Origin of the sequence: Burkholderia sp. 22088 (assembly GCF_052045915.1) — a bacterium.
GTDB classification, from domain to species: Bacteria; Pseudomonadota; Gammaproteobacteria; order Burkholderiales; family Burkholderiaceae; genus Burkholderia; species Burkholderia cepacia.
The window spans coordinates 57,070-110,392 of sequence record NZ_JBQEPY010000025.1; the positions used below are offsets into that span (position 1 = coordinate 57,070).

A 53,323-nucleotide genomic window follows, 5' to 3' on the forward strand; every position below is an offset into this window, starting at 1 on the left:
CTCGTCGTGCTCGCGGCCGCGAAGCTCGGCGCGACGCGCCTGATCGACAACCTGGAAATCTGACGGGCCGCCCGCCCGCGCCTCTCACGACGCATCACGGAGACACCATGCAGCGCCACATGCTCAAATCGAAGATCCATCGCGCGGCCGTCACGCACTGCGAGCTGCACTACGAAGGCTCGTGCGCGATCGACGAAGACCTGCTCGAAGCGGCCGGCCTCATCGAAAACGAACGGATCGACATCTGGAACATCAACAACGGCGAGCGTTTCTCGACGTACGCGATCAAGGGCGAGCGCGGCAGCGGGATGATCTCGCTGAACGGCTCGGCCGCGCGTCGCGCGCAGCTCGGCGACCTCGTGATCATCGCGGCATTCGCGATGGTCGACGAAGCCGAGATTCAGGCCGGCTGGAAGCCGAAGCTCGTGTTCATCGACGACGGCAACAAGATCAAGGGCCACCGCGATCACGTGCCGACGCAGAACTGGACCTGACCTGACTGACCGGCACGCCCGCGTGCCGCTGCGCGCGGGAGCGGCTGTGCCGCTTGCGGTTGAAGGGTCGAAGGGCCGGATGCCGTGTGCCACGGGATCCGGCCCTTTCTCATTTCATCGCGTCCCCGCCCGGCGGCCGCGCGATCAGGACGCCTTGGCGGCCCTCTCCGTCTTCTCGGCCTTCGGCGCGCGGCGTTCGGCCCATTCGACGATCGGCCGCCACTGTTCGAGATCCTTCTCGACCCGGCTCTTCGCGACGTCCCACAGCGTGAGGCCGTGCGCGGCGATCTGCACGTAGTTCTGCGTGTCGCGCACGTAGCCGAGCACCGGCAGGCCGAGCCCTTCGACGAACCGGTGAAGCTGGTCCGACGAGCGCGTGCGCGCATCGACCCGCATCCCGACGATCCCGACCTCGACGCTGCCCTTGCGCACGGCCTTCTCTCCGGCGAGGCGCTCCAGAAACTGCTGCGTGGCCAGAATATCGAACATCGACGGCTGCAGCGGCACGATCACCTTGTCGGCCAGTTGCAGCGCGACGTTGAGCCGGTTGCCGTGCAGCCCGGCCGGCGTATCGATCACCGCATATTCGAGGCCGCGCGGCGGCTTCGTCGGCGCGTCCGGATCGAGTTCCCATGCCTCGATTGCCGGCAGTCCGGCCGGCCGCAGGTCGAGCCAAGCATGCGCGGACTGCTGCCGGTCCAGGTCGGCAAGCGCGACCCACGCGCCCTGCGCCGCGAAATAGCCGGCAAGATTGGTGGACAGCGTGCTCTTCCCCACGCCGCCCTTCGGATTCGCCACCACGATCACCGTCATGAATTCCCCCGAAAAAGCCGCGCGGCCCCTGCCGCGAGGCAGGCGCCGCTCGATTGCGGATACAGGGAGCGATGATATCGGCAAACGGGGTGTCACCGGAACGGGTTGCGCCGCGCCGTGTACGCCGACTTACCCCGCCGACTTACCCACTTACCCCATTACGCACGCTGAACCGCGGCTTCCCGTGCGCCGAGCGCGAACGCGCCGCCGCCCAGCAGCGCCTGCACGGCGAGCGTGACGGCCCAGAACGCCGGGTATTCCCAGCCGCCGTTCGGCGACGCGAAGCTCCAGCCGTTCGGCAAATGCGCGGCGGTCGCGCCGAGCATGAACGGCAGCAGCACCAGCGCGGCGACGCGCACGCGGAAGCCCGCGAGCAGCGCCAGGCCGCCCGCCAGTTCGACGAACGTCGTCAGGTACGCGAGCCAGCCCGGCAGGCCGATCGACGCGAAGAACTGCGCGGTGCCGGGCAGCGTGAAGACGAACACCTTCTGCGCGACGTGCGCGAGGTACAGCACGCCGAGCGCGACGCGCAGCAGGGTCGCGGCGAAATCGTTGAGGCGATTGGGGTTCATGGCGAATTCCTTCGTGAGTGGTGTGAATGGATCGCACTCTATTCGAATCGATTCAACCGATAAACGCGCCAATTCGCTTTAACTGATTCTCATATGGAATCAATCGGGACATAAAAAGGGGCATGACCGATCATGCCCCGCGACCTGCTTCAGTAACCGCTCTTGCCTTGTGTGGCGTCGCCGGAACCGGACTGGCCGCCGCCCGGTGCGTACGAATCGCACGCGTGCGCAACCGCCGACACGCCCAGCAGCGCCGCGAGCAGCACGCTCCACCACCATCGAGCCTTCATCGTCGCACTCCTCCAGGCGGACATCCGCCCTCCTGTGTTGTATGCGATCCGGCGGAAAAAGCGAGCACGGCCCGGCCCGCGTCAACGAAACTCGGCGTACAGCGCGTCGAGATCGAGATGGTCGGCGAACGAGTCGGCCAGCCGCTCGAGCGATGCCTCGCGCAACGCCGGATAGTCGATGCGCGCCGCGCCGTCGAGCCCGGCCCACGCGAGCAGCGCCGCGCATGCGTCGGGCGAGTCGAACAGCCCGTGCACGTAGGTCGCGAGGATCTGGCCATCGGCGGACACCGCGCCGTCCGGGCGTGTGACGTCGGAGGCGTCGGAGGCATCGGGTGCGGCGTCGGCGGCCAGCGTCAGCGCGGGCGACGCGAGCGCGGGCCCGTGCGTGTCGCCCATGTGGATCTCGTAGCCGCGCACGGCCGCCCCGCCCGGCAGCGCGAGATGCCCGGTCACGTTCTTCAGCGTCTTGTCGCGCTGCAGGGTCGTGTCGAAATCGAGCAGCCCGAGCCCCGGCACGCTGCCGGGCGCCCCTTCGAGGCCGAGCGGATCGTCGAGCGTGCGGCCAAGCATCTGCATCCCGCCGCAGATGCCGATCACCTTGCCGCCGTAGCGCAGATGGCGACGGATCAGCGTGTCCCAGCCCGCGTCGCGCAGCCATGCGAGATCGCGCTGCACGCTCTTCGAACCGGGCAGGATCAGGAGGTCGGCATCCGGGACGGGGCCGCTCTTCCAGTACGTGAATTCGACCTGCGGATGCGCGCGCAGCGGGTCGAAATCGGTGTGGTTGCTGATGCGCGGCAGCGCCGGCACGACGACGCGCAGCAGGCCGGCATCGCCGCGTGCGGCGGCGCTGCGCGCCTGTGCGGGCAGCATGTCCTCGGCGTCGAGCAGCAGGCCGTGCAGGTACGGCAGCACGCCGAACACGGGCTTGCCCGTCTGCGCACGCAGCCAGTCGAGCCCCGGTTCGAGCAGCTTGACGTCGCCGCGGAAGCGGTTGATCACGAAGCCGCGCACGCGTGCGCGCTCGCTGTCCGACAGGCACGCGAGCGTGCCGACCAGGTGCGCGAACACGCCGCCGCGGTCGATGTCGGCGACGAGCACGACCGGGCAGTCGACGCGTTCGGCAAACCCCATGTTCGCGATGTCGCCTTCGCGCAGGTTGATCTCGGCCGGGCTCCCCGCGCCCTCGACGATCACCGTGTCGTAGCCGGCGCGCAGGCGCGCGTACGACTCGAGCACCGCTTCGAACGCGACCGGCTTGTAGCCGTGATACGCGCGTGCATCGAGGTTCATGCGCGCCTTGCCGTGAATGATCACCTGCGCGCCGCGGTCGCTCGTCGGCTTCAGCAGCACGGGGTTGAAATCCGTATGCGGCGCAACGCCCGCGGCCAGCGCCTGCAGTGCCTGCGCGCGGCCGATTTCGCCGCCGTCGGCCGTGACCGCGCTGTTGAGCGCCATGTTCTGCGGCTTGAACGGCGCAACGCGCGCGCCGCCGCGGCGCGCCAGCCGGCACAGGCCCGCGACCAGCGTGCTCTTGCCCGCGTCGGACGTCGTGCCCTGGATCATCAGCGTGCCGCGCGGCCGCGGCTCGGGTGCATTCATCGTGTAAAGGTCGTCGCGAAGCAAAGGCCGCATTATCCCCCGCGCCGGTGTGCCCGCGCCGTTACAATCACGCGATGATTCCGCACGACCTCACCTTCGTCCTCGGCGGCGCACGCTCGGGCAAGAGCGCGCACGCCGAGCGCCTCGCCGCCGACAGCGGCCGCCCCGTCACCTACATCGCCACCGCCACCGCCGCCGATGCCGAATTCGCGCAGCGCATCGCGCACCATCGCGCGCGCCGGCCGGCCGCCTGGGGCTTCGCCGACGCACCCGTCGACCTCGCCGGCACGCTCGCGCGGCTCGACGATCCGCACGCGTGCCTGCTCGTCGACTGCCTGACGCTGTGGCTCACGAACCTGCTGTGCCCGGCCGACGGCGAACCGCTCGACGATGCGCAGTACGCGGCGCAGGTCGACCGGCTCGAGCACGCGTTGCGCGGCGCGCGCGCGAAGGTGATCGTCGTCAGCAACGAGATCGGGCTCGGCGTCGTGCCGCTCGGGTCGGTCACGCGCCGCTACGTCGACGAACTCGGGCGCCTGAACCAGCGTGTCGCCGCGCTCGCGACGCGCGTGACACTGCTCGTCGCCGGGCTGCCGCTCGACCTCAAGACGGGAGCGCCGTCATGCTGATGCTGTCGCTGCCCGTAGTCGCAATGTTCGCGGTCGCGGCCGCGATCATCGACCGCGCGATCGGCGAACCGGCCGGCTGGCATCCGCTCGTCGCGTTCGGCCGCCTCGCCGCGCGCATCGAAGGCGCGCTGAACACGGGCCGGCGCGGCCGCGTGATCGGCGTCGCCGCATGGATCGCGGCGGTCGTGCCGCCGGTCGCCGTCGCGGCATGGCTCGCGGCCGTGCTGCCATGGCCGCTCGCGGCCGCACTGCACATCGCCCTGCTGTGGTTCGCACTCGGCGCGAAAAGCCTCGCCGACCACGTCGCGCCGATCGCCGCGGCGCTGCTGCGGCGCGACCTCGGCGCCGCCCGCACGCTCACCGCGCGCATCGTGTCGCGCGACACGAGCGACGCGGACGAATGCGCGCTGTCGCGTGCGGCCGTCGAATCCGCGCTCGAGAACGGCAACGACGCGATCTTCGGCGCGCTGTTCTGGTTCGTCGTCGCAGGCGGCCCCGGCGCGCTGCTGTTCCGGCTCGCGAACACGCTCGACGCGATGTGGGGCTACCGCACGCCGCGCTTCCTGACCTTCGGCTGGGCCGCCGCGCGCCTCGACGACGCGCTCAACTGGATTCCCGCGCGCCTGACGGCCGCGAGCTACGCGCTGCTCGGCGACACGGCCGCCGCATGGCGCTGCTGGCGCACGCAGGCACGCCACTGGGACAGCCCGAACGCGGGCCCGGTGATGGCCGCCGGCGCCGGCAGCCTGAACGTGCAGCTGGGCGGCCCGGCCGTCTATCACGGCGAGATCGAGGATCGTCCCGCGCTCGGCACCGGCGCGACGGCGAGCGCCGTCCATATCGTCGCCGCGTTGTCGCTCGTCACGCGCACGCTTGCCCTGTGGCTCGCGCTGCTGGTCGCGAGCGGCGCACTCGTCATGGCCACCCATCATGTCTGACACCCGCATCACGCACGGCGGCAACCTGCACGAAGCCGCACGCCGCCACGGCATTCCGTACGACACGTGGCTCGACCTGTCGACCGGCATCAATCCGGTCGGCTATCCGGTGCCGCCCGTCCCGGCCGACGCGTGGCGCCGGCTGCCCGACGACGGCGACGGCCTCGCGGCCTGCGCCGCGCAGTACTACCACGCGCCCGATCCCGCGCATGTGCTGCCGGTGGCCGGCAGCCAGGCTGCGATCCGCGCATTGCCCGCGCTGCTGCCGGCCGGCGACGCCGGCGTCGCGACGCTCGCGTACGGCGAATACGCACCCGCTTTCGCGCGACACGGCCATCGCGTCGTCGCGCTCGACGTCGGCACCGATACGCTGCCTGCGACGCTGCGCCACGTCATCGTCGGGAATCCGAATAATCCGACCGCCGAATTCGTGCCGGCCGAACGCCTGCTCGGCTGGCATGCGCAACTGGCGGCGCGCGGCGGCACGCTGATCGTCGACGAGGCGTTCGCCGATACGGGTGCAACGCAGTCGCTCGCGCCGCAGGTCGATCGCCCGGGGCTCGTCGTGCTGCGTTCGGTCGGCAAGTTCTTCGGGCTCGCCGGCATCCGCGCAGGCTTCGTGCTCGCGTGCCCCGGCCAGATCGTCGCGCTGCGCGACATGCTCGGCGCCTGGACGGTCGGCGGCCCCGCACGCCATGCGGTCGCCGCGGCGTTCGCCGATCGCGCATGGCAGGCCGCCGCCCGCGAGCGGCTCGCGGCCGACGGCGAGCGGCTGGCCGCACTGCTGCGCGCGCACGGCTTCGCGGCCCGCACGACGCCGCTCTTCAGCTGGACCGACGACCCGCGGGCAGCGGCACTGCATGCGGCACTCGCGGCACGCGGAATCTGGACGCGGTACTTCCCGACTCCGTCGAGCGTACGCGTCGGCCTGCCGGGCAGCGAAGCCGAATGGCAGCGCCTCGGCGACGCACTCGCGCACTGCGTGCCGCTGCTGCAACGGGAATCCGCATGATTCCGCGCCTGTTGCACCGGCTGACACCGGTCGCGATGCTGACCGCACTCGCTCACGCACCGCTCGTCCACGCCGACGTCACGACGCGCGACGACGCCGGCAACACCGTCACGCTGCCGGCACCCGCGCAGCGCGTGATCAGCCTCGCGCCGCACGCGACCGAGCTCGTCTACGCGGCCGGCGGCGGCGCGAAGCTCGTCGGCACGGTCACGTACAGCGACTATCCGCCCGCCGCGCGGGCGATACCGCGCGTCGGCGACAACAAGGCGCTCGACCTCGAGCGGATCGCCGCGCTGAAGCCCGACCTGATCGTCGTCTGGCGGCACGGCAACGCCGAGCGGCAGACCGACGCGCTGCGCGCATTGCATATCCCGCTGTTCTTCAGCGAACCGAAGCACCTCGACGACGTATCGTCGTCGCTGCGCCGGCTCGGCACGCTGCTCGGCACGCAACCGGCTGCCGATGCGGCCGCGGCCGCCTATACGCGCGACATCGCGGCGCTGCGCGCACGTTATGCGGCGCGGGCGCCCGTCACGATGTTCTTCCAGGTCTGGGACCGGCCGCTGATGACGCTCAATGGCGCACACCTGATCAACGACGTGATCGAGCTGTGCGGCGGCCGCAACGTGTTCGCCTCGCTCAGGCCGCTCGTGCCGACCGTCACCGACGAGGCCGTGCTCGCGGCCAATCCGGAGGCGATCGTCACGACGAGCGCGGGTGCGTCGCGTACGGACGAACCGTTGCCGAGCCTCGCGCGCTGGCGCACGTGGCCCGCACTGACGGCGGTGGCGCGCAACAACCTGTTCGCGATCGACGGCGATCTGCTGACGCGGCCGTCGCCGCGGATCGCGCAGGGCGCGGCCGCGCTGTGCGAGGATCTCGAAGCCGCCCGTGGGCGGCGGCCGGTGCGCTGAGTTCCGGCGGCTTGAGCCCCCGTCGCGCATCAGAACCCGATGCATCGGTGTTTGAGACAGATCGACCGCGCGCCGCGTCGTTCAGATGCGGACGCCGGTGCGCCTATTCGTCCCAGTGCACCACTTCCCACGTTCCCGCGGCGGCATCCGCGCGCAGCCAGACGACACCACCGGTCGGCACCGGCCGCGACAACAGCGTATCGAGCGGCACGCACAGTACATGCGCCGCGAACACGCGGATCACGCCCGCATGCGTGACCGCCCATTGCGGCCGGTCGAACTGCGCGACGGCATCGGCCTGCCGGGCGACCCGGGCAGCGAATCGCGCGACGCTTTCGCCGCCATGCGCGCACGCATGCATCAGGTCGGCCGCCCACGCATCGAGTGCCGCGCGATCGATATCGTCCCAGCGCCGCATTTCCCACGCGCCGAAATCCATTTCCTGCCAGTCCGCCTCGCGTTGCAGCGGCACGCCGCATGCCTGCGCGAGCCGCTCGGCAACGGACGCGCAGCGCGTCAGCGGGCTCGTCCAGACCTGTTCGGGAAGCGGCGCGCCAAGTACCGACAGATGCGCGCGCACGGCCTGCGCGCCGGCGTCGGCCGGCGCGGCGAGCGGCACGTCGCTGCGTCCGTAGCAGATGCCCGGCTCGACACCGACGACCGGATGACGGATCAGGACGACGTCCATCCGAGCACCACGAGATAGATCGCCAGTTCGCACAGTTGTTGCGTGAAGCCGAGACAGTCGCCGGTATAACCGCCGATCCGCTTCACGAAATAGCGGGCTGCCCACGCGCGCACGAGCACGAGCGCCACGCAGGCGGCGACGCCCATGCGCCAGTCGGGCCAGAACAGCCACGGCAATCCGAACAGCGCGGCGACACACGCCGCGCGCGCCCCCATCCGTTGCGCGACCGGTTTCGCCTTGCCTTCGGGCCGCACGTAGTCGAGCGTCATCAGCAGGCTCACGGCTGCCGCGCGGCTCGCCGCGTGCGCGGCGATCATCGTCCATGCGGCACGCAACGGCAGCATCGACGCAAGCGCCTGCCATTTCACGCCGAGCGCGATCACGAGCGCGACCGCACCGAACGTGCCGATCCGCGAGTCGTGCATGATGCGCAGCACGTCGTCGCGCGTATAGCCGCCGCCGAACGCATCGCAACTGTCGGCGAGGCCGTCCTCGTGGAAGGCCCCCGTTGCGAGCAGCGTGGCGGCCATCGACAGCCCGACCGCGATCGACACGGGCAGCGCGCGCAGCGCGACCAGATACACGAGCGCGCCCCACGCGCCGACGCATGCGCCGACGAGCGGGAAATATCGCGCGGCCTGGTCGAGATCGCCGGCCGCGTAGCCGATCGCGCGCGGCACGGGCACGCGCGTGAAGTAGCCGAGCGCGACGAAGAAGTAGCGCAGTTCGGCCCGCACGCCGCGCGCGCGATCAGGCGTCACGATCGTCGACACCGGCGGATTCGAAGCTCGCCATTTCCGTGAGGAACGCAGCGGCCGCACGCACGAGCGGCAGCGCGAGCGCCGCGCCCGTGCCTTCGCCGAGCCGCAGGTCGAGCGCGAGCAGCGGTTTCGCGCCGAAATGCTCGAGCATGCGCCGGTGCCCGGCCTCGTGCGACGTATGCGAGAACACGCAGTAGTCGCGCACGCCGGGCGCGATGCGCTCGGCGACGAGCAATGCGGCCGTCGCGATGAAGCCGTCGACGAGGATCGTCATCCGTTCGCTCGCGGCCGCGAGATACGCGCCCGTCATCATCGCGATCTCGAAGCCGCCGAACGTCGCGAGCACGTCGAGCGGCGCAATCGCGTGCGAGTGCTTGACGAGCGCACGGCCGAGCACCGCGCGCTTGTGCGCGAGGCCCTGGTCGTCGAGGCCCGTGCCGCGCCCGACGCACGCATCGATCGGCACGCCGAGCAGGCGGCTCATCAGGCACGCGGCCGACGACGTGTTCGCGATCCCCATCTCGCCGAAGCCGATCACGTTCGTGCCGAGCGACGCGTGCAGGCGCACACGCGCCGCGCCGGCCGCGAGCGCCGTCATCGCCTCGTCGCGCGTCATCGCAGGTTCCGTCGCGAAGTTGCGCGTGCCGCGCGCGACCGGCAGCGACACCAGGCGATCGGACAGCGGCAGCGGCGACGCGACGCCCGCATCGACGATCTCGAGCGTGCTCTGCGAGACGCCCGAGAACGCGTTGATTGCCGCGCCGCCGGCGAGGAAGTTCGCGACCATCTGCGCGGTCACCGCTTGCGGATAGGGGCTCACGCCTTCAGCGGCAATCCCGTGATCGCCGGCGAACACGATCATCACGGGACGCTGCACGACCGGCCGCTCGGTGTGCTGGATCAGGCCGACCTGCAGCGCGACTGCCTCGAGCTGGCCGAGGCTGCCGGGCGGCTTGGTCTTGTGGTCGATCACATGCTGCAGGCGCTTGCGCAGCGCATCGTCGAGCGGTGCGATCGCGGGCGGAAAGTGGGTCGGGGTCGTCATCGGGAAGCCGTGTCGTGGGCGCGGCGTGCACCGCGCATCGGAAAAGGAAACGTCATTGTCGCTCGGGCCACGCCGGCAGCAGCGCATCGCGGCCGTTCTCGCGGATCAGCACGAGCGGATAACCGAACGCGTCGCTCGCGCGCTCGGGTGTCAGCACGTCGTGCACGGGGCCGGCCCACGCGTGGCCACGGCCGTCGAGCAACAGCGCATGCGTCGCGAAACGCCGCGCGAGATTCAGATCATGGCACGAGAACAGCACCGCGCGCGGGCCCGCGTCGAGCCAGGCGGCCAGCGCGGTCAGGCAATCGATCTGGTGATGGAGGTCGAGATGCGCGAGCGGTTCGTCGAGCAGCATCAACGGCGCGTCCTGACACAGCGTCGCGGCCAGCGCGACGCGCTGCCGCTCGCCGCCCGACAGCGACAGCACGTCGCGCGACGCAAGCGCGGTCAGGTCGAAGGTCGCCAGCGCGTCGCGCGCGGCCGCGCGGTCGCCGTCACGCTCCCAGCCCCAGCCGCCGAGATACGGAAAGCGGTTGAGCAAGACCGTATCGAACACGGTCGCGCTGAATGCGTCGTGCAGTTGCTGCGGCATCAGCGCGCGGCGCTGCGCGAGCTGCGCGGGCGGCCATGCGGAAAGCGGCCGGCCGTCGATCTCGACGTGTCCGCCGGCCGGCGGCTGCAGCCCCGCGAGAGTCGCCAGCAGCGTCGTCTTGCCCGCGCCATTCGGCCCGGCGACGCACCAGATCTCGCCCGGACGGAACGCCTGCGTGAAGCTATCGAGCAGCGTGCGCGCGCCAGCCTTCAGCGTCAGGCCGACGGCCGCGCAGCTCATCTCGTCGCCGGTAGCGCGCAATGCGGCACGGGTCATCGCATCGGCCTCCTGAGCAACATCCACAGGAACACCGGCACGCCGATCAACGCGGTCATCACGCCGACCGGCAGTTGCGCGGGCGCGATCGCGGTTCGTGCGAGCAGGTCGGCGGCCATCACGCCACCGCCGCCCGCGAGCATCGCGGCCGGCAGCAACATCCGCTGGTCGTTGCCGAATGCGAGCCGCAGCGCGTGCGGCACGACGAGGCCGACGAAGCCGATCGTGCCGGCGGTCGTCACTGCGGCCGCGGCGGCCAGCGACGCGACGAGATAGATCCGCACACGCAGGCGCGCGACGGGCACGCCGAGCGCGAGCGCCGTCGCATCGCCGCGCAGCAGCACGTTCAGTTGCGGCGCGGCCGGCAGTGCGATGCACGCGGCCAGCAGCAGCGCGCCCCACGCGAACCACGGTGTGCTCACGCCGTTCAGGTCGCCCGTCAGCCAGAAGATGATGCCGCGCAGCCGCGCATCGGGCGCGAGCGACAGCAGCAGCGTGACGAGCGCGCCCCACCCCGCCGCGATCACGACGCCCGTGAGCAGCAGCCGCGGCGACGCATCGCGCGCCTCGCCGCGCCCCAGCTCGCGGCGCGCGAGTCCGAGCACGAGCGCGACCGACACGAGCGAGCCGGCGAACGCCGACACATCGACGAGCCACCATGCGCCGCCCGCGATCATCGCGACGAGCGCGAAGCCGGCCGCGCCGCCGGACACGCCGAGCACGTACGGATCGGCGAGCGGGTTGCGCAGCAACACCTGCAACAACGAGCCGGCCAGCGCGAGCAGCGCACCGCACGCGAAGCCCGCGAGCGCGCGCGGCAGGCGCAGCGTGCGGACGATGTCGGCGAACAGCGCGTCGCCGCCATGCGGCACGAGCGACGCGAGCGCCTGCCACGGCGACATCGGCACGCTGCCGATCGACAGCGACGCGACGAACAGCAACGCGACCGCCGCGGCCAATGCGGCCCAGATCGCGGTGGCGCGCGCGGCGCTCATGCGGCCCTCCGCGCGACGGCCGATGCTGCGCGCATCGGCGCGCTACCGCTGCGGGCCGGGCGCGACATCGGCGCAGTGCAGCGTGTTGCAGGCATACCCAAGCTCGTGGTCCTTGCGGTCAAGTGATCGACGCGCGCGGCGACCTTCCGGCGGTCGCCCGGTTCGAGAACGTCAACAAGATGGCAGAAATCGGCGCCGCCGACGATTGGGGTCAGCATCGAAGATCAATCCCGTGAAGCACTGCGCGCCCCGCTTCCCCGCAGGCCGCGCGTCACGAAGCCCGTGCGGGCTCCCCGCCTCGGCCGGTATCCGGGCTGGCGGCGGTCCGGCTCGCCTTCCCGCGCGAAGACGCGCAGTGGCCCGCGTCCGCATACGAAACGTGCATGCGGAACGCGCCCGAGCCGGCCTGCGTCATGCAACGCGGCCGCTTACCGTTGCGGGGGCAGCGCAGGTTGGCGGCTTCCTGGCGGAGCCCGCGCCCTGCTTCCCGTTTAACCGCGCGTTGCACGCGCGAGCACCGAGGCGGCGCCAGTTTAGGAGCGGGTCGCACGAGCGTCAAGGAAGCATCCGGACACGCACGTGACGCGCCGATTCGCGGCAAGAAGCAGGGGTGTTACGACTGGAAACGTTACAGATGTCGGTTTGCGCGTTATTCCGCGCTAAAATGCTGGGTCTTTAGAGGACGCAGCAAATGCTCAACGAACTCGAAACCTTATCTCAAAATATTGGCCGTCTGATTTCGCTGAACAAGCGCTATCACTCGGAACGGCTCGCGCTCGAGGAGCAGGTCGCGCAATTGCGCGCGGACGCGGACACGGTCCGCGCGGAACTCGCGCAACTGCGCGACGAACGCAATGCGCTCGCGGCCGAGCGCGACACGCTGTCGGCAAAGATTGACGACGCCCAGGTGAAACTGAACGCGATTCTCGAAAAGCTGCCGCGCTCGAAAAGTGCGGAGCAAGCCGACAACCAGCTCGACCTGCTGGATGCGCAGGCGCGTACGGATGGCGATGACGCGGCCAGCCACGGAGAACATGCATGAGCACCAAGCAGATCGAAGTCTCGATTCTCGGTCAGGCCTATCGGCTCGCCTGCTCGGCCGAGACCGAAGCGGCACTGCTCGAAGCGGTCGCGCGCGTCGACGCCGAAATGTCGAAAATCCGCTCGAACAGCTCGGTACGCGGCACCGATCGCATCGCCGTGATGGCGGCGCTGTCGCTCGCTTCCGAATTGCTGCGGCTGCAAACGAGCGTGCGGCACGGTGAAGCATTTCCGGCGGAGGAAATCCGTCGTACAATGCACCAGATGAACGAACAGCTCGGCGCGGTGCTCGCACAGCACGAGACGCAGTAACGTTTTAATCGATGCGTCGATTCCCCTTGATCTCGGCGATCAACGGTGGTCAAATTGGCGCATCGAATCACAGTTCAGTCAGCTTCCCTGCCTGGTTCGCCAAGGTCATATATTCCTTGAACCAATGCCATGTGCACGGTTGCGGAAATTTGTAGCACGGGCGCGCGCGTCACTCTGTCTGATGTACCCGAAGTGCTGCTAACTGCGACCAATTCTGAACCTCAGGTTCAGGATGCCGGCCTAGCGGCCAAGGCGGGGGCCTATCCAACGGCATCGGGCGAAGCCCGGTGCCGTTTTCTTTTGTAGCAGCCTCTTTCTGCGTCGATCACGATCCATGCAATACTGGCTGATGAAGTCCGAACCGGACGAAGCAAGCATCGACGATCTCGCCAACGCACCGCAGCGCTCGCTGCCGTGGACCGGCGTGCGCAATTATCAGGCGCGCAATTTCATGCGCGACACGATGAAGATCGGCGACGGCGTGCTGTTCTATCACTCGAGCTGCCCCGAGCCGGGCATCGCGGGCCTCGCCGAAGTATCGTCGACGCCCTACCCCGACCCCACGCAGTTCGATCCGAAAAGCCCCTATTACGATCCGAAGTCGACCCGGGAAGCGCCGCGCTGGCTGCTCGTCGACGTGCGCTACGTGAAAAAATCGCCGCTCGTGCCGCTCGCCGCGCTGCGTGAACACGACGAACTCGCCGACATGCGCGTGCTCGCACGCGGCAACCGGCTGTCGATCACGCCCGTCACGCGCGCCGAATGGCGGTTCATCACCGAAAAGCTGATGAAGTAGGCGCACGCCAAACGTCAAATCTGGTCAGTACGCGCCGCCGCCACGGAACTCGCGGCACTTTCGCGCGGCCTAAGCAACCGCTGCCGGCCGATCAAGCCGGCCGTCGTTTTTTCGTCGCGCGGTACGCCCGCGTCGCGCACGCGTGATCCGCGTGCGCGCCCTCGCACAAGGAGTCCAACAATGACCAAGAAATCCGCACTCGCGCTGTCGCTCGCCCTTGCCGCCGCCGTTCCCGTCGCGCTGACGCTCGCGTCACCCGCCGCGCACGCGCAGGCCGCGAACCCGCACTTTCCGGAGCCGGCAGGCGTGCTGTCGCTGTCATCGCAAGCCAGCGCCGACGTGCCGCAGGACATCATCCACATCACGCTGTTCTACGAGCAGCAGGCCAAGGATCCGGGCAGCCTCACCGCGCAGTTGAACCAGCGCGCCGACGCCGCCCTGTCGCAAGCGAAAAGCGTATCGGGCGTCACGGCACACACGGGCGCATTCTCCGTCTATCCGAGCACCGATCGCGACGGCAAGATTTCCGCATGGCGCGGCCGCACCGAGGTCGCGCTCGAATCGCGCGATTTCGCCGCGGCGTCGAAGCTGGCAGGCCAGTTGTCGAACCTGATGCAGGTCGCGAACGTCGAGTTCTCGCTGTCGCCCGAAGCACAGCGCGCGGCCGAGCAGAAGCTGACGACCGAGGCGATCAAGTCGTTCCGCGCCCGCGCGGACGAAGCCGCGAAGGCATTCGGCTACAGCAGCTACACGATCCGCGACGTCAACGTCGGCGGCGGCCGCAACGTGCAGCCGTATCCGCGCATGATGGCGATGGCCGCGGCACCGATGGACAGCGCGAAGATGAGCGCACCGATCGCGGTCGAAGGCGGCAAGGCCACCGTGTCGGTCACCGTCAACGGTTCCGTGCAGATGAAGTAACACGCAGCGCGCGGCAGTCCGAAATGAAAAACGCCGGCCCGAAGGCCGGCGTTTTTCATTTCAATGCGTAGGCCGATGCACGCGTCGATCGCGCGTGCATCGTCATCACATCACGCAACGGCATTCGCCGCGCGGCGGCGATACGCCCAGACCATCAACGCGACGCCCGCGATGATCATCGGCAGCGACAGCCACTGCCCCATCGACAGGCCGAGCGCGAGCAGGCCGAGGAAGTCGTCGGGCTCGCGCGCGAACTCCACCGTGAAGCGTGCGAGGCCGTAGCCGATCAGGAACAACGCGGACACGGCGCCCATCGGCCGCGACTTGCGCGCGAAGAAGAACAGCGCGAAGAACAGCACGATGCCTTCGAGCGCAATTTCGTAGAGCTGCGAAGGATGACGCGGCAGCATCTGGTATTGCATGAACACGTCGGCGAGATGCCACTTCTCGACGAGTTCCGGATGCTTCGGCAACCATGCCGCATCGTCGCGCATCGCACCCGGGAACAGCATCGCCCACGGTGCGGACGGATCGGTCACGCGGCCCCACAGTTCACCGTTGATGAAGTTGCCGAGCCGCCCGGCCGCGAGCCCCGTCGGCACCATCGGCGCGACGAAATCGGTGACCTGCAGCCAATGGCGCTTGCGCTGCCACGCGAACAGCGCCATCGCGAGCGTCACGCCGAGGAAGCCGCCGTGAAACGACATGCCGCCCTCCCACACCTTGAACACGTCGAGCGGATGCGAGAAGTAGAAATCGGCCTTGTAGAACAGCACGTAGCCGAGGCGGCCGCCGAGCACGGTGCCGAGCACGCCGTAGAACATCATGTCGTCGATGTCCTTCGCGGTCCAGCCCTGCGCCGCGACGTGCGGCAGCTTCAGGCGGATCCGGCCGACGACGATCGCCGCGATGAAGCCGACGAGATACATGAGCCCGTACCAGCGCACGGCCAGCGGCCCGAGATGGATCGCAACGGGGTCGAAATTCGGGTGAATGATCATGGGTTAGCGAAGAAGTTTTCGAATGCGGTGCGGCCGTCGCACACGCGCAGCACCGCACGTTGGACGGCACCGGCGCGCCATCGTTCACGTCACGGGGCGAGCCCCTGCGCGCGCACGACGTCGAGGAAGCCGGCCAGCACGGGGCTCACGTCGCCGGTACGCCACACGAGGCCCGTCTCGACGACCGGCGCGTGACCGGCGAGCGGCCGGTAGACCACGCCGGTGCGCCGCAGGTTACGCAGCGATTGCGGCACCAGTGCGACGCCCATGCCGGCCGACACGAGGCTGACGATCGTCTGCATCTGGATCGCCTCCTGGCCGATGCACGGGGTTTCCCCCGCCGCGCCGTAGCAGCCCGTAATGATGTCATAAAAGCCGGGCGCCAAACGACGCGGAAAGATCACGAGCGGCAACGCGGCGACTTCCGCGAGATGAACGGGCTCGTCTTCAGGCGCGTCGCTCGCGGCCGCCGGCATCGCGATCACCAGCGGCTCGCGCAGGACGGGCAGGTACGACAGCCCGGCCGCGTGGCGCGGCGGCACGGGCGGAATGACGAGCCCCGCGTCGATGCGGCCGGCGACGAGTTCGTCGATCTGCACGTCGCTCGTCGCCTCCGCGAGTTGCAGGCGCACCTGCGGATAACGCGCGCCGAACGCACGCAGCAGCGAAGGCAGCAGCCCGTAATCGGCGGTCGACACGAACGCGAGCGACAACGAGCCGGCCTCGCCGCGCGCGAGCCGTCGCGCCAGCGGCGGCAACGCATCGGCCGACGCAAGCAGCCGGCGCACATCGGGCAACAGCGCGGCCCCGACCGCCGTCAGCGCCACCGAACGCTTGCTGCGCACGAACAGCGCGACCCCGAGCGTGTCCTCGAGCGCGCGGATCGCCTGCGACAGCGGCGGCTGCGTCATCGACAGGCGTTCGGCCGCGCGGCCGAAATGGCGCTCGTCCGCAACGGTCGCGAAATAGCGCCACTGGCGCAGGTCGGGAGTCGGATCAGCCATGCGTCTTTCATTCAGGAAACGACCTAATAGGCGACAAATAATATATTGGACATCCCAATCCGGAAACTCCATGCTTGACTGATCCGAACCGGCGCGCCGTTCACCGGCGCGGCCCAGACAACGATGGAGTCCCCCATGGCTTACAACCGCCGCTCGAAGCACATCACGCAAGGCGTGGCCCGATCGCCGAATCGCTCGATGTATTACGCGCTCGGTTACCAGAAGGACGATTTCGACAAGCCGATGATCGGCATCGCGAACGGCCATTCGACGATCACGCCGTGCAATTCGGGCCTGCAGCGCCTGTCGGATGCAGCCGTCGCGGCCGTGAAGGCCTCCGATGCGAACCCGCAGATCTTCGGCACGCCGACGATTTCGGACGGCATGTCGATGGGCACCGAAGGCATGAAGTACTCGCTCGTGTCGCGCGAGGTGATCGCCGACTGCATCGAGACCTGCGTGCAGGGGCAATGGATGGACGGCGTGGTTGTCGTCGGCGGCTGCGACAAGAACATGCCGGGCGGGATGATCGCGCTCGCGCGCCTGAACGTGCCGGGCATCTACGTGTACGGCGGCACGATCCGCCCCGGCAACTGGAAAGGCCGGGACCTGACGATCGTCTCGTCGTTCGAGGCCGTCGGCGAATTCACCGCAGGCCGGATGTCGCTGGAGGATTTCGAAGGGGTCGAGCAGAACGCATGCCCGACGTCGGGTTCGTGCGGCGGGATGTACACCGCGAACACGATGAGTTCGTCGTTCGAGGCGCTCGGGATGTCGCTGCTGTACTCGTCGACGATGGCCAACCCCGACCAGGAGAAAGTCGATTCGGCCGCCGAGTCGGCGCGCGTGCTGGTCGAGGCCGTGAAGCGCGACCTGAAGCCGCGCGACATCATCACGAAGGAATCGATCGAGAACGCGGTGTCGGTAATCATGGCGACGGGCGGTTCGACCAATGCCGTGCTGCACTATCTCGCGATCGCGCACGCGGCCGAGGTCGACTGGACGATCGACGACTTCGAGCGCATCCGCAAGCGCGTGCCCGTGATCTGCGACCTCAAGCCGTCGGGGAAGTACGTCGCGACCGACCTGCACCGGGCCGGCGGGATTCCGCAGGTGCTGAAGATCCTGCTCGACGCGGGGCTGCTGCACGGCGACTGCATGACGATCACCGGCCGCACGATCGCCGACGAACTGAAGGACGTGCCCGCCGTGCCGCGCGCGGACCAGGACGTGATCTTCCCGATCGACCGCGCGCTGTACAAGGAAGGCCACCTTGCGATCCTGAAAGGCAATCTCGCGGAAGACGGCGCGGTCGCGAAGATCACCGGCCTGAAGAACCCCGTGATCACGGGCCCGGCGCGCGTGTTCGACGACGAGCAGAGCGCGATGGATGCGATTCTCGGCGACCGGATCCAGGCAGGCGACATCCTCGTGCTGCGTTATCTCGGCCCGAAGGGTGGCCCCGGCATGCCCGAAATGCTCGCGCCGACGTCCGCGATCATCGGCAAGGGGCTCGGCGAATCGGTCGGCTTCATCACCGACGGCCGCTTCTCGGGCGGCACCTGGGGCATGGTGGTCGGCCATGTCGCACCGGAGGCGTTCGTCGGCGGCACGATCGCGCTCGTGCAGGAAGGCGACTCGATCACGATCGACGCGCACCGGCTGCTGCTGCAGTTGAACGTGGACGACACGGAACTCACGCGCCGCCGCGCCGCGTGGCAACAGCCGGCACCGCGCTACACGCGAGGCGTGCTCGCGAAATTCGCGGCCCTCGCCCGGCCCGCGAACCAGGGTGCCGTCACGGGCTGACACGGGTGCATCGCCGCATGCGACCCCGTTAAACATGGCCGCCGGGGGAACGCGCAAAACGCGCTTTCCCTTTGCTTTTATAATGCGCGGGTCATGAAGCCGGCCGTCCCCGCCGGCGGAGAACCGCATGAAACACTCGATATTGCGCGTCCTGCTCGCCACGCTGCTGATCGGCAGCGGGGCGGCGGCGCGCGCCGACCAGGCCGACGGGCTCGCGCTTGCCCAGCGCAAGAACTGCATGGCCTGCCACGCGATCGGCAAACCGCTGATGGGCCCGTCGTTCCGCGACATCGCCGGCAAGTATGCGGCGCGCGGCGACGCCGTCGATTACCTCGCCCAATCGATCGTGAAAGGCAGCGTCGGCGTATGGGGCAGTGTGCCGATGCCCGCCAATACGCAACTGACGAGCGCCGAAGCCCACACGCTCGCGCAATGGGCGCTGTCGGTGCGCTGATCCGGGCGCAACGGCCGGAAACCGCCGTCGCGCGGAGTTCCGCCGGCAGGCGGGCCCGCCGAGGCTGATCCGCACCTCGCCGGCCGCTTGGCCGGCCCTTACTGGAATCGCACCCTGTTTTTCACCTGAACGGCCGCGCACTCAACCGGCATGACCGGCGCGGCGGCGTGCGATTTCTTCGTCGACCGCGTCGCGAACCCAGTCCATCACCTCGGTTTCCAGCGCCAGCGCCACTTCGCGCGTGATCTGGCCGACCAGCCAGGCCGAATGCTCATGCAGCGCGTCGCGACAACGGGCCTCGATGGCGTCGCGCCCTTCCCCGGTCAGATAGTTCGTCAGGCGATTGCGCAGGCGCTCGGCGATGTGCTGGGCATCTTCCGGCGTCAGCCCGGCCACGGCCTGCGCATCCTGCTGCGGCGCGGCGGCCGCTGCGGCCACTGCGGCGGCCTCCGGCATGTGCGCTTCACGCGCGTGCCCGACAGCCTCACGCGCCACCGCGGCGAACGCATGCGGCAGCACATCGTCGTCGGCCAGCGACGAGCGCAGCGGCGCACTCATCGCCGCCGAGTCTTCGGCAACCACGTGTTCCGCGGCGCCGGGCTCCGCCGGCGCATCGGTCTCGCCGAGCGCGGCGGCGGCGACAGTCGCAGTCACCACCGCCTCGTCTCCGGGTAGTTCGACCGCCGGCACGTGCGGCGTCGGCACGGGTTCGACCACGACGGAATCGGGGTCGAGTGCGTCGGGCATGGAATCGGCCGGCGCCGCACCCGTGGTGCGTGGCGCGACCACGTCGGTCAGCACCGGAATCGCCGCGCCGGCGGGCGGCTGCGGAGCGTCGGGCGCGCGCGCCGGCACCGGCTTGCCCGGCACCAGCACGTCGGTCAGCGTCGGGATCGAGGATGAATCGGCTTCTGTCACGGGAACACTCCGTCGACGGTTGCGGCTAGCTGCCCTGCTTGTAGTTGTTCAGCGCGTATCCGCGGTCGCGGTAGAACCGGTAGCGGTCCCGGCCCGCGGCCAGCTCGTCCGGCGCGTTGCCGACCACTTCGAGCAGGCGCTCGAAGCGGGCGAACTGCGCAGGCACGGCCGCGCCGAGGTTCAGCAGCACGTGATGATGCGGTGCGCGGTCGAGATCCGCGGCCAGCACGATCGGCGTGCCGGCTGCGTGCTCGCTGTCGACACCGCAATGCGGGATGAAATCGAGCGGCGAGAACGTCCAGAGCCGCTCGTCGAGCGCGCGCAGGCGCGCGGGCTCGGCGAGCACGACGACCGGCTGCCCGGCCTGGTAGGCCTTGCGCAGCAGCCGGCACGCGTACGCGAGCGAATCGCCGACGTTCGAGTGGAAATCGATCCGCGTCATTGCCCGCCTACCCGCAGCGTCGTCAACACCGCCATCACTGGCCGGCGCGGTCGATCAGGAACTGCGCGAGCAACGGCACCGGACGGCCCGTCGCCCCCTTCGCCGCACCGCCCTTCCACGCGGTGCCCGCGATGTCGAGGTGGGCCCACGGATAGCTGTCGGTGAAGCGCGACAGGAAGCACGCGGCGGTCACGGCGCCGGCCGGGCGCCCGCCGATGTTCGCGAGATCCGCGAAGTTCGACTTCAGCTGATCCTGGTACTCGTCGTCGAGCGGCATGCGCCATGCCGGGTCGTTCGCCTCGCGCGACGCGTCGAGCAGTTCGCCCGCAAGCGCGTCGTTCGTCGAGAACAGGCCGCTGTTGTGGCCGCCCAGCGCGATCACGCACGCGCCCGTCAGTGTTGCGACGTCGATCACGGCGGCCGGCTTGAAGCGCTCGGCATACGTGAGCGCGTCGCACAGGATCAGGCGCCCTTCGGCGTCGGTGTTCAGCACCTCGATCGTCAGGCCCTTCATGCTGGTGACGATGTCGCCCGGCTTCGTCGCGTTGCCGCCCGGCATGTTCTCGCAGGTCGGCACGATCGCGACGACGTTGATCTTCAGGCCCATCTCGGCGACCGCACGCATCGTACCGAGCACCGAACCGGCGCCGCACATGTCGTACTTCATCTCGTCCATGCCCTCGCCCGGCTTCAGCGAGATGCCGCCCGTGTCGAACGTGATGCCCTTGCCGACCAGCACGACCGGCGCGGCCTTCGCGGCGGCGCCCTGGTAGTGCAGCACGATGAACTGCGGCGGCTCGACCGACGCGCGCGCGACCGACAGGAACGAGCCCATCTTCAGCGCCTGGATCTGCTTGAGCCCGAGCACTTCCGCCTTCAGGCCCCAATCCTTCGCGATCTTCTTCGCGGTGTTGCCGAGGTAGGTCGGCGTGCAGACGTTACCCGGCAGGTTGCCGAGGTCGCGGGTGAGATCCATCCCGTTCGCAAGCGCGACGGCCTGCTTGACCGCGACCTTCGCGGCCTTTTCGTCGGACGGATCGACGCTGAACACGACGCGCTTGAGCGTGTGCGACGCCGGTTCCGGCTTGCTCTTCATCTGCGTGAAGCGGTAGGTCTCGTTGCGCAGCGCGAGAATCGCCGCACGCACGCCCCAGTCGGAGCTGCGCTCGTCGACCGGCAGTTGCGCAAGCGTGAACGTGACCTGGACGACCTTGGTCGCCAGCAGCGCGCGCCACGCGGCCGTCGCTGCGTCGTTATAGGCTTTCTGGTTGAAAGCATCCTGCTTGCCGAGGCCGACGAGCAGCACGCGCGACGCGCCGATGCCCGATACTTCGTGCAGGAACAGCGTCTTGCCGCGCTTGCCGTCCATGTCGCCGGCCTTCACCACGCGCGAAATCAGTCCCTTGGTGGCCGTGTCGATGTCGAGCGCCGCGCCCGAGAGGGTCTGCGCCTCGAAGATGCCGAGCACGATGCAATCGGACTTCCCGGTCAGGAACCCCTTCGCCTCGCCTTTGCTCCAATCACAGCCTTTTATGCTAAAGTCCATCGCGCTTGTCCTCGGATAAAATCTGGGCTAAGGATGAAAGCCGCAATTATCCGCTATTTTTCCCGTGGCGGCGCGAGCGCTCCGCTACGCGTGCGCAGCCTCCCGCCCTCTTCTCATCAAGAATGATCTTCGAACGCTCCCTCCAGCGCGAGCTTGCGTATACGGCTGGCGCCGTGTTCATGGTGCTGCTCACGATCATGCTCACGACGATGATGATCCGCATCGTCGGTTACGCCGCGTCCGGTGAAATCGATCCGCGGGACGTCCTCGTGCTGATCGGCCTCACCGTGATCGGCTACCTCGCCGTGATGCTCGTCGTCACGCTGTTCGTGTCGATCCTGTTCGTGCTGACCCGGTGGTACCGGGACTCCGAAATGGTCGTGTGGCTCGCATCGGGCGTAAGCCTCACGCGCCTCATCAAGCCGATCGGCGTGTTCGCCACGCCGATCATCCTGCTGATCGCCTTCTTCGCGTTCGTCGGCTGGCCGTGGTCGAACCAGCAAAGCAAGATGATCAAGGCACGCTTCCAACAGCGCGACGAGATCTCGCTGCTCGCGCCGGGCCAGTTCCGCGAGTCGGCCACGAACCACCGCGTGTTCTTCATCGAGAAGATGACGCCCGACCAGAGCAAGGTGCAGAACGTGTTCGTCACGTCGACCGAGAACGGCAAGGTCAACGTGGTCGTATCGCAGACGGGTCACACGGAAACGCGCGACGGCAGCCGCTTCGTCGTCCTGGAAGACGGCCGCCGCTACGACGGCACGCCCGGCCAGCCGAACTTCAAGATCATGGAGTTCGAGCGCTACGGCGTGAAGATCACGAGCACGCCGGTCACCAACGTGCCGACCACGAACAGCACCCCGACGCCGGACCTGCTGCGCAACCCGACGCGCGACAACCTCGCGGAATTCGCGTGGCGCGCGGGGCTGCCGCTGATCGCGATCAACCTGCTGGTGCTCGGCATTCCGCTGTCGTACCAGAACCCGCGCCGCAGCCGCACGATCAACCTCGTGATGGCCGTGCTGATCTACCTCACGTACTCGAACCTGCTGAACGTCGTGCAGGCGCAGATCGAGCAGGGCAAGATGTCGTTCGGCGTCGGCCTGGTCGGCCTGCACCTCGTCGTCGCCGCGATCGTCGCGTTCATCTTCTGGTTGCGCGTGCGCAATCGTCCGCTGTTTACACGCGCGCTGTTCGGCCGCTCGGGAGCATGATCGATGCGGCTCTATGAAAAGTACTTCGCGCGACAGATCTACGTCACGTTCGTCTTCATCCTGTTCGCGTTCTCGGGCCTGTTCTTCTTCTTCGACCTGATCAGCGAACTGAACTCGGTCGGGCACGGCAACTACAAGTTCGGCTACGCGGTGCTGCGCGTCGCGCTGCAGACCCCGTCGCGCTTCTACGAGATCATCCCGGTCGCCGCGCTGATCAGCGCGATCTACGTGTTCGCGCAAATGGCCGCGAACTCGGAATTCACGATCTTCCGCGTGTCGGGTCTCGCGACCAACCAGGCGCTGCGCTCGCTGTTGAAGATCGGCATTCCGCTCGTGATCGTCACCTACCTGATCGGCGAATTCGTCGGCCCGTACGCCGATCAGCTGTCCGAGCGCGTGCGGCTGCAGGCGCTCGGCGCATCGGTGTCGTCGAACTTCCAGTCGGGCGTGTGGGTGAAGGACACGCTCGCGGCCCGCGAAAACGGCGAGCAGGTCACGCGTTTCGTCAACGTCGGCAGCCTGTCGCCCGACTCGACGATCAGCAACGTGCGCATCTACGAATTCGACTCGAAATTCCAGCTGCAGAACGTGCGGATCGCGCAGACGGGGCGCTACGAGCCGCCCGGCCACTGGCTGCTGAAAGGCGTCTCCGAGACCGAGCTGACGCCGATCAAGCCGATCAGCGGCCAGCCGGCCGACGCGCTCAACCCGGTGTACCGGTCGCAGCAGGTATCGCTGCCCGAATACCGGCTGCGTTCGGACCTGACGCCGCAGATCCTGTCGGTGCTGCTCGTGTCGCCGGAGCGCATGTCGCTCATCAACCTGTTCCGCTACATCCAGCACTTGCGCGAGAACCAGCAGGACACGCAGCGCTACGACATCGCACTGTGGCGCAAGCTGCTGTATCCGTTCGCCGTGTTCGTGATGCTCGTGCTGTCGCTGCCGTTCGCTTACCTGCACACGCGGGCTGGCGTGGTCGGCGTGAAGGTGTTCGGCGGCATCATGCTCGGCATGAGCTTCCAGCTCCTCAACACGCTGTTCTCGCACATCGGCACGCTGAACACGTGGCCCGCGCCGCTCACTGCCGCGACGCCGGGCCTGATCTATCTCGCGCTCGGCCTGTTCGCGCTCAAGTGGGTCGACCGGCACTGAGCGCCGCGTCACGACGGAGGCTTCGACATGAGTTCGCACGGCATCGTCCTGTTCGGCCACGGCGCCCGCGACCCGCGCTGGGCCGAGCCGTTCGAGCGGCTCGCCGCGCGGCTGCGCGGCGCCGCCTCCCCCGCGGCCCACGTGTCGCTCGCGTTCCTCGAACTGATGACGCCGACGCTCGGTGACGCGGTCGCCGCGCAGGTCGCGGCCGGCTGCTCGCACATCACCGTGGTGCCCGTGTTCTTCGGCCAGGGCGGCCATGTCCGCCGCGATCTGCCGCAACTCGTCGATGCGTGCCGCGCCGCGCATCCGGGCATCGAGATCCGCTGCGCGACGGCCGTCGGCGAAGACGACGGCGTGCTCGACGCGATCGCGCGCTACTGTATCGACCAGATCGACGGCAACGCGTAAGCCACGCGGTTAGCGGTTAGCGTGCACAAAGAAAAAGCGCCGGCTTGATGAAGCCGGCGCTTTTTTGTTTCGGACTGCGGCGGGATCCCGCTCAGGCCGCCCCGCTCAGGCCGCATTTCGCAGCGAATCGCCCTCTTTCGCCTGTCCGGCGCGCTCGGCGAACGCGTCGCCGATCATCAGCAGGCTCGGTTCCGCGGGATCGAGCCACGCCTGCGCGTCGCCCGCCGCCATCTGCGCGAGCGTCAGCGTCAGCGTGCGCTCGCGCGCGGTGCTGCACGCCTCGACGATCGCCACGGGCGTCGCCGGCGCACGGCCTGCGTCGATCAGTTCCTGCGCGATGCCGGGCGCGCTGTCGCGGCCCATGTAGTACACGATCGAATCGGCGCGCGCGGCTTCGCGGATCTCGTCGCTGCCCGGCGCGCGGCTGTGCGTCGCGAACGCGACGCTGCGCGACACGCCGCGCAGCGTCAGCGAACGCTTCAGCGTCGCCGCGCCGGCCAGTGCCGCGGTGATGCCCGGCACGACCTCGTAGTCGATGCCGGCCGCCTCCAGCGCGCGCATCTCCTCTTCGGCACGACCGAACAGCATCGGGTCACCGCCCTTGAGCCGCACGACGCACGCGTGCTCGCGCGCCGCATCGACGATCTGCTTGTTGATGAAGTGCTGCGCGGTCGAGCGCTGCCCGCAGCGCTTGCCGACCGCGATCTGGTGCGCGTTCGGCGCGTAGTCGAGCATCGCGGGCTCGACGAGCGCGTCGTGCAGCACGACGTCCGCCTGCGCGAGCAGCCGCGCGCCGCGCACCGTGATGAGGTCCGCCGCGCCCGGCCCTGCTCCGATCAGATACACCTTGCCCATGTTTGTCGCTTCGCTTCGTCCGTGCGGACGTTTGCAGACGGCCCGCGCCGCCGTGCGGCGGCGCGGTTTGCCGCGCAGATTGACGATTACGCCGAGAACGCCCGGATCATGCCCGCGGCGACCGTATGATGCGTCGCCTCGTCGATCAGCACGAACGCACCGGTACCCGGATGCGCGTCGTACGTGTCGCAGACGATCGGCTTCTGCAGCGTCAGCGCGACACGGCCGATGTCGTTCATCTTCAGGTCGTGACGGTCGGTCGCATGCGACAGCGTGTGCACGTCGAGCACCTGCTTGACGCCGCCGATCTTCGCGAACACCGTGCTGGTGGTCTGCTTCAGCAGGTACTTGCGCTGCGGCGACAGCGGCGTCTCGTCGAACCAGCACAGATCGGCTTCGAGCTTCTTCGCCGGTGCAACCGGCTCGCCGGAGGTGACGAACATGTCGCCGCGCGACACGTCGACGTCTTCCGCGAGGCGGATCGTCACGGTCTGGCCCGCGAACGCGTGCGCGACCGACGCGGTGCCGCCCGGCACCGGCGCGACGATCTCGGCGACCGTTGCCGTGCGGTTCGACGGCAACACGGCGATCTCGTCGCCGACCTTCACTTCGCCCGACTCGATGCGGCCCATGTAGCCGCGGAAATCGTCGGCCGAGCTGCCGTCCTGGCGCGCAACCCACTGCACCGGGAAGCGCAGCGCGTCATGCGCCTGCGTCTCGACCGGCAGCGATTCGAGCACGTCGAGCAGCGGTTCGCCCGCGTACCACGGCATGCGTTCGCTCGCGCCGACGATGTTGTCGCCCTTCAGCGCCGACACCGGCACGAAGCGCACGTCGGTGAGGCCAAGCTGCTTCGCCAGCGTGACGTACGCGTCGCGGATCTCGTTGAAGCGCGCTTCGCTGTAGTCGACGAGGTCCATCTTGTTGATCGCGACGATCACGTGCTGCAGCGCGAGCAGCTTGACGATCGCGCTGTGACGCTTGGTCTGCGGCAGCAGGTCGGCGACACCGTTCTCGACCGTCACGCGCGTCGCGTCGATCAGGATGATCGCCGCGTGCGCGGTCGATGCGCCCGTCACCATGTTGCGCGTGTACTGCTCGTGGCCCGGCGTATCGGCGATGATGAACTTGCGCTTCGCGGTCGCGAAGTAGCGGTACGCGACGTCGATCGTGATGCCCTGCTCGCGCTCGGCTTCGAGACCGTCGGTCAGGAGCGCGAGGTCGAGCTCGTCGCCGACCGTGCGCTTGTTCTTCGCGCGCGACAGCGCGGACAGCTGGTCGGACAGCACGGCCTTGCTGTCGTACAGCAGGCGGCCGATCAGCGTGCTCTTGCCGTCGTCGACGCTGCCTGCGGTGATGAAGCGCAACACGCCGAGGTCTTCGGTGTTCTCGATGATGCTCATGATGTGAATGTCCTCGTGTGCTTCAGAAATAACCTTGCTTCTTGCGCTGTTCCATCGCGGCTTCGGAGGCCTGGTCGTCCATCCGGGTCGCGCCGCGCTCGGTGATCTCGGTCACCGCCGTCTCGGCGATGATCTTCTCGACGTCGTCCGCGTCGCTCTCGACCGGGCACGTGCAGCTGATGTCGCCCACGGTACGGAAGCGCACCTGCGCGAGCTCGCTCGTCTCGCCGTCACGCATCGGCGTGAGCGGCGTGACCGGCACGAGCAGGCCGTTGCGGCGCACGATCTCGCGCTGGTGCGCGTAGTAGATCGACGGCAGTTCGAGGTTCTCGCGCGCGATGTACTGCCACACGTCGAGTTCCGTCCAGTTCGAGATCGGGAACACGCGCAGGTGCTCGCCGTTGTGCAGGCGGGCGTTGTACAGGCTCCACAGTTCCGGGCGCTGCGCCTTCGGATCCCACTGGCCGAATTCGTCGCGGAACGAGAAGATCCGCTCCTTCGCACGTGCCTTCTCTTCGTCGCGGCGCGCACCGCCGATCAGCGCCGTATAGCCGTGCTGTTCGATCGTCTCGAGCAGCGTGACGGCCTGTGCGGCGTTGCGCGAATCGGTTTCGCGGCGCAGCACGACCGTGCCGCGCTTGATCGAATCCTCGACGTGACCGACGACCAGCTCGGCGCCGAGTTCTTTCGCGCGGCGATCGCGGAAGTCGATCACTTCTTCGTAGTTGTGGCCCGTGTCGATGTGCACGAGCGGGAACGGCAGCGTCGTCTTGCGGTTCGCGCCGAGGCCGAACGCCTTCAGTGCCAGATGCAGCACGACGACCGAATCCTTGCCGCCCGAGAACAACAGCGCCGGCTTGCTGCATTCGGCGACCAGTTCGCGCAGGATGTGGATCGACTCGGCTTCGAGCCAGTCGAGGTGGCCCATGCGCTTGTCGGCACCGGCGGGCGGGGCAAAGGCGGATTGCTCGAGCGTCGTGCTCATGATTTCAGTCCTTCTCTTCTGGGTTCGTGCCGCCCGCTGTCGCGGGCGGCGCAATATTCAGTTTCTTGTCAGGCTTTCAGTGCGTGGCGCCGGCAACGGCGTCCGCGGGAATCGGCGTGATCGTGATGTGCAGGCCGCATTCCTTCGTGTCGCGCGACTCCCACCACCAGCGGCCCGCGCGGCTGTCCTCGCCGGGGCGGATCGCCCGCGTACAGGGCTCGCAGCCGATGCTCGGATAGCCGCGCGCATGCAGCGGGTTCACCGGCACGTCAAACGCGTTAAGGTACGCCCACACGTCGCTTTCCGTCCAGTCGGCGAGCGGGTTGTACTTCGCGATCCCGCGCGCTTCGTCCTGCTCTTCCTCGTGCAGCTCGGCACGCGTGACCGACTGCTCGCGGCGCTGGCCCGTGACCCATGCCCCGACGTCGGCCAGCGCGCGATTCAGCGGCTCGACCTTGCGGATGTGGCAGCACGACTTGCGCAGCTCGACGCTTTCGTAGAACGCGTTCAGGCCGTGCTCGGCGACGTACTGGTCGACCGCGTCCTGCTGCGGATGAAACTGCTCGATCTCGTAGCCGTAGCGCTCGCGCACGCGGTCGATCATGCCGAGCGTTTCCGCATGCAGGCGGCCCGTGTTCAGTGAGAAGATGCCGATCCGGACGCCCTTCGACAGGATCGCGTGCGTCAGCAGCATGTCTTCCGCCGCGAGACTGCTCGCGAACTTCACCTTCTCGTGACGCGCACCGATCTGCGCGAGCAGCGCGTCGAGGCGCTCGACCTTCGCGGCGAGTTCCGGGCTCAGCGCGGTGGCGGCGGCGGTGCTCATGCGCCCACCTTCGCTTGCGCCACGCCGGCCGCCGCGGCACGGCGGCGGAACAGCGGTTCGGGCTGGTCGAACGCGCCCTGATAACGCTGCGTGAATTCCGTGAACGCGTTCAGCGCGTCGTGGATGTCCTTGTCGGCGCGCACCGCGAATGCGTCGAAGCCGCAACGCGACATGTACAGCAACTGGTCGCGCAGCACGTCGCCGATCGCGCGCAGTTCGCCCGTCCAGCCGTGGCGCTCGCGCAGCAGGCGCGCGATGCTGTAGCCGCGGCCGTCCGCGAAGCGCGGGAAGTCGACGGCGACCAGCGAAATCGCGCCGAAGTCGGCCACGAGATCGGCCGGCTCGCTGTCCGGGGCGAGCCACACGCCGAGCTCGTCCTTCGTCTTCGCGGCGACGAGCGCCGCGCGCTCGGCCTGCCACAATGCGAACGGCACCAGCACCTTGCCGGCCGGCAACGCGTCGACCGCCGGCAGTGCACCGTCTTCCGCCGCGCGCACGACCTGCCATGCATCGTCGATCACTGCGCGGTTCTTGATAATCGAAGCCATCTGCTAATTCCTTCTACCCGGTTGGTTACGCGTTCACTGCCTGGCGCGCCGCATACACGCGCTCCTTGAACGGCGCGATGCCGATGCGGTCGTACGTGTCGACGAAGCGCTCGCCGTCGACGCGCGATTCGACGAACGTGTCGATCAGCTTCGCGATCACGTCGGGCACTTCCTCCGCAGAGAACGACGGCCCGATCACGCGGCCGAGGCGCGCGCCGTTGCGGCCCGTGCCCTGCTCGCCGCCGAGCGACACCTGGTACCACTCGGCGCCGTCCTTGTCGACGCCGAGGATGCCGATGTTGCCGACGTGGTGGTGACCGCACGAGTTCATGCAACCGGAAATGTTCAGCGACAGGTCGCCGAGGTCGTACACGTAGTCCAGATCGTCGAAACGCTGCTGGATCGCCAGCGCGATCGGGATCGACTTCGCGTTCGCGAGCGAGCAGAAGTCGCCGCCCGGGCACGCGATGATGTCGGTCAGCAGGCCGATGTTCGGCGTCGCGAAACCGGCCGCCTTCGCCTTTTCCCAGACCTCGAACAGGTCGCGCTTCTTCACGTTCGCGAGAATCAGGTTCTGCTCGTGCGACACGCGCAGCTCGCCGAACGAATAGGCGTCGGCCCAGTCGGCCACCAGGTCCATCTGCTGGTCGGTCGCATCGCCCGGCGCGATGCGGTGATCCTTCAGCGACAGCGTGACGGCGGCATAGCCGGCCACCTTGTGCGGTGCGACGTTACGCTCGACCCAGCGCGCGAACGCCTTGTTCTCGAGCAGGTGCTGTTCGAACGATGCGTCGGTGTCGGCCAGCTTCTCGTAGACGGGCGGCTGGAAGTACTGCGACACGCGATCGACTTCCGCCTGCGTGAGCGTCGACGGGCCGTCCTTCAGGTGCTGCCACTCTTCCTCGACCTGCTGCGCGAACTTCGCGGGCGACAGCGCCTTCACGAGGATCTTGATGCGCGCCTTGTACAGGTTGTCGCGGCGGCCGTAGCGGTTGTACACGCGCAGCACGGCTTCGCAGTAGGTCAGCAGGTGCTGCCACGGCAGGTCTTCCTTGATCACCGCGCCGATGATCGGCGTACGGCCGAGGCCGCCGCCCGCGAGGATGCTCGCGACCACTTCGCCCTGCGCGTTCTTCTTCAGGTACACGCCGAGGTCGTGAATCTGCACGGCCGCGCGGTCGTCCTTCGAGCCCGACACCGCGATCTTGAACTTGCGCGGCAGCCACGCGAATTCGGGATGGAACGTCGACCACTGGCGCAGGATTTCCGACCACGGGCGCGGATCGATCTCTTCGTCCTGGGCGACGCCGGCGAACTGGTCGGCCGTGATGTTGCGGATGCAGTTGCCCGACGTCTGGATGCCGTGCATCTGCACCGACGCGAGCTTCGCGAGGATCTCGGGCGTTTCCTCGAGCTGGATCCAGTTGAACTGGATGTTCGAGCGGGTCGAGAAGTGGCCGTAGCCGCGGTCGTGTTCGCGGGCGATGCGCGCCAGCATCCGGAGCTGGTCGCTGCGCAGGTTGCCGTACGGAATCGCGATGCGGTGCATGTACGCGTGGCGCTGCATGTACAGGCCGTTCTGCAGGCGCAGCGGACGGAATTCTTCTTCGCTCAACTCGCCCGACAGCCGGCGGCGCACCTGATCGCGGTACTGCGCGACACGCTCGTCGACGATCGTCTGGTCGTATTGGTCGTACTGATACATTCGGGGACCCCAGGGTTTTCGTGGTGACCGCGCGACGTCCTAGCCACGTCGCGCCCGAATCTCCGTTCCGCCGTCACCGCCCCCAACCGCTGGCGGCTGGATTGCTAATGACGAAAACAGATATCCATATTTGAAAAACTCCGGTGAATCGTAATAAACTCGCCTTATATTTCAAACGACTAAAAAATTCTGTTGATATGCGGAAGGGTTATAAATGAACCTGCACCAATTTCGCTTCGTGCGCGAGGCCGTCCGGCAGAATTTCAACCTCACCGAGGCCGCCAAGGCGCTCTACACGTCGCAACCGGGGGTATCGAAGGCGATCATCGAGCTCGAGGACGAGCTCGGCGTGGAGATCTTCACGCGGCACGGCAAGCGCGTGCGCTCGCTCACCGAGCCGGGCAGGATCATCCTCGCGTCGGTCGAGCGGATTCTTCAGGAGGTTGAAAGCCTTAAAAGGGTCGGGAAAGATTACGCCGCGCAGGATCAGGGCAACCTGACCATCGCCGCGACCCACACGCAGGCCCGCTACTCGCTGCCGGCCGCGATCGCCGAATTCAAGAAGCGCTTTCCGAAGGTGCACCTGTCGATCCTGCAAGGCAGCCCGACGCAGGTGGCCGAGATGGTGATCCACGACCAGGCCGATCTCGCGATCGCGACCGAGGCGATCTCCGACTACAAGGAGCTCGTGTCGCTGCCCTGCTTCCAGTGGCATCACGCGGCCGTCGTGCCGGCCGACCACCCGTTGCTCGAACGCAAGCCGGTCACGCTCGACGATCTCGCCCAGTACCCGTTGATCACGTACGACGACGCGTTCGCGGGCCGCAAGAAGATCAACCATGCGTTCGCGCTGCGCGGGCTGTCGCCGGACATCGTGCTCGAGGCGATCGACGCCGACGTGATCAAGACCTACGTCGAGCTCGGCCTGGGCGTCGGGATCATGGCCGACATCGCGTTCAACCCCGAGCGCGACCGCAACCTGCGGCTGATCCCGGTCGGCCACCTGTTCGGCAGCAACGTGACGCGTGTCGCGCTCAAGCAGGGCGCCTACCTGCGCAGCTATGTGTATACGCTCGTCGAACTGCTGTCGCCGACGCTGAACCGCAAGCTGATCGAACAGGCGCTCAAGGGCGAATCCGAATCGTACGAGCTTTGACCGGCCTGTATAAACACAGGGGCGCGAATCTGAACCGCGCCCCTTTTCGTTGCCCGACGGAGAATCCCGCATGACGCTTCCCGCCCTGTTGCGCCGCGCCGCCGCCGGCGCGCTCGCGCTCGCCTGTGCCGCCGCCCATGCCGACCTGAAGGTCGGCGTCGACCTGTCGTCGACCGGCCCGGCCGCCGCGATCGGCATCACGAGCAAGAACGCCATCCTGATGTGGCCGAAGACGATCGCCGGGCAGCCGGTGCAGGTGACGGTGCTCGACGATGCATCCGACCCGGGCACCGCGGTGCGCAACATCCGCAAGCTGGTCGACGAGGATCACGTCGACGTCGTGGTCGGGCCGAACATCACGCCGGCCGCGCTCGCGGCGCTCGACGCGGTCGCGGCCGGGCAGACGCCGATGATCACGCTGGTCGGCTCCGGCGCGATCGTCGAGCCGCAGGAAGGCGCGCGAACCTGGGCGTTCAAGATGGCGCAGAGCGACCGCGCGATGGCCGACGTGATGACGCGCTACATGGCCAACCACGGCGTGAAGACGGTCGGTTTCATCGGCTTCGCGGACAGCTACGGCGACAGCTGGCTGAACGAGTTCACGCGCTTCGCGGACCTGCGCAAGATCCGCGTCGTCGCGACCGAGCGCTACAACCGCACCGACGCGAGCGTCACGGGCCAGGCATTGAAGCTGATCGCGGCGAAACCCGACGCGATCCTGATCGCGGGCTCGGGCACGCCGGCCGTCCTGCCGCAGCGCACGCTGATCGAGCGCGGCTACAAGGGCCCGGTCTACCAGACGCACGGGATCGCGACGCCGGAATTCATCAAGCTCGGCGGCAAGGACGTCGACGGGACGCTGTTCCCGACCCAGCCGGTGGTCGTCGCGCGCACGCTGCCGGCCGATCATCCGGCCCGCAAGGCCGCGCTCGCGTTCGTCGACGCGTACGAGGCGAAATACGGCGCCGGCACGGTCACGCAGTTCGCAGGCGACGCGGCGGGCGTGTACCCACGCCTTGCCGATGCGGTCGGCCGCGCGCTGAAGGCCGCTCAGCCCGGCACGCCCGCGTTCCGTGCGGCGCTGCGGCGCGAACTGGAACGCGCGCACGAGCTCGTCGTGCCGAACGGCGTCGTCAATACCAGCGACAAGGATCATGTGGGGCTCGATCAGCGCGCGAGCGTGATGGGGATCGTCAAGCAGGGCCGGTTCGTCTATCTGAGCCAGTGACGTGCACGACCGGCACCGGGGCAGCTTGCCCGGCGCCGGGATTTCAGACATAATCCGCGTTTCGCCGCGCACAATCGCATGCGCGGCCAGGATCAAGCCCAGGTGGTGAAATTGGTAGACGCAGGGGACTCAAAATCCCCCGCCGCAAGGCGTGCCGGTTCGATTCCGGCCCTGGGCACCAGTATTTCGCAGCATCACGCGCTGCATCTGTCGAAACCCGCGCAAGCTCGCCGCTTCGCGGGTTTTTTGTTTTTGCCGCACGCGCCGCAACGCGCGCGCCCGCGCAACGGTCCAAGCATCATGAGGATGCGCGGCACGGAGGCACGCCATGTCCATGCGCACGATTTCATCCCCGCTCCGCCGCCGCGTGCTCGCCGTGGCGCTCGTGCTCGTGCTGGGCGGATGCGACGTCCTCACCGCGCCGCCGGTGCCTGACTGGCCGGGCCCGCACGCACCGTATCCGTTCCCGGACAACATCCCGCATCGCACCGAATGAAGCGCCGGCCGTCCTGCCGCCGGCCGCGTCTCGCGCTCAGGCCATCAGTTCGCGAACGAAGTCGAGAAACACCCTCACCTTCGCCGAGACGAGGTTTGACGCGTGGTGATACGCGTAAAGCGGAAACGTCTCGTCCGCCCATTCCGGCAACAGCAGCACCAGCCGCCCTTCAGCCAGGATGTCCCGCGCATAGAGTTCCAGCAATTGCGCAATCCCCGCGCCGCCCAGGCACGCACCGAGCAGCATGCCCGTATCGTTGACCATCAGCCGGCCGGCGGCATCGAACGGCACCACTTCCTTGCCGCGATGGAATTCCCATTCGAACGGCCGCCCCGTCACCGGGTCGCGGATCAGCACGCAACGGTGCCCGTCCGCGAGGTCGCGCGGATGCCGCGGTTCGCCATGACGCGCGACATAGGCCGTCGACGCGCAGGTGAGCACGCGCGTTTCCAGCAGCAGCCGCGCACGATACGACGATGGTTCCGGAATGCCGAATCGCACGGCCACGTCGAACCCGTCGGCGACGAGGTCGCCCATCCGGTCGCGCACGCTGATCTCGACGGACAGGTCGGGGAAGCGCTCGAGAAACTCGGCCATCTTCGGCGCCAGCACGTAGTGGCCGAAGGTCGCGTCGACATTGACGCGCAGCCGCCCCCTGACACGCGCCTTCGACTGGCCGGCGTCGATCGCCGCCTCCTCGATGCCGGCCAGCAGCGGCGCGACCGCCTCATAGAAACGCCGGCCCTCGTCGGTCAGCGTGATCGCGCGCGCCGTGCGGTTGAAGATCCGGATGCCGACGCGCTCTTCCAGCCGGGCGACGGCACGGCTCACCGCCGGCTGCGTCAATCCCATCGCTTCGCCGGCCCGCGCGAAGGTGCCGGCCTCGATCACCGCCGAAAGTACGCCGATCCCGCTCAAAAGCCTGCTGTCGAATGCCATAAGACATACTTTCAGTCATTCTTGATCTTCTCATTATTCATTATTTTTATTGGCCGAGGAAGCCTACATTAGTCCTGTCGCCGGATCGCTCGGCACTCACGAACCAAGGAGCAGGACATGAGCACATCGGAACAGGTCGCCCTCGTCACGGGTTCATCGCGCGGCATCGGCGCGGAAATCGCGCGCCAGCTCGCCCGGGACGGCTTCCGGGTCATCGTCAACTATGCCGGGAGCGCCGGCCCGGCCCGCGAAGTGGTCGACGCGATCGTCGCCGACGGCGGCCATGCCGTCGCGGTGCAGGCGAACGTCGCCGACCCGGCGGCCGTGGCCGCGCTGTTCGACGCCGCGCAAGCTGCATTCGGCGGCGTGGATGTCGTGGTCAATTCCGCGGGCGTGATGAAGCTGGCGACCATCGCCGACTGCGACGATGCGCTCTTCGACGAAACGATCGCCACCAACGTGAAAGGCACGTTCAACGTATGCCGCGAAGCGGCCAGGCGGGTGCGCGACGAGGGACGCATCATCAACCTGTCGACCAGCGTGATCGGCATGCGCATGCCGACTTACGGCGTGTACGTCGCCAGCAAGGCGGCAGTCGAAAGCCTGACGCAGGTGCTCGCGCAGGAAATGCGCGGACGCGGCGTCCGCGTGAATGCCGTCGCGCCGGGACCGGTCGCGACCGAGTTGTTCCTGCAGGGCAAGAGCCCCGAACTCGTCGATCGGCTCGCGAAGCTGAACCCGCTCGAGCGGCTCGGCCAGCCCGACGACATCGCGCGCGTCGTCGCATTCCTCGCCGGCCCCGACGGCGCGTGGATCAACGGCCAGGTCCTGCGCGCCAACGGCGGCATGTGCTGACGGGCCGCCTGCCTCGCCCCCCGCTTACCGGAGATCGATCATGAAGGAAGTCATTCTCGTCACGGGTGCGTCCAGCGGCTTCGGCCTGCTGACGGCCCAGGCGCTCGCCCGCGCCGGCCATACCGTCTACGCGTCGATGCGCGAAAGCACCGGCCGCAACGCGCCGCGCGTCGCCGCCATTGCCGCCTACGCGCAGGAGCACGGGGTCGACCTGCGCACCGTCGAGCTCGACGTCGGCGACGACGCGTCCGTCGGTGCCGCCATCGATCGCGTGATCGCGGACAACGGCCGCCTGGACATCATCGTCCACAATGCCGGCCACATGGTGTTCGGTCCGGCCGAAGCGTTCACGCCCGAGCAGATCGCCCAGCTCTACGACACCAACGTCGTGTCGACCCAGCGCGTCAACCGCGCGGCGCTGCCGCACCTGCGCCGTCAGGGCCGCGGCCTGCTCGTCTGGGTGTCGTCGTCGTCCGCACGCGGCGGTACGCCGCCGTTCCTCGCCCCTTACTTCGCCGCGAAGGCCGCGATGGATTCGCTCGCGGTGTCCTATGCCGCCGAACTCGCCCGCTGGGGTATCGAGACGTCGATCGTCGTGCCGGGCGCCTTCACCCAGGGCACGAATCACTTCGCCCACGCGGGCAAGCCGGCCGATGCGGCCGTGCAGGCCGCCTACGACGACGGCCCCTATGCGGGCGTCGCCGGGCAGGCACTGCAGGGCCTCGCCGCGCTCGAACCGGCAGACGCCGATGCCGGCACCGTCGCGACGGCGATTGCCGACATCGTCGCCGCACCCGCCGGCAAGCGCCCGTACCGCGTATTCGTCGATCCGTCGCAGGACGGCGCGGAGGAAGTGTTCCGCGTCGGCGATCGCGTCCGCCGCGAGATGTTCAGGAACATCGGCCTCGCCGACCTGCTGGCCGCCCGCGTCGGCAGTTGATCCGGTGCGCGCCGGGCGCCGCGCGCGCCGGCGCGCATCAGCGCGGCCCGCAGAACCCGAGGATCGCTTCCGCAACCGCCGCCGGCGCCTCGCGCTGCGGAAAGTGGCCGACGCCGTCCAGCACCTGCCGCGCGTAGCGGCCCGTGAAGAAGCGCTCACGCCCGGCCGAGCTGTCCGGATGATTGCAGGTATCCGCGCCGCCGTGCAGCACCAGCGTCGGCAATGCAAGCACCGGCGCGGGATTCAGGCGCGCATCGTCACCGGCATGGGCCGGCGTCCCGGGCGCGAATCCCCACCGATGCCGATACGAATGCAGGACGACGTCGATCCAGTCGGGCCCGTCGAACGCGTCTGCCGCCGCCTCGAAATCGCCGTCGCGATACCAGCCCGGTGGCGACCACGTGTCCCACATCAAACGGGCAAACGCGCGGCGATCGTCGCGCAACGCCTGCTCGCCGCGCGGCGTCGCCATGAACCAGTGATACCAGTAATTGCGCGCCTGCTGCAGCGACAGCGGCTGCCCGGGATCGTTGGTGCCGTATCCGACCGACAGCATCACGAGATGCGATGCGGCGTCATCGCGCAGCCCGCACGCGTTCGCGGCCGCCCGGGCGCCCCAGTCGTGCCCGACCAGCACGGGCCGCTCGAGACCGAGCGCATCGACGAAGTCGAGCACATCTCGTCCGAGCGCCGCGAGCTGGCCGCTGCGCGGCACGGATGCGTCACGAAAGCGCGTCGGCGCAAAGCCGCGCAGCGCAGGCGCGAGCACGCGGTAGCCGCGCGCGGCAAGGGTCGCCGCCACGGCGTCCCAGCCGATCGGGCTGTCCGGCCAGCCGTGCAGCAGTACCGCCACGCGCTCGCCGCGCGGGTTCCATTCGAGATAGGCAATATCCAGCGACGCGGTCGTCGCATGCGCGTAGGTCGTCATCGTGCACTCCGTCGGGTCGATCCGAGTGCACGATGGTAGGCCGGTCGTTCATCACGATTCGCGGAGTATCATTGTTCACTCTTCGCGTATTGTGTTGAATCGAACCATGGAACCGCTGACCGATCCCGCGTCGACCGCGCTCGACATCACGCTGCTGCGCACCTTCCTCGAAGTCGTCGACAGCCGCGGGTTCGCGCCGGCCGCGGAACGGCTTGCGTTGACACCGTCCGCCGTCAGCGGCCACATCAAGCGGCTCGAACAGGCAGCCGGCACGGTGCTGCTCGCGCGCACGACGCGCCGCATCGCGCTCACGCCGGCCGGAAACACGCTGTACGCGTACGCGCGCAACATCGTCGACATGGAGCGCGAAGTGCGCGCGAGGCTGCGCGGCGCGCCGGCGCACGGGCCGCTGCGGGTCGGCGCGTCGGAGGATTTCGCGGGCGCGTGGCTGCCGCACGTGCTGCGCACGTTTCGCGACCGCCACCCGCGCACGTCGATCGAACTGAAGGTCGGCATCACCGCGTCGCTGCTGCGCGAGCAGACGCTCGGCCGGCTCGACGTCGTGTTCGGCAAGCAGTGCCGGCAGGTCGACACGCCGGGCGAACTGCTGTGGGAAGAGCCGCTCGTGTGGGCGTTCGCGTCGGATCGCACGCTCGACGCCGAAGGTGAGGTGCCGCTCGCGCTGTTTCCGCAGCCGTGCGTTTATCGCGAAGCCGCCGTCGCGGCACTCGCCGCCGCGCTGCGCCCGTTTCGCGTGCTGTTCGAGAGCGGCAGCATGGCCGGCTGCGTGTCGGCCGCGCTCGCCGGCTTCGCGGTCACCGCGCTGGCGCGCAGCCAGCTGCGCGACGGCTTGCGCGAATGCGGGCCGCAAGACGGTCTGCCGGCACTCCCGGCCGCGCGCTTCTACGCGTTCGCGGCAAAACCGGACGGCGCGGGTGCGGCGTTGATCGATGCGGTGCGGGATACCGGGCGCAGCCGGCGGTTCGCGGCGCTGCCCGGCTGAACCCGGCGCGGCGGCACGCGACGCGAACCGCGCGCCGGTCAGTCACCCTCTCCGTCCTCTCCACCTCTCGTCAGCGCGCTCGCCATCAGCTCGCCGAACCACTCGACGAATGCATTGAGCCGGCGCGAACGATGGCGCCGGTGCGGATACACGGCCGACACGTCCATCGGCGCGGCCCGATGGCCCGGCATCACCTCGACCAGCGCCCCGCTGTCGAGCAGATGCTCGACATCGAAGCGCGGAATCTGGATCAGCCCCATCCCGGCGATGCAGCTGGCGATATAGGTTTCGGCGTTGTTGACGATCACGCGGCTCGGCAGCGTGAGGGTGTACCGCTGGCCGTCCGAGCAGTATTCCCAGTCGAGTTCACGCCCGGTCGTCGGCGACGCATAGCCGATCGCCCAGTGTCCGTGCGCGAGCGCGTCCGGATGCTCGGGCACGCCGCATTCGCGCAGGTAGTCGGGGCTCGCGCAGTTGATCAGCGTGAACTGCCCGAGCGGCCGCACGACGAGACTGCTGTCCGCGAGCCGCCCGACGCGGATCGCGCAGTCGACACCCTCCTGCACCAGGTCGATCGACCGATCCGTCGAGCCGAGCGACAGTTGCAGCTTCGGGTAACGGCGAAACAGCGACGGCAGCGCGGGCGCCACCATGCGCCGCGCGATCCGGCTCGGCACGTCGACGTTCAGCCGGCCGATCACGTCGCGGTCGCGGCGGCGGAACAGGCGGTCGAGTTCGTCGGCTTCCGCGAGCAGGCGCCGGCCGCGTTCGAGCAGCAACGCGCCGTCGGCAGTCAGCTGCACCTGGCGCGTCGTGCGATGCAGGAGGCGCGTGCCGAGCCCCGTCTCGAGCTGCTGGACGGCCGCCGACACGGTCGCGCGCGGCACGTCGAGCGCGTGTGCGGCCTTGATGAAGCTGCCCATCTCGGCAACCTGCAGGAAGATTCTGACCTGATCCAGCTTGTCCATCGGCAGGGAACGTAGATTCGGAAGCGCGTCGCCGCCGGCTGTCGCGCGTCGCGGCAAGGTCCGGCGGCACAGAAAAACGGGCGCGCAGCCGCGAGGCCGCGCGCCCGTCCATTGTCCACGCAAACGCGCCATTGCGGTGCACGCCGCACCCCGCGACGTCCGCCGAAGCGGCGCGTTGCCCGAACGATTACTTGGTCGATTACTTGGTCGTATAGCCGCCGTTGATCAGGATCGTCTGGCCCGTGATCCACCAGCCGTCGGTGACGAGATGGCGAATGAACGGCACGACGTCCTCGATGTCGGTCAGGCCCGTCTTGCTGAACGGCGACAGCGCGGCCGCCGTCTTGTGATACGCGACCGCATCGGCGCCCTCGGCCGGATAGAAGAACGGCGTGTCCATCGGACCCGGCCCGACGGCCGTCACCGAGATCCCGCGCGCGCCGTATTCCTTCGACGCCGCACGCGTGAAATGCTCGACCGGCGCCTTCGATCCTTCGTACGCCGCATAGAACGGCGTGAACGCGCCGAGCAGCGACGTCACGAGCGTGACGAGCTTGCCGTGATCCTCGAGGTGCCGCCCCGCTTCCTTGATGAAGAAGAACGCCGACTTGCTGTTGACCGCGAACATCTCGTCGTACTCGGCCTCGCTGATCTCGGTGAACGGCTTCTTCAGCACCTTGCCGACCGTGTTGATCGCGATGTCGATCTTGCCGAAGCGCTGTTTCGCGTCGTCGAACAGCTTCTCGACCGCGGCGGCCGTCGTCAGGTCGCCCTGGAACGTGGCAGCCTCCGCGCCGGCCGCGCGCACCGCGGCGGCCGTCTCCTCGGCCTGTGCCTGAGATGCGGCGCTGTTGTAGTGAATTGCCACTGCCTTCGCGCCGTGGCTCGCCAAATCCCGGGCGATCAGGCCGCCGAGATTCTTTGCGCCGCCTGCGATCAGGACGACCTTGTCTGCGAGCGTATGAATTGCCACGGTGGACTCCTTTTCTCGATGAACGAATCCTGGAGTGTAGGCACGCGCGACGCACCGGTCAGCCGGTCGCGGCTGGATGGATTATCCAGAAAATCGATCCAATCGCCGCAAGGTAATGCGGCCTGCCGCACCGACAAGATTTCCGGAATCACCGATCGATTCCGCGGATGCCGGCCGGCTCAGCGCGCGTACAGCGCCGCGTCGATCTTGCCGAGCAGCCATTGCATGCCGGCCAGATGCTGCTGGTCATGGCTGCACAGGTAGTGGACGAGCCCGCGCACGGTCAGCGAGCCGTAACCGTCGAACGCCCCGGTGCGTGCGAGCTGTTCGGGCGTGAGGCGCGCCACGAGGTCCAGCGTCTCGCGCCGTGCTTCGCGGATCGCCGCGAGCACGTCGGACGCATACGCGTCGTTGTAGCGGCGCTCGATCGCGAGCGCGTCGCCATCGATCGACACGAGCAGCGGCCGGTCTTCCTCGAGCATCCGCCGCAGCCGCACGTGATAACCGTCGGTCTCGATGTCGCGCACGTGGCAAAGCTGTCCGAGCGGCGAAAAGTGCTCGCTCGGGATTCCGGCCCAGTCGTCGGGCGTCCAGCGCGCGTAGCCGTCGGGGACGGCCGCGAAATGAGCTTCGAGCTGACGGGGAAAATCGGCGAGTGCGTCGAGCGTCGTCGGATTCATGCGGGACTCCCTGTCGAATGGAGGCAACGGCAGCCCTGGCACGGGCCTGCCGCCGCCGTTGCGTCACGTCACTTCACGCTGAAGCCGTACGCGCCCTGCGTGCGGTGCCCGTCGGTCGCGACGGCTACCCATTTCACCGTATAGGCGCCCGTGCCGACCGCCGTGAGCGGCACCGTCATCCGCTTGCGGTTCGACGCGTCGACGCGCGCACGGCCGTTCGACACCGTCTTGCCGTTGCCGTCGACGACGACGATCGAGCTGAACGCCGGCTCCAGCGGCTCGGTGAAGTCGATCGTGACGGCAGCCGGTGCGGCGGCCACCGCCGCGCCCGCCGCCGGGTCGCTCTTCGCGAGATGCGCGTGCGCGAACGCAACCGACGAGACGGTTGCGGCGAGGATGAAGGCGGCAGCCTTGCGGCCGAACGGGAGCGAAGCGAAAGGCATGGACTTTCCGTGAAGAATGAACGGGCGCCGCGCCCCGCGCGGCGTACCGGCAGCTTACCAGCGCATGCGGGTTCACGCCGGCCGCGCGCCGCTTGATAGAATGCGCGCGCTATGGATCTCGAAAGCATTCTCTACACCCAGGGCTTCGGCTCGCGCCGCCAGTGCCGCGGCCTGATCGAAGCGGGCCGCGTCAGCGTGGCGGGCGCGCGCGCGGACGACCCCGACGCCGCGTTCGATACCGACGGCCTTGTGTTCTCGGTCGACGATACGGCGTGGCCGTTCCACGCGCGCGCGTATCTCGCGCTCAACAAGCCGGCCGGCTACGAGTGTTCGCGCGATCCGCAACACCACGCGAGCGTGTTCAGCCTGCTGCCCGCGCCGCTCGTCGCGCGCGGCGTGCAGTGCGTCGGACGTCTCGACCAGGACACGACGGGCCTGCTGCTGCTGTCGGACGACGGCCAGTTCGTGCACGCGTACACGTCGCCGAAGCGCAAGGTGCCGAAGACCTACGTGGCCACCGTGCGCCATCCGCTCGACGATGCGCAGCTGAATGCGCTGCGCACCGGCGTGCAGCTGCACGGCGAGCCGAAACCGATCGCGGCGGTCGCCGCCGACGCGCGCGCACCGCACGCGCTCGCGCTGACCGTCCTCGAAGGCAAGTATCACCAGGTCAAGCGCATGGTCGCGGCGGCGAGCAATCGCGTCGAAGCGCTGCATCGCGAAAGCATCGGCGGCTTCGCGCTGCCGGGCGATCTCGCACCGGGTGCGTGGCGCTGGCTCGATGACGCCGACCTTTCAGCGCTTCGCAATTCCGTCGAAACCCTGTAAGGGAAAATCCGCACGACCGTTCGACGTCCGGCCGCATCCCTGCCGCATGTTCCCCCGCTATACTGAAATGACAAGCTGTACGAGCAGCGATGCAGGGGAGACATCATGAACATCAACCATACTTTCGAACTGTCGTACATGATGATCGCGTTCGCGGTCATCGGTGTCATCGTGATCGGCGGCCTGCTGGCCGCGATGCACCTGAAGCACAAATATCATCCGAACCTGATTGGCGCGCTGATCGGCGCGCTGTTGTGCTTCCTGCTGATCGAGGCATTACCGGCGCTGACCTGACGCGCTGCCCGGCGCGAGCGTTTGAAGGAAATCGTCTACGGTCGGATACCGCAACGTCACGCACAATTCGGCCTTGAGCCGTGCGTTGGACAGGCGCCGCGACTCGCGCATGAACGACAGCAGGGTCGGCTCGAGCTGACGCTCGGCGTCCGCGCGGCTGACGCGTGGCGGCCTCGGCAGGCCCAGCGCCTGCGCGACCCGGTCGAAATACTCCCCCATCCGCAGTTCGCTGTCGTCCGACGCGTGCACGGCGCGCGCCGGCTTGCCGCGTTCGGCCGCGCGGCGCAGGATCGCCGCGAGATCGTCCGCGTGGATGTGGTTCGTGTAGACGTCGTCGGCCGGCTCGAGTGCCGGCGTGCCGCGCTCGAGCCGTGCGACCGGCAGGCGGTTCGCCGCGTAGATGCCCGGAATGCGCACGATGCGCGCGGACAGCACGCCGCGCACCGTCGCCGCGCGCAGTTGCCGCTCGGCCGACACGCGTCGGAACGCGCGCGGATTCGCGGGGCGCAAGGGCTGCGTCTCGTCGATGCGCGCGCCGCCGCAGTCACCGTATACGCCCGTCGTACTCGCGTAGACGAGCCTCGGCGCGCGAAGGCCGTCGGGTACAATACGCGCTCCCCGAACGGGTGCGCCGGCCTGCCGTGCAGCGGTGCGCAGCGTTCGGAGCCGGCCGACCGCCGGCGCTGGTGGAGTCGATGGACGACGCGCGGGCACGGTCGTTGCGGCGATCAGCGCACGCGTGCGCCGGTCGTCGCGGCCGTCGGATTGCGGCGGCGCGAGATGCAGGATCGTGCGGGCCAGACCCGCAAGGCGGCCGAGCGTCGCCCGGCGATCGAGGTCGCCGACGATCGGCGTCGCGCCCGCGGCACGCAGTTCGTCGCGGCGGGCCGGGTGGCTCGTCAGCGCGAAGATCCGCAGGTTGCGATGCGTGTCGCGCCATTGCGCAACGCAGCGCATGCCGACGTCGCCGCAGCCGACGATCAATGCGCGCGGCCGGCGCAGGATTCGAGTCGCGATCATGTTGGTTGCGAAATCAGTAGCCACCGTTGCGCGACGCGCAACGGGCTTGCATTGTAGCTGCCGTGCTCGACATGCACGGTCCCCACATTTTGTTCTAGTTTGGTTCTATGGCATTCAACGTCACTCTCAAGCAAAGCGGCCGGCAATTCCAGGTCGAGTCGGATGAAACCGTGCTGGCGGCTGCGCTGCGCCAGAACGTCCATCTGCCGTACGGCTGCAAGAACGGCGCGTGCGGCTCCTGCAAGGGCCAGATCGTGTCGGGCCAGATCGAACAGGGCCCGCACGCCGCGTCGGCGTTGTCCAACGACGAGCGCACGCGCGGCCTCGCGCTGCTGTGCTGCTCGAAGGCGCAGTGCGATCTCGAAATCGACGTGCGCGAAATCGCCGGCGTCGACGGCGTGCAGGTCAAGAAGCTGCCGTGCCGGATCGCCGCGCTCGAACGCAAGGCCGACGACGTGATGGTCGTGAAGCTGCAGTTGCCCGCCAACGAACGCCTGCAGTATCTCGCGGGCCAGTACGTCGAGTTCATCCTGAAGGACGGCTCGCGCCGCAGCTACTCGATGGCGAACGCGCCGCACGAGGAAGGCCCGATCGAGCTGCACATCCGCCACATGCCGGGCGGCAAGTTCACCGACCACGTGTTCGGCGCGATGAAGGAGCGCGACATCCTGCGCTTCGAGGGCCCGCTCGGCACGTTCTTCCTGCGCGAGGATTCCGACAAGCCGATCGTGCTGCTCGCATCGGGTACGGGCTTCGCACCGATCAAGGCGATCATCGAGCACGTGAAGCACACGGGCATCACGCGCCCGATGACGCTCTACTGGGGCGCGCGCCGCAAGAAGGACATCTACCTCGACGAGCTCGCCGAGCAGTGGGCACGCGAGATCCCGAACTTCAAGTACGTGCCGGTGCTCTCCGAGCCGGACGCCGGCGACCAGTGGACGGGCCGCACCGGCTTCGTCCATCGCGCGGTGATCGAGGATCTGCCCGACCTGTCGGGCTACCAGGTGTACGCGTGCGGCGCGCCGGTGATGGTCGAATCCGCGCAGCGCGACTTCACGCAGCACCACGCGCTGCCGGCCGACGAGTTCTACGCCGACTCGTTCACGAGCGCCGCCGATCTCGCGCATCCGGTCTGACACCCGCGCATCCGCGTCCCGCACCGCGATGTCACATCCGTGGCATCGCGGCGGTTTACAGTGAGGCGCGGGATGCCTTATGCTTGCGCACATGAACTGCTTCCTGTCCGCCCTTCGACGTCGCCGCTCGCCGCTCCGCCCGGATGCCGCAGGCTCGTCACGGACTCGCGCGTAACCCCCACACCGCCTCACCGGTTACGCACAAGCTGTTCGACCCACCAGCCACGGCCTTCCGTGGCTTTTTTATTGCCTGTTTCCCTTTCAACGCCCGCTGGAGTCTGCTGCCATGCCCCTGAACGATTATCCGATCGACTCGCTGATGTACATCACGAACCGCCCCGACATCGTGTTTACGCACGGCAAGGGTTCGTGGCTCTACGATCACACGGGCAAGCGCTATCTGGACTTCATCCAGGGCTGGGCCGTCAACAGCCTCGGCCACTGCAACGACGGCATCGTCGAAGCGCTGAAGACCCAGGCGGAAAAGCTGCTGAACCCGTCGCCCGCGTTCTACAACGAACCGATGGCGAAGCTCGCGGGCCTGCTCACGCAGCACAGCGTGTTCGACAAGGTGTTCTTCACGAACAGCGGCGCGGAGGCAAACGAAGGCGCGATCAAGCTCGCGCGCAAGTGGGGCCGCAAGTTCAAGAACGGCGCCTACGAGATCATCACGTTCGACCACAGCTTCCACGGCCGCACGCTCGCGACGATGTCGGCCAGCGGCAAGCCGGGCTGGGACACGATCTACGCACCGCAGGTGCCGGGCTTCCCGAAGGCCGAGCTCAACGACATCAACTCGGTCGAGAGGCTGATCACCGACAAGACCGTCGCGGTGATGCTCGAGCCGATCCAGGGTGAAGGCGGCGTGATTCCGGCGACGCGCGAATTCATGCAGGCGCTGCGCGCGCTGACGAAGCAGCACAACCTGCTGCTGATCGTCGACGAGGTGCAAAGCGGCTGCGGCCGCGCGGGCACGCTGTTCGCGTACGAGCTGTCCGGCATCGAGCCGGACGTCATGACGCTCGCGAAAGGCATCGGCGGCGGCGCCCCGCTCGGCGCGCTGCTGTCGAAGGCCGAGGTCGCGGTGTTCGAGGCCGGCGACCAGGGCGGCACGTACAACGGCAACCCGCTGATGACGGCGGTCGGCTATTCGGTGATCTCGCAGCTCGTCGCGCCCGGCTTCCTCGAAGGCGTGCGCGCGCGCAGCGAATACCTGAAGCGCAAGCTGCTCGAGCTGTCGGAAGAGCGCGGTTTCGAAGGCGAACGCGGCGAAGGCCTGCTGCGCGCGCTGCTGCTCGGCAAGGACATCGGCCCGCAGATCGTCGAGAAGGCACGCGACATGCAGCCCGACGGCCTGCTGCTGAACGCCGCGCGGCCGAACCTGCTGCGCTTCATGCCCGCACTGAACGTGACGACCGAAGAGATCGACCAGATGATGGCGATGCTGCGGTCGGTTCTCGACACGCTCTGAGGAGAGCCCGCCGATGGATGCCGCCGCCGATGCTGTCGCAATCCGCCCGTTCGAACACGCCGACACCGATGCCGTGCTCGCGGTATGGCGCGACGCGTTCCCGCAGTACGACGAAGCCGGTGCGCCGCCGCACCGCGATCCGATGCGATCGATCGAGCTGAAGCTCGCGACGCAGCCGGAGCTGTTTTTCGTCGCGACCAGCGGCGCACGCGTCGTCGGCACGCTGATGGCGGGTTTCGACGGACATCGCGGCTGGCTCTACTCGTTCGGCGTATCGAACGACGCGCGGCGGCTCGGCATCGGCCGCGCGCTGATCGCACATGCGGAACGCGCGCTCGCCGCGCGCGGCTGCCTGAAGATCAACCTGCAGGTGCTGCCGGGCAACGACGATGCGTGCCGCTTCTACGCGGCGCTCGGCTACCGCGTCGAGGAACGCATCTCGTTCGGCAAGACGCTGCCGGCCGCATGACGCGAAAGCCGGCCGCCGGCGATCTCAGCGCGTGATCGGCCCCGCGCCCGGCAGCGGATTGCCGAGCGCGTCGGTCGGCACGGCCTGCTGCTCGAACGCGGCGAAATATGCGGCCCACTGCGTGTCGCTCACGCGCACGATCAGCGCGCCGTCCTGCCAGATGTCGTTGTGGTCGTTGTGGTCGTCGCCCGCACGGTGCACGTAGTTCGAGCCGGTCGAACCCTGGTTCATGTGCGTGTCGTGGATGCCGTTGCCTTCGGCATACGAGCGGCCGAACACGACGACGTCGAGCCCCTGCGACTGCGCGGCGTTCACGAGCCGCAGCAGCGACGGGATCGGCTCCGGATTCTCGGTGCCGTCCATCACGGCGCTCGCGCGCCACGCTCCCGTTTCGTTCAGGATGTCGCTGCGCAGGTAGTCGAGCGCGGGCAATGCGGCCTGCCCCGTCAGGTCGGTATAGCCTTCGGCCGCGGCCGCGAGCGTCTGCGTGATCGGGTGGTGGAAATCGTAGACGAGCTTGTAGTTCAGCAAGTCGTCCGCGTCGCTGGTGCCGACGTTGATCGCGACGTCCCAGTTGCCGCCCGGCAACGCCAGCGTCAGGTGGATGTGATACTGGATCTCGCTGCCGTGCGGCGAGCCCTTCAGCTTCGCCACCGATGTCACCTTCGCCTTCACGAAACCGTAGTCCAGACTCATGCGTGCTCTCCGTGTCCCGATGAGCCGTCGATGCTACACGGCCCGTGTGTCGGTTTGCAGGCGACCGACTTCGGGCGACCGGTGTCGGGCGACCGGCTTCGGGCGGCCCTGCCCCATCGTTCCCGCGTCGCGTGCGCGGCGCAACAGTCGAATGGAGTCGCGCCCGCACGCACAAGTTCGCCCCGGATCGCATGACACGAAAAAAAAGGCTGTCACGGCATCCCGTGACAGCCTTTCGACAGCCCGTGTGCGACGCGCCCGGCACCTGCCGTCGCGCGCCACCGGGCCCGCTCATTCACTCACTCATTCACCGAGATACGCGGCACGCACCTTCGGATCGTCGAGCATCTGCTTCGCATCGCCTTCCATCGTGACCGTGCCCGAATCCATCACGTAGCCGCGGTCGGCCGCCTGCAGCGCGAGGCGTGCGTTCTGCTCGACGAGCAGCACCGTGATGCCCTCCTTCGAGATCTCGCGCACCACTTCGAAGATCTTCTCGACCATGATCGGCGACAGGCCCATCGACGGCTCGTCGAGCAGCAGCAGCTTCGGCTTCGACAGGATCGCGCGCGACATCGCCAGCATCTGCTGCTCGCCGCCCGACAACGTGCCCGCGAGCTGCGTCGCACGCTCCTTCAGACGCGGGAAGAAGCCGAACATGCGGTCGACGTCCTTCTTGATCTGCTCGGTGTCGTTGCGCAGGTACGCACCCATCTGCATGTTCTCGACGATCGACATCCGCGCGAAGATCCCGCGACCTTCCGGCACCATCGCGAGGCCGCGCTTGAGCAGCTCGTGGGTCGGCACGCCCTTGATCGACTTGCCGTCGTACTCGATGTCGCCTGCCGAATACGGCTTGAGACCCGTGATCGCCTTCATCGTCGTGGTCTTGCCTGCGCCGTTCGCGCCGATCAGCGTCACGAGCTCGCCCTGACGGACTTCCATGTCAACGCCCTTGACGGCCTGGATGCCGCCGTAGTTGACCTGCAAGCCCTTGATTTTCAACATTGCCGCTGCCATCAGTGCACCCCTGCGCCGAGATATGCCTCAATCACCTTCGGATTCTTCTGCACGTCCTGCGGCAGACCCTCGGCGATCACCTTGCCGTAATCGAGCACCGTCATCCGGTTGCACAACCCCATCACGAGCTTCACGTCGTGCTCGATCAGCAGAATCGTGCGGCCGTCCGAGCGGATCTTGTCGAGCAGGCGCGTGAGTTCGACCTTTTCGGTCGCGTTCATCCCGGCCGCCGGCTCGTCGAGCGCGAGCAGCTTCGGGTCGGTCGCCAGCGCGCGCGCGATCTCGAGACGGCGCTGGTGGCCGTACGAGAGGTTGCGCGACGTGTAGTCGGCGTACTGCAGCACACCGACGTATTCGAGCAGCTCGATCGCGCGTTCCTTGATCTCGCGCTCTTCCTGGCGTTCGGCCGGCGTCTGGAACACCGCGCCGAGCAGCCCGTGCTTGGTACGCACGTGGCGGCCCACCATCACGTTCTCGAGGGCCGTCATCCCGCCGAACAGGCGGATGTTCTGGAACGTGCGCGCGATGCCCGTCTTCGCGACCTGGTGCACCGCGGTCGGCTTGTATTCCGAGCCGTCGAGCTTGAACTCGCCGGAGTCCGGCGTGTAGAGGCCCGTGATCACGTTGAAGAACGTCGTCTTGCCGGCGCCGTTCGGGCCGATCAGCCCGTAGATCTCGCCTTCCTTGATCTCGAGGCCGACGTCGGATAGCGCCTGCAGGCCACCGAAGCGCTTGTTCACGCCCTTGACGGACAGTCGGATTTGCTTGTCGCTCATGTGTATATCCCCTGTGTCCGTAGGTTAAGCGCGCACCGGCTTCTTGCTGTTGCGCTTCGCCAGTTTCGCGATCTTGTCCTCATGCTTCGGCGCGGGCCACAGGCCTTCCGAACGGTACAGCATGATGACCACCATCGCGAGGCCGTACAGCGCCTGACGGATCACTTCCGTATCGACGACGTCGTGACCGAACAGCGCATGCTGCAGCGGGCTCATCGTCGAGCGCAGGAATTCCGGGAAGATCGCGAGCAGCACCGCGCCCAGGATCACGCCCGGGATGTGGCCCATGCCGCCGAGCACCACGCACGCCAGCACGACGATCGATTCCCAGAACGTGAACGACTCGGGCGACACGAAGCCCTGGAATGCACCGAACATCGCGCCCGACAGGCCGCCGAACGACGCGCCCATCGCGAACGCGAGCAGCTTCACGTTGCGGGTGTTGATGCCCATCGCCTTCGCCGCGATTTCGTCTTCGCGGATGGCTGCCCAGGCACGGCCGATACGCGAGTGCTGCAGGCGCGTACACACCCAGATCACCAGCAGCGAGCACAGCACGAACAGGTAGTAATACATGTAGACCGACGGCAGCTGCAGGCCGAACAGTGAGTGCGTCTGCGACAGGTTGAAGCCGCCGACGTGCACCGGATCGATGCCCGTGATCCCCTTCGGGCCGTTGGTGATGTTCACCGGACGGTCGAGGTTGTTCATGAAGATCCGGACGATTTCACCGAAGCCCAACGTCACGATCGCCAGGTAGTCGCCGCGCAGGCGCAGCGTCGGCGCGCCGAGCAGGATCCCGAAGGTCGCCGCCAGCGCCATCGCGATCGGCACGATGATCAGGAACGGGATGTGCAGACCGTTCGGCGCGAGCGCCGCGATCCACTCGAACTGCGAGGTCAGGTGCGGCGAGCTCAGCAATGCCGCCGTGTACGCGCCCACCGCGTAGAACGCGATGTAGCCGAGGTCGAGCAGGCCGGCGAAGCCGACCACCACGTTCAGGCCCAGCGCGAGCATCACGTACAGCATCGCGAAGTCGAGCACGCGGACCCAGTAGTTGCCGCCGGCCGAGCCGATGATGATCGGCGCGGCGATCACGAACGCAGCGGTCAGGATGCCGATGATGACGGTCTTGGCGGTGTTGCGCTCTTCGACGAGCGACGTCGAGGATTCAATCGGTTGAATGGATGTCATGTTGTTTGCTCCCTTCCGTTACGCGCGATCCGCGACACGTTCGCCCAACAGGCCGGACGGACGGAACACCAGCACGATGATCAGCACGACGAAGGCGAACACGTCCTGGTAGTTACTGCCGAAAACACCGCCCGTGAGGTTGCCGATGTAGCCGGCCCCGAGCTGCTCGATCAGGCCGAGCAGCACGCCGCCGACCATTGCGCCGCCGAGGTTGCCGATCCCGCCCAGCACCGCGGCCGTGAATGCCTTCATGCCGGGGATGAAGCCCATGTAGAAGTGCACGTTGCCGTATTCGGACGCGATCATCACGCCGGCCAGCGCGGCGAGCGCGGAGCCGATCATGAACGTCGCCGAGATCACGAAGTTCGGGTTCACGCCCATCAGGCTCGCGGTGTTCGGGCTTTCGGCGATCGCGCGCATCGCGCGGCCGAGCTTGGTCTTGTGCACGAGCAGCAGCAGGCCGCCCATCACGATGAACGCCACCGCGATGATCACGATTTCAGTAACCGAGATCACGGCGCCGGGCGTCGTGTCGGTCGCCTTGATCACGTTGATCGGATCGGTCGGCAGCAATTGGGGGAACGGCAGCGGGTTGCGCGACCAGATGATCATCGCGGCGGTCTGCAGCAGGATCGACACGCCGATCGCGGTGATCAGCGGGGCGAGGCGCGGTGCGCGGCGCAGCGGCCGGTATGCGACCCGCTCGATCGTGAAGCCGACGAACGCACAGACGACGGCGGCGATGCCCAGGCCGATCGTCAGCGTCGCGACGTTGCCGAGTCCGGGGAAATGGTTCTGCAGCACGGTGATGGCCGACAAGGCGACCATCGCGCCGATCATCAGCACGTCGCCGTGCGCGAAGTTGATGATGCCGAGAATGCCGTACACCATCGTGTAGCCCAACGCGATGATGGCGTAGACACTGCCGAGCACCAGCCCGTTGAGAACCTGCTGGACGAAAATATCCATTTAAAGCTCCTTGGCCCGTGCTGCCGGAGGACGGTGCGCCCCGCGGGTAAGCGAGGAATCGCGCCTTCTCGGCGACACTGCGGGTACTAGTCGATACCGGTAAGGGTGGATCGTCCCGGCGCGCGCCGCCCGGCCTGTACGGCCGGACTTGCCGCCGGAGCGGATACAGAAACGGCACCGCACTGTTCCGGTGCCGTCATGAGTCCCGTCGCTAAATCGTCACGACATCGAGGACGGTGTTCGTGGCCTCCTTGAAGTCGTAGGGCAGCATGCCGAGACGGCCATCGTCCGGTTGCCCGGCATCCGTGCCTTTTCCCGTCCGGTGCGAGGCGAGCCCCGCATCCGGGCAGATCGGATTCCGTGTCGCGCCGCCCCGCAAGGCACCGCGAACGCCGTGCCCGACATTCGTCAGGACTGCGTCGGAATCCATCGTACGAACCAGGCCGCGCGCCGCGACACCATTGCTCGCTGCAACACGCTGTTTCGTCGAATCGAAATGAAAGGGGGCCGGCGACATCGGCACGCTGCCCGCAGCGCCGGGCACCATGGCCGGCCTGCGTCGATCGGCGCGCATGGTCGCTGTCACGCCACGACCGGCGGCTTGCTGCATTGCAACCTGCGTGCCCGCTGCCTGACCGTTCGCCAGGCCAAGCGCGTTGATTTCCTCGATCGCCAAACGTGCCCCGTTTTCCTTGTCCTTGCCCAATTGCGCGATGCGGCACGCGAACGGTGCCGCACGAACGGTTCCGGCGACGCGCACGCCGCTGGCCGGCGGTGCCGCGAACACCGCAGCCTCCCTCCCCGCCCCGCCGTCGCTCTTTTTGCTGCAGCCGGCAAGCATTGCAACCGGTGCGGCGACGGACACGGCGTAAGCCAACTTCACATGCATCGAATGGTCTCCCGCGCCTTGCCAAAACCCGATTTCAAAGCCATTCAGGCCTGAAAACGGGCGCATTGTAACTCCATTTATAGGACGCCAATAATCCTGATTCGATGGGGTTTTCCTGCATTGCAACCAATTTTGAGAGACGCTTGAAAACGACAGGAGCAACCGGGTTGCACCATGAATGCGGAGAATGGTTGCGATTACAATTCCGACGGGTAAAAAAAAGCGCGCCGGGAGGCGCGCTTCGGTGTGTCCGCAGGTGCGCTGCGTCAATCACGCGGCGGGCGGCAGGTTCAACCCGCGCGGCAGCGGAAACGACACGTTTTCCTCGATGCCTTCGAGCGCGCGGACGTTGCGCACACCGAGCTCGCGCAGACGCGCGATCACGGCCTGGGCGAGCACTTCGGGTGCCGACGCGCCGGCCGTCACGCCGATGCGGCGCTTGCCCGCGACCCATGCCGGGTCGATCTGGTCGGGTGCATCGACCATGTAGGCGTCCACGCCGCGCTTCTCGGCCACTTCGCGCAGGCGGCTCGAATTCGAGCTGTTCGGGCTGCCGACGACGATCACGACATCGCATTGCGGCGCCATGAACTTCACTGCGTCCTGGCGGTTCTGCGTCGCGTAGCAGATGTCCTGCTTCTTCGGCTCGCGGATTTTCGGATACTTGGCCTTCAACGCGCCGATGATCTCGGCTGCATCGTCGACGGACAGCGTCGTCTGCGTGACGAGCGCGATGCGCTCGGGATCGGCGAGTTCGAGCTTCTGCACGTCCTCGACGCTCTCGACGAGATGCATGCCGCGCTCGACCTGCCCCATCGTGCCTTCGACTTCCGGATGGCCCTTGTGGCCGATCATCACGATGTCGACGCCGTCCTGGCGCATCTTCGCCACTTCGACGTGCACCTTCGTGACGAGCGGGCAGGTTGCGTCGTAAATGCGCAACCCGCGCACGTCGGCCTCGTCGCGCACGGCCTTCGACACGCCG

The 53,323-nt window shown here is 67.9% G+C and carries 60 protein-coding genes, 1 tRNA gene, 1 other RNA gene and 1 riboswitch (2 of these 63 running past the window's edge); of the genes, 28 read left to right on the forward strand and 34 right to left on the reverse strand.

Going from position 1 to position 53,323, the window contains the following annotated elements; all coding sequences use genetic code 11:
* Positions 1–63, forward strand: the final stretch of a protein-coding gene (gene panC, locus ACTJLD_RS36545) for a pantoate--beta-alanine ligase (protein WP_027786732.1). Its footprint begins 777 nt before the window's first position; only the last 63 of its 840 coding nucleotides appear in the window; the start codon falls outside the window, past its left edge; it ends in the stop codon at positions 61–63.
* 44 nt (positions 64–107) lie between these two features.
* Complete coding sequence (panD, locus tag ACTJLD_RS36550; RefSeq protein ID WP_021164250.1) at positions 108–494, forward strand: aspartate 1-decarboxylase; 387 nt, start codon at positions 108–110, stop codon at positions 492–494.
* Between the two features lie 144 nt (positions 495–638).
* Here panD and ACTJLD_RS36555 read toward each other — a convergent pair whose 3' ends face one another.
* The 4 genes from ACTJLD_RS36555 to ACTJLD_RS36570 form a co-directional block, all read right to left on the reverse strand.
* Positions 639–1,307: a ParA family protein gene (locus ACTJLD_RS36555; protein WP_059496656.1), complete on the reverse strand. Its 669-nt coding sequence runs from the start codon at positions 1,305–1,307 to the stop codon at positions 639–641.
* 158 nt (positions 1,308–1,465) lie between these two features.
* Positions 1,466–1,879, reverse strand: a complete 414-nt coding sequence (locus ACTJLD_RS36560) for a DoxX family protein (protein WP_027786730.1) — start codon at positions 1,877–1,879, stop codon at positions 1,466–1,468.
* 149 nt (positions 1,880–2,028) lie between these two features.
* Positions 2,029–2,169: a hypothetical protein gene (locus ACTJLD_RS36565; protein ID WP_166741928.1), complete on the reverse strand. Its 141-nt coding sequence runs from the start codon at positions 2,167–2,169 to the stop codon at positions 2,029–2,031.
* Positions 2,170–2,250: 81 nt separating this feature from the next.
* Positions 2,251–3,771, reverse strand: coding sequence for a cobyric acid synthase (locus tag ACTJLD_RS36570; protein WP_226155272.1), 1,521 nt, complete (start codon positions 3,769–3,771; stop codon positions 2,251–2,253).
* Positions 3,772–3,845: 74 nt separating this feature from the next.
* Between ACTJLD_RS36570 and cobU the strand changes: the two genes are divergently transcribed.
* Genes cobU through ACTJLD_RS36590 form a run of 4 tightly spaced genes read left to right on the forward strand, consistent with a single transcriptional unit; the run spans position 3,846 to position 7,264 of the window.
* Entirely contained in the window at positions 3,846–4,400 is a 555-nt protein-coding gene (cobU, locus tag ACTJLD_RS36575; RefSeq protein ID WP_027786728.1) for a bifunctional adenosylcobinamide kinase/adenosylcobinamide-phosphate guanylyltransferase, read from the forward strand.
* Complete coding sequence (cbiB, locus tag ACTJLD_RS36580) at positions 4,394–5,338, forward strand: adenosylcobinamide-phosphate synthase CbiB (RefSeq protein ID WP_440661179.1); 945 nt, start codon at positions 4,394–4,396, stop codon at positions 5,336–5,338. The genes cobU and cbiB overlap by 7 nt, the downstream gene beginning before the upstream one ends.
* Positions 5,331–6,350 carry a threonine-phosphate decarboxylase CobD gene (gene cobD, locus ACTJLD_RS36585; RefSeq protein ID WP_440661180.1) on the forward strand — a complete coding sequence of 340 codons (1,020 nt, stop codon included), beginning with the start codon at positions 5,331–5,333 and terminating at the stop codon, positions 6,348–6,350. The genes cbiB and cobD overlap by 8 nt, the downstream gene beginning before the upstream one ends.
* Positions 6,347–7,264 carry a cobalamin-binding protein gene (locus ACTJLD_RS36590; RefSeq protein WP_440661182.1) on the forward strand — a complete coding sequence of 306 codons (918 nt, stop codon included), beginning with the start codon at positions 6,347–6,349 and terminating at the stop codon, positions 7,262–7,264. The genes cobD and ACTJLD_RS36590 overlap by 4 nt, the downstream gene beginning before the upstream one ends.
* A gap of 103 nt (positions 7,265–7,367) precedes the next feature.
* Here ACTJLD_RS36590 and cobC read toward each other — a convergent pair whose 3' ends face one another.
* From cobC to ACTJLD_RS36615, 5 genes are read right to left on the reverse strand one after another with little or no spacing between them, the layout of a single operon-like run.
* Positions 7,368–7,952: an alpha-ribazole phosphatase gene (gene cobC, locus ACTJLD_RS36595; protein WP_440661184.1), complete on the reverse strand. Its 585-nt coding sequence runs from the start codon at positions 7,950–7,952 to the stop codon at positions 7,368–7,370.
* Complete coding sequence (locus tag ACTJLD_RS36600) at positions 7,937–8,713, reverse strand: adenosylcobinamide-GDP ribazoletransferase (RefSeq protein WP_042975792.1); 777 nt, start codon at positions 8,711–8,713, stop codon at positions 7,937–7,939. The genes cobC and ACTJLD_RS36600 overlap by 16 nt, the downstream gene beginning before the upstream one ends.
* Entirely contained in the window at positions 8,703–9,758 is a 1,056-nt protein-coding gene (gene cobT, locus ACTJLD_RS36605; protein ID WP_027786722.1) for a nicotinate-nucleotide--dimethylbenzimidazole phosphoribosyltransferase, read from the reverse strand. Before cobT ends, ACTJLD_RS36600 begins: the two co-directional genes overlap by 11 nt.
* Positions 9,759–9,810: 52 nt before the next feature.
* A complete protein-coding gene (locus tag ACTJLD_RS36610; protein ID WP_124839287.1) occupies positions 9,811–10,626 on the reverse strand; it encodes an ABC transporter ATP-binding protein in 816 nt (271 codons plus the stop codon).
* Entirely contained in the window at positions 10,623–11,621 is a 999-nt protein-coding gene (locus ACTJLD_RS36615) for a FecCD family ABC transporter permease (protein WP_027786720.1), read from the reverse strand. Before ACTJLD_RS36615 ends, ACTJLD_RS36610 begins: the two co-directional genes overlap by 4 nt.
* Positions 11,622–11,904: 283 nt before the next feature.
* Positions 11,905–12,158, reverse strand: a riboswitch (cobalamin riboswitch).
* 154 nt (positions 12,159–12,312) lie between these two features.
* On the opposite strand from ACTJLD_RS36615, the gene ACTJLD_RS36620 reads away from it, so the two are divergent.
* The 5 genes from ACTJLD_RS36620 (at position 12,313) to ACTJLD_RS36640 (ending at position 14,691) form a co-directional block, all read left to right on the forward strand.
* A complete protein-coding gene (locus ACTJLD_RS36620) occupies positions 12,313–12,663 on the forward strand; it encodes a hypothetical protein (RefSeq protein WP_021160796.1) in 351 nt (116 codons plus the stop codon).
* Positions 12,660–12,974: a cell division protein ZapA gene (locus ACTJLD_RS36625; protein WP_011352906.1), complete on the forward strand. Its 315-nt coding sequence runs from the start codon at positions 12,660–12,662 to the stop codon at positions 12,972–12,974. Before ACTJLD_RS36620 ends, ACTJLD_RS36625 begins: the two co-directional genes overlap by 4 nt.
* Positions 12,975–13,055: 81 nt before the next feature.
* Positions 13,056–13,237: non-coding RNA, 6S RNA (ssrS, locus tag ACTJLD_RS36630), on the forward strand.
* A 71-nt stretch (positions 13,238–13,308) separates the two neighbouring features.
* Positions 13,309–13,770 carry an EVE domain-containing protein gene (locus tag ACTJLD_RS36635; RefSeq protein ID WP_021160795.1) on the forward strand — a complete coding sequence of 154 codons (462 nt, stop codon included), beginning with the start codon at positions 13,309–13,311 and terminating at the stop codon, positions 13,768–13,770.
* Positions 13,771–13,950: 180 nt separating this feature from the next.
* Complete coding sequence (locus ACTJLD_RS36640; RefSeq protein ID WP_048022579.1) at positions 13,951–14,691, forward strand: SIMPL domain-containing protein; 741 nt, start codon at positions 13,951–13,953, stop codon at positions 14,689–14,691.
* A 110-nt stretch (positions 14,692–14,801) separates the two neighbouring features.
* Here ACTJLD_RS36640 and lgt read toward each other — a convergent pair whose 3' ends face one another.
* Positions 14,802–15,692, reverse strand: coding sequence for a prolipoprotein diacylglyceryl transferase (gene lgt, locus ACTJLD_RS36645; RefSeq protein ID WP_334010714.1), 891 nt, complete (start codon positions 15,690–15,692; stop codon positions 14,802–14,804).
* A gap of 89 nt (positions 15,693–15,781) precedes the next feature.
* Positions 15,782–16,696, reverse strand: coding sequence for a LysR substrate-binding domain-containing protein (locus ACTJLD_RS36650; protein ID WP_060083232.1), 915 nt, complete (start codon positions 16,694–16,696; stop codon positions 15,782–15,784).
* A 135-nt stretch (positions 16,697–16,831) separates the two neighbouring features.
* On the opposite strand from ACTJLD_RS36650, the gene ilvD reads away from it, so the two are divergent.
* Positions 16,832–18,505 carry a dihydroxy-acid dehydratase gene (ilvD, locus tag ACTJLD_RS36655; RefSeq protein WP_440661188.1) on the forward strand — a complete coding sequence of 558 codons (1,674 nt, stop codon included), beginning with the start codon at positions 16,832–16,834 and terminating at the stop codon, positions 18,503–18,505.
* 127 nt (positions 18,506–18,632) lie between these two features.
* Positions 18,633–18,959 carry a c-type cytochrome gene (locus ACTJLD_RS36660; protein WP_027786715.1) on the forward strand — a complete coding sequence of 109 codons (327 nt, stop codon included), beginning with the start codon at positions 18,633–18,635 and terminating at the stop codon, positions 18,957–18,959.
* 141 nt (positions 18,960–19,100) lie between these two features.
* Here ACTJLD_RS36660 and ACTJLD_RS36665 read toward each other — a convergent pair whose 3' ends face one another.
* The 3 genes from ACTJLD_RS36665 to ACTJLD_RS36675 are packed head-to-tail and all read right to left on the reverse strand — an operon-like array spanning position 19,101 to position 21,865.
* A complete protein-coding gene (locus tag ACTJLD_RS36665; protein WP_440661190.1) occupies positions 19,101–19,877 on the reverse strand; it encodes a DUF2486 family protein in 777 nt (258 codons plus the stop codon).
* A gap of 25 nt (positions 19,878–19,902) precedes the next feature.
* Complete coding sequence (locus ACTJLD_RS36670) at positions 19,903–20,319, reverse strand: DNA polymerase III subunit chi (protein WP_021160787.1); 417 nt, start codon at positions 20,317–20,319, stop codon at positions 19,903–19,905.
* Positions 20,320–20,353: 34 nt separating this feature from the next.
* Positions 20,354–21,865: a leucyl aminopeptidase gene (locus ACTJLD_RS36675; protein WP_021160786.1), complete on the reverse strand. Its 1,512-nt coding sequence runs from the start codon at positions 21,863–21,865 to the stop codon at positions 20,354–20,356.
* A gap of 122 nt (positions 21,866–21,987) precedes the next feature.
* Here ACTJLD_RS36675 and lptF point away from each other — a divergent pair, with 122 nt between their 5' ends.
* Genes lptF through ACTJLD_RS36690 form a run of 3 tightly spaced genes read left to right on the forward strand, consistent with a single transcriptional unit; the run spans position 21,988 to position 24,642 of the window.
* Entirely contained in the window at positions 21,988–23,079 is a 1,092-nt protein-coding gene (lptF, locus tag ACTJLD_RS36680; RefSeq protein ID WP_021160785.1) for an LPS export ABC transporter permease LptF, read from the forward strand.
* A 3-nt stretch (positions 23,080–23,082) separates the two neighbouring features.
* Complete coding sequence (lptG, locus tag ACTJLD_RS36685) at positions 23,083–24,231, forward strand: LPS export ABC transporter permease LptG (protein WP_027786712.1); 1,149 nt, start codon at positions 23,083–23,085, stop codon at positions 24,229–24,231.
* Between the two features lie 27 nt (positions 24,232–24,258).
* Positions 24,259–24,642, forward strand: a complete 384-nt coding sequence (locus ACTJLD_RS36690; RefSeq protein ID WP_048022584.1) for a sirohydrochlorin chelatase — start codon at positions 24,259–24,261, stop codon at positions 24,640–24,642.
* Between the two features lie 105 nt (positions 24,643–24,747).
* Here the strand turns inward: ACTJLD_RS36690 and cobA are convergent, their stop codons facing one another.
* From cobA to ACTJLD_RS36720, 6 genes are all read right to left on the reverse strand, one after another.
* Positions 24,748–25,497: a uroporphyrinogen-III C-methyltransferase gene (gene cobA / locus ACTJLD_RS36695; RefSeq protein WP_440661193.1), complete on the reverse strand. Its 750-nt coding sequence runs from the start codon at positions 25,495–25,497 to the stop codon at positions 24,748–24,750.
* Positions 25,498–25,583: 86 nt separating this feature from the next.
* Positions 25,584–26,900 carry a sulfate adenylyltransferase subunit 1 gene (locus ACTJLD_RS36700; RefSeq protein ID WP_021160781.1) on the reverse strand — a complete coding sequence of 439 codons (1,317 nt, stop codon included), beginning with the start codon at positions 26,898–26,900 and terminating at the stop codon, positions 25,584–25,586.
* 22 nt (positions 26,901–26,922) lie between these two features.
* Positions 26,923–27,885, reverse strand: coding sequence for a sulfate adenylyltransferase subunit CysD (gene cysD / locus ACTJLD_RS36705; RefSeq protein WP_027786708.1), 963 nt, complete (start codon positions 27,883–27,885; stop codon positions 26,923–26,925).
* 76 nt (positions 27,886–27,961) lie between these two features.
* Positions 27,962–28,711 carry a phosphoadenylyl-sulfate reductase gene (locus tag ACTJLD_RS36710; RefSeq protein ID WP_027786707.1) on the reverse strand — a complete coding sequence of 250 codons (750 nt, stop codon included), beginning with the start codon at positions 28,709–28,711 and terminating at the stop codon, positions 27,962–27,964.
* On the reverse strand, positions 28,708–29,259 hold the full coding sequence (locus ACTJLD_RS36715) for a DUF934 domain-containing protein (RefSeq protein ID WP_027786706.1): 552 nt from the start codon (positions 29,257–29,259) through the stop codon (positions 28,708–28,710). The genes ACTJLD_RS36710 and ACTJLD_RS36715 overlap by 4 nt, the downstream gene beginning before the upstream one ends.
* 25 nt (positions 29,260–29,284) lie before the next feature.
* The gene (locus ACTJLD_RS36720; protein WP_027786705.1) at positions 29,285–30,964 is read right to left on the reverse strand and encodes a nitrite/sulfite reductase; all 1,680 of its coding nucleotides are present in this window, start codon (positions 30,962–30,964) and stop codon (positions 29,285–29,287) included.
* 214 nt (positions 30,965–31,178) lie between these two features.
* Between ACTJLD_RS36720 and ACTJLD_RS36725 the strand changes: the two genes are divergently transcribed.
* The 4 genes from ACTJLD_RS36725 to ACTJLD_RS36740 all read left to right on the forward strand — a co-directional run bounded on the left by ACTJLD_RS36725 (position 31,179) and on the right by ACTJLD_RS36740 (position 33,844).
* Entirely contained in the window at positions 31,179–32,120 is a 942-nt protein-coding gene (locus ACTJLD_RS36725) for a CysB family HTH-type transcriptional regulator (RefSeq protein WP_014896306.1), read from the forward strand.
* 70 nt (positions 32,121–32,190) lie between these two features.
* Positions 32,191–33,348 (forward strand): ABC transporter substrate-binding protein, encoded by a 1,158-nt coding sequence (locus ACTJLD_RS36730; RefSeq protein ID WP_021160776.1) that lies wholly within the window; start codon positions 32,191–32,193, stop codon positions 33,346–33,348.
* 96 nt (positions 33,349–33,444) lie between these two features.
* A tRNA-Leu gene (locus tag ACTJLD_RS36735) sits at positions 33,445–33,529 on the forward strand.
* A 147-nt stretch (positions 33,530–33,676) separates the two neighbouring features.
* Positions 33,677–33,844: a hypothetical protein gene (locus tag ACTJLD_RS36740; RefSeq protein WP_021160775.1), complete on the forward strand. Its 168-nt coding sequence runs from the start codon at positions 33,677–33,679 to the stop codon at positions 33,842–33,844.
* A 36-nt stretch (positions 33,845–33,880) separates the two neighbouring features.
* Here ACTJLD_RS36740 and ACTJLD_RS36745 read toward each other — a convergent pair whose 3' ends face one another.
* Positions 33,881–34,783, reverse strand: coding sequence for a LysR family transcriptional regulator (locus ACTJLD_RS36745; RefSeq protein ID WP_119336924.1), 903 nt, complete (start codon positions 34,781–34,783; stop codon positions 33,881–33,883).
* A 117-nt stretch (positions 34,784–34,900) separates the two neighbouring features.
* On the opposite strand from ACTJLD_RS36745, the gene ACTJLD_RS36750 reads away from it, so the two are divergent.
* Positions 34,901–35,638, forward strand: a complete 738-nt coding sequence (locus ACTJLD_RS36750; RefSeq protein ID WP_440661196.1) for an SDR family oxidoreductase — start codon at positions 34,901–34,903, stop codon at positions 35,636–35,638.
* Between the two features lie 40 nt (positions 35,639–35,678).
* Positions 35,679–36,578 carry an SDR family oxidoreductase gene (locus tag ACTJLD_RS36755; RefSeq protein ID WP_091922439.1) on the forward strand — a complete coding sequence of 300 codons (900 nt, stop codon included), beginning with the start codon at positions 35,679–35,681 and terminating at the stop codon, positions 36,576–36,578.
* 37 nt (positions 36,579–36,615) lie between these two features.
* Here the strand turns inward: ACTJLD_RS36755 and ACTJLD_RS36760 are convergent, their stop codons facing one another.
* Positions 36,616–37,506, reverse strand: coding sequence for an alpha/beta fold hydrolase (locus ACTJLD_RS36760; RefSeq protein WP_440661198.1), 891 nt, complete (start codon positions 37,504–37,506; stop codon positions 36,616–36,618).
* A 106-nt stretch (positions 37,507–37,612) separates the two neighbouring features.
* On the opposite strand from ACTJLD_RS36760, the gene ACTJLD_RS36765 reads away from it, so the two are divergent.
* On the forward strand, positions 37,613–38,509 hold the full coding sequence (locus ACTJLD_RS36765) for a LysR family transcriptional regulator (RefSeq protein ID WP_124839298.1): 897 nt from the start codon (positions 37,613–37,615) through the stop codon (positions 38,507–38,509).
* Between the two features lie 38 nt (positions 38,510–38,547).
* Here the strand turns inward: ACTJLD_RS36765 and ACTJLD_RS36770 are convergent, their stop codons facing one another.
* The 4 genes from ACTJLD_RS36770 to copC all read right to left on the reverse strand — a co-directional run bounded on the left by ACTJLD_RS36770 (position 38,548) and on the right by copC (position 41,573).
* Positions 38,548–39,477, reverse strand: coding sequence for a LysR family transcriptional regulator (locus ACTJLD_RS36770; protein ID WP_440661200.1), 930 nt, complete (start codon positions 39,475–39,477; stop codon positions 38,548–38,550).
* A gap of 199 nt (positions 39,478–39,676) precedes the next feature.
* Positions 39,677–40,450, reverse strand: coding sequence for an SDR family oxidoreductase (locus ACTJLD_RS36775; protein ID WP_021160770.1), 774 nt, complete (start codon positions 40,448–40,450; stop codon positions 39,677–39,679).
* 179 nt (positions 40,451–40,629) lie between these two features.
* Entirely contained in the window at positions 40,630–41,130 is a 501-nt protein-coding gene (locus ACTJLD_RS36780) for a DinB family protein (protein WP_059697739.1), read from the reverse strand.
* Positions 41,131–41,198: 68 nt separating this feature from the next.
* Positions 41,199–41,573: a copper homeostasis periplasmic binding protein CopC gene (copC, locus tag ACTJLD_RS36785; RefSeq protein ID WP_440661202.1), complete on the reverse strand. Its 375-nt coding sequence runs from the start codon at positions 41,571–41,573 to the stop codon at positions 41,199–41,201.
* Positions 41,574–41,684: 111 nt separating this feature from the next.
* Here copC and ACTJLD_RS36790 point away from each other — a divergent pair, with 111 nt between their 5' ends.
* Positions 41,685–42,401 carry a pseudouridine synthase gene (locus ACTJLD_RS36790; RefSeq protein WP_334067068.1) on the forward strand — a complete coding sequence of 239 codons (717 nt, stop codon included), beginning with the start codon at positions 41,685–41,687 and terminating at the stop codon, positions 42,399–42,401.
* A 105-nt stretch (positions 42,402–42,506) separates the two neighbouring features.
* A complete protein-coding gene (locus tag ACTJLD_RS36795) occupies positions 42,507–42,695 on the forward strand; it encodes a hypothetical protein (protein WP_027786681.1) in 189 nt (62 codons plus the stop codon).
* Here ACTJLD_RS36795 and ACTJLD_RS36800 read toward each other — a convergent pair.
* Positions 42,678–43,715 carry an NAD-dependent epimerase/dehydratase family protein gene (locus ACTJLD_RS36800; protein WP_059686585.1) on the reverse strand — a complete coding sequence of 346 codons (1,038 nt, stop codon included), beginning with the start codon at positions 43,713–43,715 and terminating at the stop codon, positions 42,678–42,680. The two genes, ACTJLD_RS36795 and ACTJLD_RS36800, sit on opposite strands and share 18 nt — an antisense overlap.
* A 107-nt stretch (positions 43,716–43,822) precedes the next feature.
* On the opposite strand from ACTJLD_RS36800, the gene ACTJLD_RS36805 reads away from it, so the two are divergent.
* From ACTJLD_RS36805 to ACTJLD_RS36815, 3 genes are all read left to right on the forward strand, one after another.
* Positions 43,823–44,854 (forward strand): CDP-6-deoxy-delta-3,4-glucoseen reductase, encoded by a 1,032-nt coding sequence (locus ACTJLD_RS36805; RefSeq protein ID WP_021160764.1) that lies wholly within the window; start codon positions 43,823–43,825, stop codon positions 44,852–44,854.
* Between the two features lie 286 nt (positions 44,855–45,140).
* Positions 45,141–46,325 carry an acetylornithine transaminase gene (locus ACTJLD_RS36810; protein WP_027786679.1) on the forward strand — a complete coding sequence of 395 codons (1,185 nt, stop codon included), beginning with the start codon at positions 45,141–45,143 and terminating at the stop codon, positions 46,323–46,325.
* A gap of 13 nt (positions 46,326–46,338) precedes the next feature.
* A complete protein-coding gene (locus ACTJLD_RS36815; RefSeq protein WP_119336932.1) occupies positions 46,339–46,794 on the forward strand; it encodes a GNAT family acetyltransferase in 456 nt (151 codons plus the stop codon).
* Positions 46,795–46,818: 24 nt separating this feature from the next.
* Here the strand turns inward: ACTJLD_RS36815 and ACTJLD_RS36820 are convergent, their stop codons facing one another.
* The 7 genes from ACTJLD_RS36820 to ispH form a co-directional block, all read right to left on the reverse strand.
* Positions 46,819–47,490, reverse strand: coding sequence for a DUF2278 family protein (locus ACTJLD_RS36820; RefSeq protein ID WP_059686583.1), 672 nt, complete (start codon positions 47,488–47,490; stop codon positions 46,819–46,821).
* A gap of 303 nt (positions 47,491–47,793) precedes the next feature.
* Entirely contained in the window at positions 47,794–48,510 is a 717-nt protein-coding gene (locus tag ACTJLD_RS36825; protein WP_027786676.1) for an ABC transporter ATP-binding protein, read from the reverse strand.
* Positions 48,510–49,286 (reverse strand): ABC transporter ATP-binding protein, encoded by a 777-nt coding sequence (locus tag ACTJLD_RS36830; protein WP_021160760.1) that lies wholly within the window; start codon positions 49,284–49,286, stop codon positions 48,510–48,512. Before ACTJLD_RS36830 ends, ACTJLD_RS36825 begins: the two co-directional genes overlap by 1 nt.
* A gap of 24 nt (positions 49,287–49,310) precedes the next feature.
* The gene (locus ACTJLD_RS36835) at positions 49,311–50,480 is read right to left on the reverse strand and encodes an ABC transporter permease subunit (RefSeq protein ID WP_027786675.1); all 1,170 of its coding nucleotides are present in this window, start codon (positions 50,478–50,480) and stop codon (positions 49,311–49,313) included.
* A gap of 18 nt (positions 50,481–50,498) precedes the next feature.
* Positions 50,499–51,449: a branched-chain amino acid ABC transporter permease gene (locus ACTJLD_RS36840; RefSeq protein WP_006478051.1), complete on the reverse strand. Its 951-nt coding sequence runs from the start codon at positions 51,447–51,449 to the stop codon at positions 50,499–50,501.
* Positions 51,450–51,660: 211 nt separating this feature from the next.
* Entirely contained in the window at positions 51,661–52,404 is a 744-nt protein-coding gene (locus ACTJLD_RS36845; protein WP_440661208.1) for an amino acid-binding protein, read from the reverse strand.
* Between the two features lie 204 nt (positions 52,405–52,608).
* Positions 52,609–53,323: the 3' portion of a 4-hydroxy-3-methylbut-2-enyl diphosphate reductase gene (ispH, locus tag ACTJLD_RS36850; protein ID WP_021160756.1), read on the reverse strand. It continues 266 nt past the right edge of the window; only the last 715 of its 981 coding nucleotides appear in the window; the start codon falls outside the window, past its right edge; its stop codon occupies positions 52,609–52,611.

Coding starts and splice junctions, on each gene's coding strand:
- ilvD (WP_440661188.1), top strand. CDS start 16,832: ATGGCTTACAACCGCCGCTCGAAGCACATCACGCAAGGCGTGGCCCGA.
- ACTJLD_RS36555 (WP_059496656.1), bottom strand. CDS start 1,307: ATGACGGTGATCGTGGTGGCGAATCCGAAGGGCGGCGTGGGGAAGAGC.
- ACTJLD_RS36845 (WP_440661208.1), bottom strand. CDS start 52,404: ATGCGCCCGTTTTCAGGCCTGAATGGCTTTGAAATCGGGTTTTGGCAA.
- ACTJLD_RS36725 (WP_014896306.1), top strand. CDS start 31,179: ATGAACCTGCACCAATTTCGCTTCGTGCGCGAGGCCGTCCGGCAGAAT.
- ACTJLD_RS36700 (WP_021160781.1), bottom strand. CDS start 26,900: ATGAGCATCATCGAGAACACCGAAGACCTCGGCGTGTTGCGCTTCATC.
- ACTJLD_RS36760 (WP_440661198.1), bottom strand. CDS start 37,506: ATGACGACCTACGCGCATGCGACGACCGCGTCGCTGGATATTGCCTAT.
- ACTJLD_RS36810 (WP_027786679.1), top strand. CDS start 45,141: ATGCCCCTGAACGATTATCCGATCGACTCGCTGATGTACATCACGAAC.
- ACTJLD_RS36590 (WP_440661182.1), top strand. CDS start 6,347: ATGATTCCGCGCCTGTTGCACCGGCTGACACCGGTCGCGATGCTGACC.
- ACTJLD_RS36840 (WP_006478051.1), bottom strand. CDS start 51,449: ATGGATATTTTCGTCCAGCAGGTTCTCAACGGGCTGGTGCTCGGCAGT.
- ACTJLD_RS36610 (WP_124839287.1), bottom strand. CDS start 10,626: ATGACCCGTGCCGCATTGCGCGCTACCGGCGACGAGATGAGCTGCGCG.
- lgt (WP_334010714.1), bottom strand. CDS start 15,692: ATGATCATTCACCCGAATTTCGACCCCGTTGCGATCCATCTCGGGCCG.
- cysD (WP_027786708.1), bottom strand. CDS start 27,885: ATGAGCACGACGCTCGAGCAATCCGCCTTTGCCCCGCCCGCCGGTGCC.
- ACTJLD_RS36750 (WP_440661196.1), top strand. CDS start 34,901: ATGAGCACATCGGAACAGGTCGCCCTCGTCACGGGTTCATCGCGCGGC.
- ACTJLD_RS36745 (WP_119336924.1), bottom strand. CDS start 34,783: ATGGCATTCGACAGCAGGCTTTTGAGCGGGATCGGCGTACTTTCGGCG.
- ACTJLD_RS36570 (WP_226155272.1), bottom strand. CDS start 3,771: ATGAATGCACCCGAGCCGCGGCCGCGCGGCACGCTGATGATCCAGGGC.
- ACTJLD_RS36795 (WP_027786681.1), top strand. CDS start 42,507: ATGAACATCAACCATACTTTCGAACTGTCGTACATGATGATCGCGTTC.
- ACTJLD_RS36730 (WP_021160776.1), top strand. CDS start 32,191: ATGACGCTTCCCGCCCTGTTGCGCCGCGCCGCCGCCGGCGCGCTCGCG.
- ACTJLD_RS36710 (WP_027786707.1), bottom strand. CDS start 28,711: ATGAGCACCGCCGCCGCCACCGCGCTGAGCCCGGAACTCGCCGCGAAG.
- ACTJLD_RS36780 (WP_059697739.1), bottom strand. CDS start 41,130: ATGAATCCGACGACGCTCGACGCACTCGCCGATTTTCCCCGTCAGCTC.
- cbiB (WP_440661179.1), top strand. CDS start 4,394: ATGCTGATGCTGTCGCTGCCCGTAGTCGCAATGTTCGCGGTCGCGGCC.
- ACTJLD_RS36740 (WP_021160775.1), top strand. CDS start 33,677: ATGTCCATGCGCACGATTTCATCCCCGCTCCGCCGCCGCGTGCTCGCC.
- ACTJLD_RS36820 (WP_059686583.1), bottom strand. CDS start 47,490: ATGAGTCTGGACTACGGTTTCGTGAAGGCGAAGGTGACATCGGTGGCG.
- cobA (WP_440661193.1), bottom strand. CDS start 25,497: ATGGGCAAGGTGTATCTGATCGGAGCAGGGCCGGGCGCGGCGGACCTC.
- ACTJLD_RS36670 (WP_021160787.1), bottom strand. CDS start 20,319: ATGACGCGGATCGATTTCCACTCGAACGTCGGCGATTCGCTCGCGTAC.
- cobT (WP_027786722.1), bottom strand. CDS start 9,758: ATGACGACCCCGACCCACTTTCCGCCCGCGATCGCACCGCTCGACGAT.
- ACTJLD_RS36790 (WP_334067068.1), top strand. CDS start 41,685: ATGGATCTCGAAAGCATTCTCTACACCCAGGGCTTCGGCTCGCGCCGC.
- ACTJLD_RS36615 (WP_027786720.1), bottom strand. CDS start 11,621: ATGAGCGCCGCGCGCGCCACCGCGATCTGGGCCGCATTGGCCGCGGCG.
- ACTJLD_RS36835 (WP_027786675.1), bottom strand. CDS start 50,480: ATGACATCCATTCAACCGATTGAATCCTCGACGTCGCTCGTCGAAGAG.
- ACTJLD_RS36690 (WP_048022584.1), top strand. CDS start 24,259: ATGAGTTCGCACGGCATCGTCCTGTTCGGCCACGGCGCCCGCGACCCG.
- ACTJLD_RS36805 (WP_021160764.1), top strand. CDS start 43,823: ATGGCATTCAACGTCACTCTCAAGCAAAGCGGCCGGCAATTCCAGGTC.
- ACTJLD_RS36660 (WP_027786715.1), top strand. CDS start 18,633: ATGAAACACTCGATATTGCGCGTCCTGCTCGCCACGCTGCTGATCGGC.
- ACTJLD_RS36770 (WP_440661200.1), bottom strand. CDS start 39,477: ATGGACAAGCTGGATCAGGTCAGAATCTTCCTGCAGGTTGCCGAGATG.
- lptF (WP_021160785.1), top strand. CDS start 21,988: ATGATCTTCGAACGCTCCCTCCAGCGCGAGCTTGCGTATACGGCTGGC.
- ACTJLD_RS36620 (WP_021160796.1), top strand. CDS start 12,313: ATGCTCAACGAACTCGAAACCTTATCTCAAAATATTGGCCGTCTGATT.
- copC (WP_440661202.1), bottom strand. CDS start 41,573: ATGCCTTTCGCTTCGCTCCCGTTCGGCCGCAAGGCTGCCGCCTTCATC.
- ACTJLD_RS36715 (WP_027786706.1), bottom strand. CDS start 29,259: ATGGCTTCGATTATCAAGAACCGCGCAGTGATCGACGATGCATGGCAG.
- cobU (WP_027786728.1), top strand. CDS start 3,846: ATGATTCCGCACGACCTCACCTTCGTCCTCGGCGGCGCACGCTCGGGC.
- ACTJLD_RS36815 (WP_119336932.1), top strand. CDS start 46,339: ATGGATGCCGCCGCCGATGCTGTCGCAATCCGCCCGTTCGAACACGCC.
- ACTJLD_RS36565 (WP_166741928.1), bottom strand. CDS start 2,169: ATGAAGGCTCGATGGTGGTGGAGCGTGCTGCTCGCGGCGCTGCTGGGC.
- ACTJLD_RS36675 (WP_021160786.1), bottom strand. CDS start 21,865: ATGGACTTTAGCATAAAAGGCTGTGATTGGAGCAAAGGCGAGGCGAAG.
- panD (WP_021164250.1), top strand. CDS start 108: ATGCAGCGCCACATGCTCAAATCGAAGATCCATCGCGCGGCCGTCACG.
- ACTJLD_RS36755 (WP_091922439.1), top strand. CDS start 35,679: ATGAAGGAAGTCATTCTCGTCACGGGTGCGTCCAGCGGCTTCGGCCTG.
- cobD (WP_440661180.1), top strand. CDS start 5,331: ATGTCTGACACCCGCATCACGCACGGCGGCAACCTGCACGAAGCCGCA.
- ACTJLD_RS36635 (WP_021160795.1), top strand. CDS start 13,309: ATGCAATACTGGCTGATGAAGTCCGAACCGGACGAAGCAAGCATCGAC.
- ACTJLD_RS36560 (WP_027786730.1), bottom strand. CDS start 1,879: ATGAACCCCAATCGCCTCAACGATTTCGCCGCGACCCTGCTGCGCGTC.
- ACTJLD_RS36800 (WP_059686585.1), bottom strand. CDS start 43,715: ATGATCGCGACTCGAATCCTGCGCCGGCCGCGCGCATTGATCGTCGGC.
- lptG (WP_027786712.1), top strand. CDS start 23,083: ATGCGGCTCTATGAAAAGTACTTCGCGCGACAGATCTACGTCACGTTC.
- ACTJLD_RS36625 (WP_011352906.1), top strand. CDS start 12,660: ATGAGCACCAAGCAGATCGAAGTCTCGATTCTCGGTCAGGCCTATCGG.
- cobC (WP_440661184.1), bottom strand. CDS start 7,952: ATGGACGTCGTCCTGATCCGTCATCCGGTCGTCGGTGTCGAGCCGGGC.
- ACTJLD_RS36825 (WP_027786676.1), bottom strand. CDS start 48,510: ATGGCAGCGGCAATGTTGAAAATCAAGGGCTTGCAGGTCAACTACGGC.
- ACTJLD_RS36720 (WP_027786705.1), bottom strand. CDS start 30,964: ATGTATCAGTACGACCAATACGACCAGACGATCGTCGACGAGCGTGTC.
- ACTJLD_RS36640 (WP_048022579.1), top strand. CDS start 13,951: ATGACCAAGAAATCCGCACTCGCGCTGTCGCTCGCCCTTGCCGCCGCC.
- ACTJLD_RS36765 (WP_124839298.1), top strand. CDS start 37,613: ATGGAACCGCTGACCGATCCCGCGTCGACCGCGCTCGACATCACGCTG.
- ACTJLD_RS36830 (WP_021160760.1), bottom strand. CDS start 49,286: ATGAGCGACAAGCAAATCCGACTGTCCGTCAAGGGCGTGAACAAGCGC.
- ACTJLD_RS36650 (WP_060083232.1), bottom strand. CDS start 16,696: ATGGCTGATCCGACTCCCGACCTGCGCCAGTGGCGCTATTTCGCGACC.